49 protein-coding genes, 2 pseudogenes and 1 other annotated feature are annotated in these 49148 nt (G+C 39.3%); of the genes and pseudogenes, 10 read left to right on the forward strand and 41 right to left on the reverse strand.

All coding sequences use genetic code 11. The features are described 5' to 3' along the window. Positions 1-323, forward strand: a 323-nt coding sequence (locus H540_RS0112720) for a DUF188 domain-containing protein (RefSeq protein WP_028400995.1), incomplete at its 5' end; no start/stop codon positions are given. A 458-nt stretch (positions 324-781) separates the two neighbouring features. Here the strand turns inward: H540_RS0112720 and H540_RS29585 are convergent. From H540_RS29585 to H540_RS29590, 9 genes are all read right to left on the reverse strand, one after another. Then, complete coding sequence (locus tag H540_RS29585; protein ID WP_081415116.1) at positions 782-1435, reverse strand: DUF1801 domain-containing protein; 654 nt, start codon at positions 1433-1435, stop codon at positions 782-784. Between the two features lie 1092 nt (positions 1436-2527). Next, the gene (locus H540_RS0112730; RefSeq protein WP_028400996.1) at positions 2528-3889 is read right to left on the reverse strand and encodes a DJ-1/PfpI family protein; all 1362 of its coding nucleotides are present in this window, start codon (positions 3887-3889) and stop codon (positions 2528-2530) included. 93 nt (positions 3890-3982) lie between these two features. Further along, positions 3983-4306, reverse strand: a complete 324-nt coding sequence (locus tag H540_RS0112735) for a hypothetical protein (RefSeq protein WP_028400997.1) — start codon at positions 4304-4306, stop codon at positions 3983-3985. 286 nt (positions 4307-4592) lie between these two features. Continuing rightward, positions 4593-5240 carry a response regulator transcription factor gene (locus tag H540_RS0112740; protein WP_028400998.1) on the reverse strand — a complete coding sequence of 216 codons (648 nt, stop codon included), beginning with the start codon at positions 5238-5240 and terminating at the stop codon, positions 4593-4595. Continuing rightward, on the reverse strand, positions 5221-7425 hold the full coding sequence (locus H540_RS0112745; protein WP_034670928.1) for a sensor histidine kinase: 2205 nt from the start codon (positions 7423-7425) through the stop codon (positions 5221-5223). Before H540_RS0112745 ends, H540_RS0112740 begins: the two co-directional genes overlap by 20 nt. Before the next feature lie 375 nt (positions 7426-7800). Further along, positions 7801-8136, reverse strand: coding sequence for a biotin/lipoyl-binding protein (locus tag H540_RS0112755; protein WP_028401000.1), 336 nt, complete (start codon positions 8134-8136; stop codon positions 7801-7803). Positions 8137-8650: 514 nt separating this feature from the next. After that, entirely contained in the window at positions 8651-8830 is a 180-nt protein-coding gene (locus H540_RS0112765) for a hypothetical protein (protein ID WP_028401001.1), read from the reverse strand. A gap of 28 nt (positions 8831-8858) precedes the next feature. Beyond that, positions 8859-9599 carry a hypothetical protein gene (locus H540_RS0112770; protein WP_028401002.1) on the reverse strand — a complete coding sequence of 247 codons (741 nt, stop codon included), beginning with the start codon at positions 9597-9599 and terminating at the stop codon, positions 8859-8861. A 139-nt stretch (positions 9600-9738) separates the two neighbouring features. Next, entirely contained in the window at positions 9739-10446 is a 708-nt protein-coding gene (locus H540_RS29590) for a TVP38/TMEM64 family protein (RefSeq protein WP_081415117.1), read from the reverse strand. 463 nt (positions 10447-10909) lie between these two features. Here H540_RS29590 and H540_RS0112780 point away from each other — a divergent pair, with 463 nt between their 5' ends. Further along, positions 10910-11701, forward strand: a complete 792-nt coding sequence (locus H540_RS0112780) for a leucine-rich repeat domain-containing protein (protein WP_028401003.1) — start codon at positions 10910-10912, stop codon at positions 11699-11701. Positions 11702-11854: 153 nt separating this feature from the next. On the opposite strand, the gene H540_RS0112785 is transcribed toward H540_RS0112780, so the two are convergent. Further along, a complete protein-coding gene (locus H540_RS0112785; RefSeq protein WP_028401004.1) occupies positions 11855-12175 on the reverse strand; it encodes a hypothetical protein in 321 nt (106 codons plus the stop codon). Between the two features lie 455 nt (positions 12176-12630). Here H540_RS0112785 and H540_RS0112790 point away from each other — a divergent pair, with 455 nt between their 5' ends. Together H540_RS0112790 and H540_RS0112795 are read left to right on the forward strand one after the other, a co-directional pair. Next, positions 12631-12882 carry a hypothetical protein gene (locus H540_RS0112790; RefSeq protein WP_051317086.1) on the forward strand — a complete coding sequence of 84 codons (252 nt, stop codon included), beginning with the start codon at positions 12631-12633 and terminating at the stop codon, positions 12880-12882. 398 nt (positions 12883-13280) lie between these two features. After that, positions 13281-13679: a hypothetical protein gene (locus tag H540_RS0112795; RefSeq protein WP_028401006.1), complete on the forward strand. Its 399-nt coding sequence runs from the start codon at positions 13281-13283 to the stop codon at positions 13677-13679. A gap of 1070 nt (positions 13680-14749) precedes the next feature. Here the strand turns inward: H540_RS0112795 and H540_RS0112800 are convergent. The 12 genes from H540_RS0112800 to H540_RS0112855 all read right to left on the reverse strand — a co-directional run bounded on the left by H540_RS0112800 (position 14750) and on the right by H540_RS0112855 (position 24682). Beyond that, positions 14750-15619, reverse strand: coding sequence for a PhzF family phenazine biosynthesis protein (locus H540_RS0112800; protein WP_028401007.1), 870 nt, complete (start codon positions 15617-15619; stop codon positions 14750-14752). A gap of 164 nt (positions 15620-15783) precedes the next feature. Then, positions 15784-16038 (reverse strand): hypothetical protein, encoded by a 255-nt coding sequence (locus H540_RS0112805; protein ID WP_028401008.1) that lies wholly within the window; start codon positions 16036-16038, stop codon positions 15784-15786. 173 nt (positions 16039-16211) lie between these two features. Continuing rightward, the gene (locus H540_RS0112810) at positions 16212-16673 is read right to left on the reverse strand and encodes a GNAT family N-acetyltransferase (RefSeq protein WP_028401009.1); all 462 of its coding nucleotides are present in this window, start codon (positions 16671-16673) and stop codon (positions 16212-16214) included. Between the two features lie 14 nt (positions 16674-16687). Further along, positions 16688-17065, reverse strand: a complete 378-nt coding sequence (locus tag H540_RS29595; RefSeq protein ID WP_034670930.1) for a hypothetical protein — start codon at positions 17063-17065, stop codon at positions 16688-16690. Between the two features lie 464 nt (positions 17066-17529). Then, complete coding sequence (locus H540_RS31420) at positions 17530-18288, reverse strand: permease prefix domain 1-containing protein (RefSeq protein WP_051317087.1); 759 nt, start codon at positions 18286-18288, stop codon at positions 17530-17532. Next, positions 18285-18626 carry a PadR family transcriptional regulator gene (locus H540_RS0112825; protein ID WP_028401010.1) on the reverse strand — a complete coding sequence of 114 codons (342 nt, stop codon included), beginning with the start codon at positions 18624-18626 and terminating at the stop codon, positions 18285-18287. Before H540_RS0112825 ends, H540_RS31420 begins: the two co-directional genes overlap by 4 nt. Before the next feature lie 613 nt (positions 18627-19239). Then, a complete protein-coding gene (gene argS / locus H540_RS0112830) occupies positions 19240-20925 on the reverse strand; it encodes an arginine--tRNA ligase (protein ID WP_028401011.1) in 1686 nt (561 codons plus the stop codon). Positions 20926-20966: 41 nt separating this feature from the next. Continuing rightward, positions 20967-21177 (reverse strand) — a binding site (T-box leader). Between the two features lie 19 nt (positions 21178-21196). Continuing rightward, positions 21197-21994: a class I SAM-dependent methyltransferase gene (locus H540_RS0112835; protein ID WP_028401012.1), complete on the reverse strand. Its 798-nt coding sequence runs from the start codon at positions 21992-21994 to the stop codon at positions 21197-21199. Positions 21995-22033: 39 nt separating this feature from the next. Next, positions 22034-22471: a BrxA/BrxB family bacilliredoxin gene (locus H540_RS0112840; protein ID WP_028401013.1), complete on the reverse strand. Its 438-nt coding sequence runs from the start codon at positions 22469-22471 to the stop codon at positions 22034-22036. 257 nt (positions 22472-22728) lie between these two features. After that, positions 22729-23124 carry a thiol-disulfide oxidoreductase DCC family protein gene (locus H540_RS0112845; RefSeq protein WP_425388118.1) on the reverse strand — a complete coding sequence of 132 codons (396 nt, stop codon included), beginning with the start codon at positions 23122-23124 and terminating at the stop codon, positions 22729-22731. A 28-nt stretch (positions 23125-23152) separates the two neighbouring features. Further along, positions 23153-24283: a conserved virulence factor C family protein gene (locus tag H540_RS0112850; RefSeq protein ID WP_028401015.1), complete on the reverse strand. Its 1131-nt coding sequence runs from the start codon at positions 24281-24283 to the stop codon at positions 23153-23155. Positions 24284-24343: 60 nt separating this feature from the next. After that, positions 24344-24682: a single-stranded DNA-binding protein gene (locus tag H540_RS0112855; RefSeq protein WP_028401016.1), complete on the reverse strand. Its 339-nt coding sequence runs from the start codon at positions 24680-24682 to the stop codon at positions 24344-24346. Positions 24683-25023: 341 nt separating this feature from the next. On the opposite strand from H540_RS0112855, the gene H540_RS31425 reads away from it, so the two are divergent. Both H540_RS31425 and H540_RS0112865 read left to right on the forward strand, forming a co-directional pair. Beyond that, positions 25024-25407: a WXG100 family type VII secretion target gene (locus H540_RS31425; protein WP_051317088.1), complete on the forward strand. Its 384-nt coding sequence runs from the start codon at positions 25024-25026 to the stop codon at positions 25405-25407. Continuing rightward, positions 25394-25663 carry a hypothetical protein gene (locus H540_RS0112865; protein ID WP_028401017.1) on the forward strand — a complete coding sequence of 90 codons (270 nt, stop codon included), beginning with the start codon at positions 25394-25396 and terminating at the stop codon, positions 25661-25663. The genes H540_RS31425 and H540_RS0112865 overlap by 14 nt, the downstream gene beginning before the upstream one ends. Positions 25664-26145: 482 nt before the next feature. Here the strand turns inward: H540_RS0112865 and H540_RS0112870 are convergent, their stop codons facing one another. The 3 genes from H540_RS0112870 to H540_RS0112885 form a co-directional block, all read right to left on the reverse strand. After that, positions 26146-26979: a DUF2785 domain-containing protein gene (locus H540_RS0112870; protein WP_028401018.1), complete on the reverse strand. Its 834-nt coding sequence runs from the start codon at positions 26977-26979 to the stop codon at positions 26146-26148. A gap of 233 nt (positions 26980-27212) precedes the next feature. Then, the gene (locus H540_RS0112880) at positions 27213-28559 is read right to left on the reverse strand and encodes a DUF2252 domain-containing protein (protein ID WP_028401019.1); all 1347 of its coding nucleotides are present in this window, start codon (positions 28557-28559) and stop codon (positions 27213-27215) included. A gap of 413 nt (positions 28560-28972) precedes the next feature. Next, positions 28973-29755, reverse strand: a complete 783-nt coding sequence (locus H540_RS0112885) for a Cof-type HAD-IIB family hydrolase (protein ID WP_028401020.1) — start codon at positions 29753-29755, stop codon at positions 28973-28975. A 416-nt stretch (positions 29756-30171) separates the two neighbouring features. On the opposite strand from H540_RS0112885, the gene H540_RS0112890 reads away from it, so the two are divergent. Continuing rightward, positions 30172-30357, forward strand: a complete 186-nt coding sequence (locus H540_RS0112890; RefSeq protein WP_028401021.1) for an alpha/beta-type small acid-soluble spore protein — start codon at positions 30172-30174, stop codon at positions 30355-30357. Positions 30358-30405: 48 nt separating this feature from the next. Here H540_RS0112890 and H540_RS29610 read toward each other — a convergent pair whose 3' ends face one another. The 4 genes and pseudogenes from H540_RS29610 to thrC form a co-directional block, all read right to left on the reverse strand. Then, entirely contained in the window at positions 30406-31095 is a 690-nt protein-coding gene (locus H540_RS29610) for a M50 family metallopeptidase (RefSeq protein WP_051317089.1), read from the reverse strand. 195 nt (positions 31096-31290) lie between these two features. After that, positions 31291-31450 (reverse strand): annotated as a pseudogene (locus H540_RS34595) (DDE-type integrase/transposase/recombinase); the annotation flags it as partial. Positions 31451-31515: 65 nt separating this feature from the next. After that, positions 31516-31932 (reverse strand): annotated as a pseudogene (locus tag H540_RS29615) (type 1 glutamine amidotransferase domain-containing protein); the annotation flags it as partial. A 20-nt stretch (positions 31933-31952) separates the two neighbouring features. After that, positions 31953-33353: a threonine synthase gene (thrC, locus tag H540_RS0112905; RefSeq protein ID WP_028401022.1), complete on the reverse strand. Its 1401-nt coding sequence runs from the start codon at positions 33351-33353 to the stop codon at positions 31953-31955. Between the two features lie 274 nt (positions 33354-33627). Between thrC and H540_RS0112910 the strand changes: the two genes are divergently transcribed. After that, entirely contained in the window at positions 33628-34272 is a 645-nt protein-coding gene (locus H540_RS0112910; RefSeq protein ID WP_028401023.1) for a YczE/YyaS/YitT family protein, read from the forward strand. Positions 34273-34410: 138 nt separating this feature from the next. On the opposite strand, the gene H540_RS0112915 is transcribed toward H540_RS0112910, so the two are convergent. Beyond that, complete coding sequence (locus H540_RS0112915) at positions 34411-35283, reverse strand: LysR family transcriptional regulator (RefSeq protein WP_028401024.1); 873 nt, start codon at positions 35281-35283, stop codon at positions 34411-34413. A gap of 182 nt (positions 35284-35465) precedes the next feature. Between H540_RS0112915 and H540_RS0112920 the strand changes: the two genes are divergently transcribed. Beyond that, positions 35466-36602: an AbrB family transcriptional regulator gene (locus H540_RS0112920; protein ID WP_028401025.1), complete on the forward strand. Its 1137-nt coding sequence runs from the start codon at positions 35466-35468 to the stop codon at positions 36600-36602. Positions 36603-37414: 812 nt separating this feature from the next. On the opposite strand, the gene H540_RS0112930 is transcribed toward H540_RS0112920, so the two are convergent. The 6 genes from H540_RS0112930 to H540_RS0112955 form a co-directional block, all read right to left on the reverse strand. Next, the gene (locus H540_RS0112930; RefSeq protein WP_028401026.1) at positions 37415-38038 is read right to left on the reverse strand and encodes a flavin reductase family protein; all 624 of its coding nucleotides are present in this window, start codon (positions 38036-38038) and stop codon (positions 37415-37417) included. Positions 38039-38084: 46 nt separating this feature from the next. Beyond that, positions 38085-39242 (reverse strand): homogentisate 1,2-dioxygenase, encoded by a 1158-nt coding sequence (locus H540_RS0112935; protein ID WP_028401027.1) that lies wholly within the window; start codon positions 39240-39242, stop codon positions 38085-38087. A 16-nt stretch (positions 39243-39258) separates the two neighbouring features. Continuing rightward, positions 39259-40362, reverse strand: coding sequence for a histidinol-phosphate transaminase (hisC, locus tag H540_RS0112940; RefSeq protein WP_034670935.1), 1104 nt, complete (start codon positions 40360-40362; stop codon positions 39259-39261). Positions 40363-40383: 21 nt separating this feature from the next. After that, positions 40384-41331, reverse strand: coding sequence for a fumarylacetoacetate hydrolase family protein (locus H540_RS0112945; protein WP_028401029.1), 948 nt, complete (start codon positions 41329-41331; stop codon positions 40384-40386). Continuing rightward, on the reverse strand, positions 41331-42452 hold the full coding sequence (gene hppD, locus H540_RS0112950) for a 4-hydroxyphenylpyruvate dioxygenase (RefSeq protein WP_028401030.1): 1122 nt from the start codon (positions 42450-42452) through the stop codon (positions 41331-41333). Before hppD ends, H540_RS0112945 begins: the two co-directional genes overlap by 1 nt. Positions 42453-42603: 151 nt before the next feature. Further along, the gene (locus H540_RS0112955) at positions 42604-42834 is read right to left on the reverse strand and encodes a DUF1450 domain-containing protein (protein WP_028401031.1); all 231 of its coding nucleotides are present in this window, start codon (positions 42832-42834) and stop codon (positions 42604-42606) included. Positions 42835-43689: 855 nt separating this feature from the next. Here H540_RS0112955 and H540_RS0112960 point away from each other — a divergent pair. Beyond that, on the forward strand, positions 43690-44202 hold the full coding sequence (locus H540_RS0112960) for a GNAT family N-acetyltransferase (RefSeq protein ID WP_028401032.1): 513 nt from the start codon (positions 43690-43692) through the stop codon (positions 44200-44202). Positions 44203-44442: 240 nt separating this feature from the next. Here the strand turns inward: H540_RS0112960 and H540_RS0112965 are convergent, their stop codons facing one another. From H540_RS0112965 to H540_RS34600, 5 genes are all read right to left on the reverse strand, one after another. Continuing rightward, positions 44443-45174 (reverse strand): Bax inhibitor-1/YccA family protein, encoded by a 732-nt coding sequence (locus H540_RS0112965; protein WP_028401033.1) that lies wholly within the window; start codon positions 45172-45174, stop codon positions 44443-44445. A 72-nt stretch (positions 45175-45246) separates the two neighbouring features. Then, positions 45247-47139, reverse strand: a complete 1893-nt coding sequence (locus H540_RS0112970) for an ABC-F family ATP-binding cassette domain-containing protein (protein WP_028401034.1) — start codon at positions 47137-47139, stop codon at positions 45247-45249. Further along, positions 47136-47777, reverse strand: coding sequence for an HD domain-containing protein (locus H540_RS0112975; RefSeq protein ID WP_028401035.1), 642 nt, complete (start codon positions 47775-47777; stop codon positions 47136-47138). Before H540_RS0112975 ends, H540_RS0112970 begins: the two co-directional genes overlap by 4 nt. A gap of 514 nt (positions 47778-48291) precedes the next feature. After that, positions 48292-48639: an SPW repeat protein gene (locus H540_RS0112980; protein WP_028401036.1), complete on the reverse strand. Its 348-nt coding sequence runs from the start codon at positions 48637-48639 to the stop codon at positions 48292-48294. Positions 48640-48778: 139 nt separating this feature from the next. Continuing rightward, positions 48779-49148 (reverse strand): transposase (locus H540_RS34600; protein ID WP_028401037.1); only part of this gene is annotated, 370 nt, incomplete at its 5' end.

The following is a 49148-nucleotide window of genomic DNA, read 5'->3' on the forward strand; positions in this document are numbered from 1 at the left end:
AACAACCATCAGGAGTGGAAACCATTTATGTTGATTCTGGAGCAGATGCTGCGGATTATCGGATTATGAAGTTAGCAGAAAAAGGAGATATAATCGTTACGCAAGATTATGGTCTTGCTTCGCTAGGTTTAGCAAAAGGGTGTACGGTTCTTCACCATAATGGGTATAGCTATACAAATGAAAACATTGACCAATTATTACAAACACGTTATTTGAGTGCAATGGCTCGAAAAAGCGGAAAGCGTACAAAGGGGCCAAAACCATTTACATCAGAAGATAGGGAGAAATTTAGGGGGCTTTTTAAAAGAGCGATTTCACGTTAAAAAAGAACTGTCCATTTTTAAGGAAAACCTAGAAAAATAATATTGTGACAAGTATTTCAGTTCTTTTTTAAAGCCTTACACTACACTCACATGAATAAACAGTATAATTATTTCCTGTAAAGAAAGAGTGCAATTCTTATTCTGGAATTGCGCCCGATTGCGGAAGATCAAGAAAATGATTATGATTGCTGCTTATAGCTTGTTGTACTAACGTACCCGTTCAAGAAAAGCGTACCTTTCAGCAAAAAGCCAAAGGGTACACTTTTGTGTGCAGTATTATTCTTTTCTTAGCTGGTAATGCGTAAGCCTGTTACACGGTAGTTTGCTTATACTCTACGAATCACTTTTTTGTTTTTTTCCATTTTAAATTATTTGATTGAGTGTTACCTGCGATCTAAAAAGGAGTTCGAATAAACGCAAAGTAAGGTAATATCTTAAAGTTTGATTAATTGATTTTCTTATCGAATGTACTTGTGCGAGCCGTCACAGTAGGGCTGCTTTTGAGATAGTCCACAAGTGCAATCATTTAATCCCTTTCCATTGAGAATTTGCTGCATACATTTTTCAACCCTTAACTCTCGAGTTTTGGATTGTTTGGGTTCAGAAAAATAAAGAATATATGCTCTTTGCCGTCCCGGCGTCAATGCTTCAAAAGCAGTTTTCAAGGCAGGGATTTCATCGAATTTATTTTGAAATTCTTCAGGAATTATGAATTCTGTATTCTTTTTAAAATTCACTTCCAAACCGGCTTTTTCAACTTCAATGGCTTCATAAATATAGGCTTTCAAAATGGTTTCCATTTCAACTATTTCTTGAACATTGGTGAACCGAATCTGGCGCGCCGCCTGTACATTCTCCGTTTGTTGGATTAGAATCCCATGGGCATCCTGTAACAAGGCACCTTTGTGAAACAGAAGCGCACAATATTCTTTAAATCCATGTATTAAAACTATGTTTTTTTTCTCAAACGTGTAACAAGGATGCATCCACTTAAATTCTTCGGTCAGCTCACAGTCAAGAACGATATTTCTCAACTTCTCATATGCTTCCTTCCACTTTTTAGCTTTACTTAAAAATTCATCAACCTTAGGATTCATTCTACTATTTGTCATCAAGGAACACCCCTCTTCAATTTTTCGATCAGCTGACAGTCAAGAATGATCATTCTCAATTTCTCAAATTCTTTCTATCACTTTTTGGCTTTACTTGAATATTCATCAACCTTGAATATTTTCCATGACCCACTTGGCAAGCTTGCTCGAATCGGTTTAGGCGGATCAAACCTTCTCGATCGATGTGGTGAACTGAAAATCCAATTTGATTGAATGTTTCAATCATTTTCATCAAATCACATTTAAGAATAAAATTGCTTATTTATTACTTAATGATAATGATAACTTAGAGTTCAATTTACTTCCTAACAATTCCTTCTCTTATTCCACAAAATGGCCCGTTTGTTGAATAGCGAATAATAACCTAATCTCTCCTTAAACTACACTTTTATATATATTTCTGTATAAGGATTACTACCAACATATTTGTCCAGAAAATCACCACTTTCTGAACACTCCCTTTTTTATTTAGCTATGTTAATCTTTAATGTTGATATTTTGATGATAAAAAAGAATAGTAACTTCTATAACCTCATCATATCACTTTACAATGTTGTATATTCTATACATGTGAAGTTTACATAACATGTCATTATCGGAAGTTAGATTTTATCAAAAATCCTTTTATACTAAGGATTTCTCTTAATCTCCAATATTATGAAATATGCAGGATTTTATACATGCCTGTAATGGTGCGAGTTTGGGATCTCTGGTTATGTACTAGATATGCTAAAAATGCAATATTTTACCGATTGAAATTATCTTTTAAATTATTATGAATTTGAATCGACATTTTATACAAAATACCTTTACATGCAAAAAGAGCCACATTTAATGGCTCTTTTTGTATTTTTTTTAGCATGTGATGGTACCACATGCCCATCAAGCTAGTGAAGGACAAGATGCGGATTGAAGTATAAGTGCACTGCTATGTATCTTCAATTTGTTTGTCCTCCGTCGTTTTCTACAAAAATGCCCACGCCAAAGAAGCCCCGGATAAGCAATTTTATATTAACTGGCAGCTCCCTCCTGGATCAACAAAAAAGAAGCATCCAGACCCGGTCGTCTGCGATGCTTCTTTGGCTTCCCCTTTCATGCGGAAACAGTCTTTCTCCTTACGAAACGTCTGTCTGCCAAATAAACGACGACCAGAGACAACAAGCCGACACCGATCGGGATGCCGAACGCTTCGTACGAAAATGGTGCTCCTTCAAGCTTAAGCTGGCTTGTGGCGCGGTACTCGAGCCGCTTGGCGGCGAATTTTGCCGTCCGGATATCTTCCTGCTTCGCCAAATCTTCAAACGCAGGCTCCATTGCGAACCGCTCCGGCGCATCACTGTGCAGGTAAAGCTGCTCAGCCTTTCCGCCGTTCTCGTTCCAGTTTCGGATATCGCCCGCAGCGCGCGTCTTAACGTCCGGTCCCACAAAAATCATTTTGTCGAGTTTCGGAGCATCTGCTATTTGATATCGAGCGATCAGGTTCAGACCGTGCCGGGTAACAACCGGCTCGCGTTTGCTTGATATCGTCAACGTTGTCGTCGTGCCGGAAGCCCCGTACGTGTCAAAAACCGAGGATAACATCAGCTCGTCGGCCCCGTCATACAGTAGGACCCCGTTCTTTTTTTTGCTCCATTGAAACGCGTTGTTCAAAACATAGACGATATCGCTCAATCCGGTCGTGAAAGGCTCCATTTGCGGATGCTGAACAAAATCGTAGGAAGGGTAATTCATTTCCTTCGCCACTTTCTCCGCTGTCGGCTCTCCCATTTGCCGGGATATGACGTACAGCGTGGCATCGATCCCCGAAGTCAGGCCGGCCGAAGAGACCATGTTGCCGTCAGGTACGTAACGCTGATCCCTTTTCCAGGTAATCTCGGTATATTTCTTTTCCCATCTTCCGATATTTTTCCAATGCGCTGCCGCAGATTTTCCGTTCAGCAGGCCGGTATCCGCCAAATTTTCCGCTCCATCGCAGATGGACAACAAGGTCGTTTCCTTGCCGGAGTGTTTCCTTATCCAATCGCGGACAGGCTTGTATTTCGCCTCATCCAAAATCGGCATGTAAGGGATCACGATTATATCCGGACCTTTGCCCGTCAATTTGTCTAACTCGTCGAAAGTGTAATGTGGTACGACATCAAGGCCGCCTGTTAACGATTTGATGTTTTTGTCGGGAGCTACCGCAAACACATTGTATGAGCTCGTCATGGAGAACATTTCGTATGGTACGAGAAAATCGAACACCTCGGTCACTTCATTCGCCAAAATAACGGCCACTGTCGGCTTTTTCGAATCATAGGCAGGAGCTTGAATGCTTTGTAAAGAAACAGGAACCGGCTTATCGTAAACCGACATAGTCTCCTGCAGCGTGCTCATGAAACCGATCGCTCCGGTTCCTCCCACAAACAGAACGAAAACGCACACATACACGATGAAACGCCATACTTTTTTCAATTGTTTTCCCCCATTTATAAATTTATTGGTTTACACAAACGGATTTAGATAATTTCACCAAACTAAACTCATACAAATTTTTTTGATTATCAATTAATCAAAGATATAAATATTTAAAAATACGAAAACTTTATCATTATTTTCCTCCACCTTTTCATTGGATATCGTGGTTTTATCGACTAGGGTTCTGCTTTGTTGGATGATTTCATTGTACGTCGTTTGATTGCTTCCAAACCCGCAACCTTTTGGGGGATTACCGCAGAATTTTGGAGTACCACCGCCAAATTGAGATAGCGCCATAGAGGCAAGGCGCTTTAGAGCGTGGCATAAACGGTATTTTTTAGTTGTTATAAAGCAATGAAAAATATTTTTAGCAACCCAAATAGCACAATAAACAGCAAAAAAGCTTGGAGTCATTACATTTTACATTTCCAAGCTTTTTTATTGCCTAACCTAATTCACTTTTTTATTCCTTCTTCAACTAAAGCGCCCCGAGTTGAAGAATAACAAGGATTTTTTTTAAGTAATTCGTGATACTTTAGTCGAATTTTCATTAGTAACAACTACAAATGATTTGTTCGATGTTATTAACACTTCTTCGATAAAAGAAAGACCTGGTGCATAAATAAAGCTTCCACCAAGCTTTAATGAGTTTCTCTCCTAAAAGGGGACCCGATAAATTAATTCTGGTCCATTAAAATGGCTAATATAAATCTTCCATTGGCAAAATCCCCAGATTTTTTGCTTTTTTTATCGCTTCCACCCGTGAATTTACTTTTAGTTTTTGAAAAAGTTCTGTCAGACTATATTCCAATGATCGTTGACTAATCAACAAAGTTTTAGAGATTTCTTTATTGCTAAGTCCCTTTGCCAATTCTCTTAACAGTTTATCCTCTTTTTGAGTAATGGTCGTTTTTTCATTTGCTTTTTCACTTTCCAAAACAATTTCCTTACGTCTCAATTGTTTAAGGAGCTGCATCGGAACGATAGCTTCTTTCCTAGCTGCGCTGCGTATAGCCTGGATTACTTGCTCCCTGGTGGATGTTTTTGAAATAAAACCAGAGATACCAGATTCCATCAGCAAATTAAAATGAGGAGCAATTTCAAATCCTGAATAAATAAGAATGATCGCATCGGGAACAAGGTCAAGGACCTTTCGAGCTAGATCAGCTCCGTTCATATTGGGCATATATAAGTCAAATAGAATCACGTCAAAATTCTGAAGACGTACCAGATCTGGGACACAATACACGTCCGTCTCAATCGTGACATTCATGTCCTTTTCAGATTCAATTAACAATTTCGTTCCTTCAACGACCGACCTATGATCATCAACCAATAATATTTCCATAGTAATCACCTTTTTGTTGTATAGTTGTTGGGATATAAATATCTACCTGAAATCCTTCATTAGGAGCTGATGTAATGTCTATTTTTCCATCTAAACTAAGTACCCTATTGGTGATACCTGCAAGACCCATATGTTTAAATGCTCCTTCGAAACTCGATAAATCCACTCCGATACCATTATCTTTATACGAATAATGAATTTGTTCTTGATTTCCGCTTAAAACCATTTTTACCTTCGATGCTTTTGAGTGTTTGGTGGCGTTATTTAACAGTTCTTGAACAATTCGATACATTGCAAGGATTTGATCCTCATTAAGCGGATTTTCCAATTCTAATGCAGAAAATTCAATCTCGTAATTTGTAAACATCCGAGCGTATGAAAATAAACTTTTTAAAGAATCTACCAGTCCCAACTTTAAGAGAAATGGAGGACGAAGTTCATTACAAGTAATACGAATTTGATGAATGGCATCAAGCAATCCTTCCTCAATTTGGATAAGTTCATCTTTTGTTTCCTTATTAAATATTGTGCTGGAGCGTAATGATTCAAGCTTTCGATACCAAATAATCAAATCCTGTAAAACAGAATCATGCAAGTCACTGGAAAGTGATGCTCTTTCCTTCTCAGATAGTCGAAATAAAAGCCGTAACATCCATTTAGGTGTTTCGTTATTCTTGACCATGTCCTCAAGTCTTTTCATCAGATCTTCAATGAAATGAAGATTATCATACAGTATCGAAACATAATGAACGGCGGTGTCAAGCCATTCCTCTTCCATTTTAACCAAGGTTTGTTCGATCGCCAATTTTAAAAATACCTGCTTTTCCTTGTCGGCAATTTTAATCCATTTCTCATTTTTATTTTGGAGAGTTAATTCCTGACCTCTAGGTATTTCTTCAATGGATACACTTTTAATTGGCAATATTTCTTTTACTTCTTCAATCAGGCGTTTTTCCAGTTCTGTTACTTTCATGACATTAGCAAGGTCGTTAGAGAAACGATTGATACTTTGCTGAAGGGACTTATATCTTTCTTCACTTTTAATTAATTCAAGCTCTTCTCTTTTTCGTTTCGTAATGTCCTTTACAATACCATGTACTCCATTGAGTTCACCCAAAAGGAAGATCGGAACAAAGGTAATATTGACAATTTTCTCACCTTGTCCAGAACGTGTAATGCGACATTCGACATCTCTTGGTTCCTTCAATTGCATGACCTCAGATAGGATTTGGTAAACAGGCATGTGATCTTCATCATAAATCAAGCCAATAAAACAACGGTCAGGAAGCTGATCCATTTGGATGCCAGTAATCTTTTCAAAGGTTTGATTGGCATTGACAAAATTACCTTTTAAATCAATGGAAAATACTCCATCCAAATTATTTTCAAATAAGGACTTATATCTTTGCTCGCTCTCCTCAAGAGCAAGCTCCGACTGTTTTTTTTCTGTAATATCCAAAATAATGCCGTCAAGTCGTTCGATAGCACCCATTTTATCCTTATAAGGATGGATGATCATCCTTGCCCATTTTGTTTGATTTTCCATATGGATAAATCGTACTACTTCATTAATGGGTAATCCCCTATCCAGCTTTTCCTTTATTTCCCCCATGAGCCTTTCGTTATCATGAGGATGGATATGATCATGTATCCGAATGGGATTATACATGATTTCTTCTCTTGGAATCCCGGATATTTGCTCTATGGACTCTGAACAAAATGTATAATGGTGAAAATCGGTGTTTGTGGACATCACAGCTGCGTTTATGCTGTTTAATATACTTTCAAGCAATTGCTCTGTCTTTTTGCGTTCTGTTATGTCTCTAACTACCGCTACAACATATATAACATTCCCATTGTCATCAAAAACAGGCTTTACTTTTGTCTCAACATAAATGGTTGAACCCTTTGCATGAATGATTCGATATTCTAAAGCTACAGAAGTTTGGGTCTGAACAACTTGGATATGCGATAAGCGGACACGGTCTCTATCCTCCGGATGAATCAGGTCGAATGCATCCATCCCTTCATACTCTTCAATAGTATAACCAGATGTTGATTGAAAAGATGGCGATACATATCTCACAATAGCATCATTATCAACCAGAACGATCACATCGGATGTATTCTCAGCAATGATTTTGTACCTTTCCTCTTTACTCAACAGATTTTGATTATTTTTCAATGCTATCCCCTCCTGGGATCAATCGTATAGTATTAATTATAAAGGCCAAATAATCTATCCAACACGCAAAAAAATAGTAAGTGCCCGCAATAATTCACTTCTATCGTATATACGGTGGTGTATTATCAAGACAATTCGGACATGAAAAGATGGATAATTTAAGAAAATTAATAAAAAAGCGATGAGATTATTCTCTTCGCCATTTTTTAATATTCATACACTAGTCAACCTGCCACCTCCCATTGATCCCTTTTTGGGTCCCCATTCATCTTTTTTTGTTTCGAATAAAGGTTCTTATAATAACCGTTTTGTTTCATCAGGCTTTCATGATTTCCGCATTCGACGATTTCACCGTTTTTCATCGCAAAAATCGTATCAGCATTCAAAACAGTCGAATGAAGCCTTTATTTTGTCCCCTTGTTTTGTTTCCATCAAAACATCGCCATTTTTAACCTGGTCGCCTACTTTTACTTTAATTTCTTTAATCTGTGCTGCTCCTTCACTCATGATCGTCTTTTTGTTTTTTGCTTCTACTGCACCTGAAAAACTGTAATAGGTTGTAATGTTACCTGTTGTTGCTTTTTCTTCTTCAAAATCACCAGGTCCCTTTGGCGTAAATAACATGGCTGAAATTATAAATGCTGCTACAAGCCCAACAATGGACCAAATCACAATCTTCTTTTTACTCTTCTTTTTTTGTTTTGTATTCATTATTTTTCCTCCACCTTTTCATTGGATATCTGTGTTTATTTCGACTAGGGTTCCACTGCTATATTGGATGGTTTCATTGTATGGTGTTTGATTGCTTCTAAACCCGCAACCTTTTGGAGGATTACCGCAGAATTTTGGGGTGCCACCGCATATCCATCAAGCTAAGAGACAATCATCCCAAAAAGGAGTGTTAGTAGGCGGATAAAAAACCCTTCTTTAAGAAAAATGAAACGTTTGGCTTAAAAATAGGCTTTTCCTTTATAGTATCGTTAATAGTTGTCTACTCAATTAATGTGAACTCCAATGTCATTGTAAAAGAGCTAGGAATGGCAAAAAAATCCGTTCTTGAACACCTTCACCAACTGCAAAATGAAGGATGGATAAGGAAAGATAAAGGAGGATATTGCCTGATTGTGGATGATGAGGAACGAAAAAAATGGCAATAAAAAGGTCCCGATACAATTGGGACCTTTTTAGTATGTACTTCAGGCTTTACTAACAATATAGAAGCCTTTTAAGCGTACATGGCTCGTTGTTCTTCCATAATCGGAATGACACATTTATTGAGCTCTCCTTGGGTGAGAAGGTTATCTGTGCGAAGGATCAATTCATTCCCGCTTGTTGTGGTAATGATGAGTACAGCACTGCCGAAACGCAGATCCGCACGTAGATCTGCAATCGTTTGCCAAGGCACATTCCCTGTTTCGTGCTGGATTCCATTTTCACTTAGTGTGAATATGGTTCGGTCTTCTGATGCGAGCGCAGCGCGTGCCAGCTTTGTAAGAGGTATGAGTAAATAAGCTGCTCATGATGCCTTCAGATATGTTGGATAACGTCACGGTGTAATCTTGTTCTTTCGCGAGATTGGCGCTGAACGAATCCTTGATTTTTGGAATTTCCGAGGCTGTATTAATAACAACTGCCCCTGGCGCTCCTGCTTTTACCATTTGCTTCGGAATACTGCCTACAAATTCAAGCTGCTTGCCTAAACTCAAGACGTTTTTGGTCAGGAAGCTTTCCATTTTTCCTTTTTGAACCCAAGCTGCACTTTGCACTCGGTGCAAGCCGTTCTCTGCTTTCACGATCTCCATGCTGTTTGTTTTGAGCAAAGTCCCTGCAAGACCCGCCTTTACAAATGGAAACGCTGCACCTACTCCGACACCTACATCCTTTAGTGTTTGTGCCCAAACAAGAATGCCTGCTGCATCTGCTTTTTCAAATCGCGCCGCAGTGTCATGTAAATATTTAGCCAGGTCGCGATACCGATGTTGCAAGGCTTCGATCTGACGTACCGCTTCATGCGAAAGTCGTTCTAGTTCTAATTTTCTCCTTGCTTCTAGTTGCATGTTCATCAGGGATTGATGAAGGCGTCTATGTATATTTTCAATTGCCTCTCCGGTTTGCGTACATTGATTTGCAGCTTCCCGTAAATGAGAGGCGTGACATACGTATACTCTCTTCATGTTGATTACAAATTTTATTATAACGCAGGTTTGTCAGTCAAAATATACCTTTTACATTTTTTAATTACTTTTGGCAAGTTAATAGATGCATCTTCTATTTGCACAAAAAGGACCTTCATCTCCCGACGAGGCCCTCTTGTCACTTTTCTGTTCGGTCGTAATTTTCAAAGAATAATAATTTCTTCCTCTTGCGATCTGGAAGCATTTTAGTTTTTCGTATTATATAGTAATTATTTTTCATTTTCTTAGAAACAATGACATAATAAATGGATAGGAGAATTAACATATAGGCTCCATATACACCAAATGATAACAACTTATTTTGGGTAAAACTTGCTCCGGCAAAAGTAATAATTAAAATGTTAGGTATTTTCCCAATTGTAGAAGCAAGGAAAAATGTTGTCCAATTTACTTTACTTAGTCCGCAAACAATATTCATAACAAGTGCTGGAACAATCGGAACCAACCTAAAAAATAAGATAGCCATAAAAGAGTTTTTTTCTAAATAGGATTCATATTCCTGTAATTTTAGATACTGTTTTAATTTGTTTTGTGCCAAATCCCTAAATCCGTACCGTGATAAAAAGAACAATAGCATGGTTCCTATCATTGCGCCGGTTAACGATATTAATATCCCTTGTAATACACCGAAAATCGCACCAATGCCCCCAGCCAGCACGACAAAGGGAATAATGGGGAAAAATACAGTCATAGCGACAAGTGAGATTCCAATCAGAACAGCATATATCCCGCCCTCTTTTACAATTTCAAGCAGCATATCCTTTTGTGTAAAACCTAGTACAATAATACCTGCCACTAAAAGTAGACTAATTATTTTCTTAAACATCCATATCTCCTTATTCAAAATGGTATTATATTTATATGAAAAACATTATATCAGAGAGAGGAATGTAAATGCTTCGTTCCCTCATTTTTCCCAAAATGTTCCATATAATATTTTCATTAACCCATATCAGGAAGAACTGTGATTTAGATTCTCAATTGAGTTCGTCCATTTTACTCTTATAACCACAATATCTGCGAATTATTAATACTATAATAATAAGTAGTAACTTATCGTACTTGACGATAAGTTACTACTTATTTTTTATACGTTAAAGAAACAATATCAATGCTAATTTATCATAGTAGTTATAGTTTTTATCGTACATACGTTTGCGATAATGTATATATACATTTACTTAGTAAGACCCCTTCCAGACCACTGGAATAACAACAAAGTTGTACAGAAAGTAACTGTGTTGTTGTGAAGGATGAATTTTCTCTTTCTAAATAAGGAGATGTGACCAATGTTTCATGTAGATCAACGCCCAAAATCAACTGGCGATTTAGATAGGATAGAAATTTCTACAACAGAATTAATGATACATGGTAAGACTAAAAATATTACGAAATTAAAATCTCTATCAAATCTAGAAAAGCTATGGGTCTATACAGTAAATCAAGAAGAGTTCGATACTATTATTGGCTTAGTAAATCCTCAGTTTCTTTACGTTAAGGAAATGAGAGTGGAAGATTTATCATCGCTTGAATCGCTCTCAAACATCGAAACGCTTGAGTTAGAATGGAATCCAAAAGCAAGTAGATTATGGGATATAACCAAAAATACCTCATTAAAATCCTTAACAATTATTGATTTTAAAAGATTAAATGATATTAGAAATATACAAAGGTGTAAGAAGCTGGAATCGTTACACTTAGAAGGAGGTATTTGGAATACGCTAAAGTTAAATACACTGGAACCGCTAAAACATCTAAGTAATCTGAAATATCTCTTTTTATCAAATATCAGCGCGAAAGATGAATCATTAGAACCTGTTTCTCAATTAACAGGGCTTCAAGAATTAAAAATTTCTAATCAGTTTCCAACAGAAGAATACGCAAGGCTATCTGTCACTCTTCCGAATACACAATGTGAATATTTCCAGCCATATATTTATTTGTCAAATTCTATTGATGATAAAGATATAATGGTTATAGGCAAGCGTAAGCCACTTTTAAATTCAAAAGTTGATATGAAGAGAATGAAAAAATATGAGGAACAATTTAAATCGCTACAAGATAAATATAGAGATTTATAAGACCAATGAAACCTTATGCCCCTTTCTAATTAACAAGGGGCATATTTTTATCTACATAAGTTATATATACGCGACGTAAAGGTACGATCAATATTAGTTTTTTTGAAATTTAGTATTGATAATTCGCATAAATTGTTGCTTTTAGAGTAAGCGTCACACAAGCTTATGCAACCAATTATGTAGCCATTCTTCTGGCATTTTTACATTTGAAAAATCCATTTCTTGAAGTTCTGAAGTGGAGTATGTATTGGTAAGAAACAATTCCCACTGAGTATCAATTTCCATCGCTACATCGAGACCTTTATCATTATCGTAGTTATCTTCTTCTGAAGTTTCCATACTACACCAATAATCATCACAATATTCATAACACCAATCAGCAAGCTCTTTATGAGAAATTTGATTATTTATTGTATCAAGAATTAGGCTTTTTAAATTCTCTACTGTACGGTCTAAATTATCTAGTTTGAACAAACATACTCCTCCTTTTCTTAAGTATATCAGGAGCAACAAACATTACGAAAACAGCCTAATCATTATATACCATGCTTCTTATTCGACTAAACTGCCCCGTTAGCCAAGCATGCAGCAATGCTGCACCATAGAGGATGGAATATAAACCGTCTTTCCATGGTAGTTAAATAAGGTATAGAATGATAAAAATCTACATTCACCTTTAACAAAGCCAAGAAATAAAAAAGGCGCGAAATGGATTATCGGGTTCTCTTTTGGAGTACAAAAACTAAAATAGCAAGGTAATTCGTAACCAAATTCGCATAGGGATTGGTTGCTTATTTTTTGTTGATATATCAAGGTTTCTGGTCATTTTGGGCATAAATTCGCAGAAGTACAATGTTCGTTGTATACCAGCTAAAAGGGGTGCTAAAATAGGTACCAAAACCACTGCTAATTGAAGGGAGAACACCGACATGTCGGGGAAGCTGGAATTTATCAAACCCAAGAACAAGCAAGTTGAACCTGTGGATTGGCACATATCTGAACGAACACGGGCGATTGTGAGATATTACGCTGAGTATTGCGAATACAGCGAACAAGAAATCGTGGACGAGTTCCTGCAACGCAATCTCCTAAAAGACAAGCAGTTTCTGGAATGGGTGCAATCCCGTCGCAACAACAAACGCATTCTCAAAGCGATTGGACTGTCACAACACGAGGAGTGAAACGATTATGACGAAGTTGAACGAAGCGAACTGTTAGAATGGGGCAAATACAAGGGATACGACACATGCTCGATCTATCATCTCGGTGAACTGTTCCTGCGGGAACAGTTGGCACGCATACCTTCTCGAAGTACGCTCAGTACGCCCTAACAATTCTGCGTACGTTCTACAACTTCTGCGTTCCGTTCAAAACGGGTAACGGCAATGAATTGACTCCTGCCCAGCGGTTGGGTCTGACCGAACGAACTTTTACTCTGTATGATATCATCTACATGAGGTGAAGGTATATATATCGTTATGTCGAGTATTGAGAATATACGGATTGTGGTGTATCATTAAGACCAAATCACAGGGTCATGAGCAACGACATCACTTTAATCTAGTGAGGAGGACGCAATATGAAAAAAATGAATGCAATTGTAAGTGTTTGCGTACTTCTATGTTTAGCGGCTTGTACGAACGATACGAAGTCTTCTGCGGGTAAGCCGCAAACAAGCGCAGAGCAGACCCAAGCACAAAACAAAAAAGTTCGTACAGAGCAAGACGTGATGGAAGCAGTATTCAATCAGTTATCCCAAGAAAACAAGGAACGGATTGTAGGAACGTGGAAAGATGCGACAGTATCCAAAACGGTTCTAAAGGAAAGCATGATAGGCTCCAATGCAGATAAATCGTATGTTGGGAAAGAAGTATATCTGGTTAATTTTACGACAAATGAAAAACAAAAACCAAACAACATAGTGGTGTTTGCAGATACAAGAACCTTCCAATTGGTCGGATACGGTCTCGTTGATTAAAGAACATAGACAAAGGGATTGGCAAATATGCCAATCCCTTTACTAATTCTACTGCGAATTCTTATGCGATTTAGTCTGCGAATTGAACTACTCATTCATGTTTTGTACTTCAAAAGAGAACCCGTTAGAAATGGATTTCCGACCTTTTCTTGTTTATATATAGTCATTAAAGGTAACGGTATGTATGTGTAAGTTACCCACTAAAAACATACATATATTACCTTTTCACTATTTGTATATTAATTCATTTTTTTGTATTTAAACTGATTTGTAGTTGCAGCATTGATTGGATACAACTTATTTGTAAAAGGTCAAACTTAAGTAGGAAAGATACATCTTATTTGTCACTTTACAGCTATATATTCATCCTGTCACTTCCAAATACAAATTAATGGATTTATTTTTACACAATTCGAAATGGTGATGATATTACTAATTAAATTTAAATTCCGATAACTCCCAAACGTAATGCGTAATAATTCTAAAACATGTATATAAACACAAATAGAATTTTCATTATATACGATACAACTTTATTATGAAAGGTACTACTTAAATATAAACGGTACAACTTATTTATAAAGGGTACAACTTATTTATCACTTCACATTAATGTCATGATACAAAACGCAAGTATCCTATTCCGTTTACCAACCTTCTAGTTGGTGTTTTTGTTTTTCTTCTCTGTTACAATTCGTAGGTATCCTCATTTTTACGACCTTTCGTCTGTTGTTACAATACGTAAGTATCCTACTACAAAGGATTCTGTCATTTTTTATTTTCTTTTGCATATCTATGCAATGCGCCCCTCTTCCTTAATCGAACAATTGCTCAGACAAGATAGGGAGTAACCTTCACAATCCACACTCTTGGGTTTTCTTCATAAAAAAAAGATTCCCATTTTGGGAATCTCAGATTGTTGAAAACGCCTAATAAGGCGTTTTTGTGGTTAACATAATCAGTGCTATCAGAAGTTAATATGTCTAAAGCCTATAAAACTTCCCTCCATCTAGCAATCCAGAAGGGGGCATATTCATATAACTCAGATTATTAGTAGTAAACTATTTTACTTAAATATCAATCCACTTTTCTTTGAATGTAGAAGCAAAGCCTCCCACCTGAACATTTGCAAAATCACCTGAATGAACAGATACATTTACAGTAATTTCTGAGGAGCTATTCATTGTATATCCTTGCTCAAAAGTAAAGATTCTTTCTTTGCTTTCTTTCTTGTCATCATATTTTACTAAATAACAAGCTAAAGCCGCATTTGATGTACCAGTAGCACTTTCTTCAGGAATATCATATAAAGGTGCAAAATTCCTACAATGAGCTGTGGAATCATATAAAGTTTCTAGTGTAAATACATGATATCCAGTTACATTATATTTTCTACTTATTTCAGTGATTTTTTTCATATCAGGGTTAACTTCCAATAAGTCAGTAAGGCTTCTTACAGGTACAATGATGTCACGTAAGCCTGTTGACACGATTTGGATGGGCATGTTAGGCATCAACTGGTCTTCAATTATACGTAATGATTCTATAATTTCCTCAAAAGGTAGGACTTTTAAAAAACTCGGAGGGTTTTGCTGTAAGAAAACCATATGATTTTCGTAAATTTGTACATTTAGTACCCCTGCTTTTGTTTCTGTTGTATATATTCCTGGATTTACTATTCCCTTTTGAGTTAGTAAGGAAAAAGTCGCAACCGTCGCATGCCCACATACATCTACTTCTTCATTCGGTGTAAAATATCTAATTTGATAATCTGAATTTATAGAGGGCAATATAAAAGCAGTCTCTGAAAAACCTAATGTACTTGCAATAAATTGCATATCTTTTTCTGTGAGGTCTTTCGTATCTAGAACAACTCCTGCCGGGTTTCCGCCTTCTCCATCTTTAGTAAAGGCAGATAAAATGTATACTTTAGTTCTCAATACATTTTCCTTCTTTCGTAATTTATACACTGATTATGTCATGTTCACATAATCAGTGTTATCGATAGTCAATGTATCTAGGATCCTATAAAAAATCCCTTTAGGCTTTATCTATCCAAAAATTGGATTAACCTATTTTTTGTTAAAATGTTGGAGGTAATCCCCTAAACACCCGATTTAATCATTAAAAAGAATAATATAACGCCTGCTAATATAATTATTAAAATAAAATATATGTTTATTGTTGATGCAACTACTGCTTTTTTCTGTGTCATCATATTGTATAAACTATATGCTATGCCTAAAAATAGTAACGAAATTCCAATATGTGGGGTGTATTTTCCTACATCCATCCAAAATATCAAAACAGCTGATACAGGAAAAATAAAAGGAAGAGCACGTGAAGTAATTTTACTCATATTATTCACTCCATGTTTTTAATTCAAAATCATGTAATCGCCTCCCACTTATCTTAGGTAAGGAAAGACTTTTAGTTCACATAATGTGTGTTATCGGAAGTTTTTTTGTTTATTTAGAATAGGTTCTTATACCGTTAACAAAGTGGAATCTAGTTCTTTAATGGTTCATTGTTCTATAGAATAAACTTAAAAACATCTATTTCTTGCCCTTTATCATCTGAAATAGTTTCCACAAAACTCCATCCTCTATTTTGATAGTACGTTGAAGCATTTTCTGTTCTTAAATATAATTCTTTATAACCTAATTCCTTAACAATTTTTAATGTTTCACTTATTAAATTCTGTCCTACACCTTTACTACGATGTTCAGATTTTGTATATAAAGAAGCAAGCCAAGGCTTGTATATTTTTCGTTCTTTTAAATCATTTTCAAATATTGATACTGTGCCTATACACTCATTTTCTTCTATTGCTATTAAAGTAATTGGCAATTGTTTAGAGTGTGTATTTGAAAAGTATGTAAAAACGTCATCAAAAGTCATTTTACTACCTGTATTAACTACAAATTCTTTATATATCATATTTGAAACATCATTGATAAAGTCAGCTTGGTTTTCTAATAAATCAATAACCATAAAATATTCTCCCTTTATTCTTTTCTTTTTAGTTTCATTTGAAACGTCTCTTTTTTACCGTTCCATTCAACCGTTACCGTAAACGGTTCCTCCCGGTCATACGTCGCACATCCACTGCAGAATGAACTCAGATTGATTCTACCGTTATCTAGCGGCATATTACCGTTACTTTCCCAAATGCCATCTGTTACGCGCCATTGTACGTGCTTGATACTGCCTCTATCTTTACCTTTGTAGAGAATGTAACCTTCGCGTCTTTCGCTGTCCTCAGACTGGATAATCATCAACGTACCTTTCCAGTGCTTGCTTTCTCCAGCATAGCGCATCGTGTCATCACATCCGGCAAGTATGGTAAAACAGACGAAGGCCAACAACAATCCTATTCGTTTCATTGGCAATCCCCCTTTACATAATTTTACCAGTCACCACAACGTTTGAGTACCGCTTTTTACCATAGAATTCTTTATCTATTCATCCAAGCTTTGGAAACCCCTATTCCTTACAATTTTTCTTCACTTGTGTACTGCGGCAACTATTTATTGCCTTCTGCATACTTAGCAAGGATTTTCGCGATCGGAATACGTTAGTAATGGGAGGCAACGGCAAAAGACCCCTCCAAACCGGAGAAGTCTTTCACATAAGATTGAGATCGGAATTGTAGCGCATGTATGCACGAACTCCTTGCCCGGAAACAAAAAGATCATTCCAAGGGTATAGTCCGCCTGACAGTATAGAAGACAGGCATAACCATTGCAATTTCATAAACCTTTTCTGATGGGCCATCAGGATACTTACGTTTTGCTTGGGATACTTACGTTTTGTAATTTGTCACCTCAACCGATGCTTTTTCGTTTCTTTAATAGAGATACACTTTTTTCTTTCGTGAGGAGTATGTGAGGAAAAGATATGTCATGATTAATACTCCGAAAAGGCTGAACAGTCCATACGGGATGAAGTAAAAATCTTTAAAATGCGGATTCTCTTCATATCCGAATTCTGCATACCAATGCTTGTTTTCATAAACGAAACCGCCCCCATACTTATGAGTTTGATTGTCCCCATACGTTATCACGTTTTCTTTCTTTGCCAATGCTTGCGACAAATCCTCACTGTTTAACTTCTCTGGACTGTCTTGTGGTTTTTGATAAAGAGAGAGAGAAACTTTTTTATCGTTCGCTAATTTTTTAACAGTTGAAATGATTTCTTCCTTCTTACTTGAAGAAAGATTATCTTCGTGTAATGATTGCACCATCATTCTATGGACAGCTTGATTCGTTCTTTTGCTTTCATCCGCAATCTTATGGTCTCTCCAAGTCAATCCCATCCAAGATAACAAACAAATAACGAAACAAACAAGAGAGAAATGGAGCAACGGTTTGAACATTTGCTTTCGTGCTGTGAATAACCCGAACAGCCCTTTTGTCAATTGTTTTTCATCACCAAATCGTTCTAACGCAATGGAAATAGCTTTCTGTTTCGATTTCCCCTCTGCCTGTAATTCCTCAATCGCTTCAAGTAAATGCGAACGCATTTCCTCTTTCAATTCTTGTATTTCCTTTTTATCGCCCTCAACATGGGCATACATCTTGTTTACAAATTCATCAATTCGCTTCATACATCATGTCCCCCTTCCAAAAAAGAATCTATGATTTTTTTAACAAACTGCCATTCCGAGCGTTTTTGCTCGAAGCCTTTCTTGCCTAAGGGTGTGAGTGTGTAATATTTTCTTCTTCCCCCTGGACCTTGTTCATCTCCCCAGTAGGATTCAATCCATCTATTCTTTTCTAAACGTTTTAAAGATAGATACAGCGTACCTTCCTTCAATTCAAACTGATTCTCGCTTTTTTCTAGAACGAGCTTCGCTAATTCATATCCATACATATCTCTGTCTTGTAGTAAGGAGAGGATCAATGTATCGATATGTCCTTTTAAAACCTCCTTGTTTATTTCCAAATTTTTTCACCTCCTATATCCTTTATAAATGTAATTACCTAATAATGCAAGGTATTCCTTCAAAAAATGTAAGAAAAACCTGTATCGTAGATTACCAAGTAATCATTGATACAGGTTTTTCATCACGGGAGAATATTCCCTTTATATATATTTAACATATAGGGGCTTTTGTGTTTTCTCAGCGTATCATATCCGTGTTGAGGTGTCGGAATACCAATTAACACACTCATTAGGTTAATAAGAAAACACTATTCTTTAACAGAGCCTTTTTGTTAATTGCCCTTTCAAAAAATGGATGTTCTGCTTGTGGTTAACTTATAAGCATATGCTTTATTTTTTCCGTAAATTCATTTAAGCAATCCTCCACCTACTGGTAGCGGTGGCTGTCTCAATTATGGCTTGTCTTATCCCTAATAAATAAGCCTGTCCTCTGCAATGGACAAGCTTATTTATTTTTATGCAATATATACGTATTTATATTAAATTGATGATTTTTGAACACAGGGTACTTGCGTTTTGTTTGGGATACCTACGTTTTGTTCAGGATACTTACATTTTGTCTGGGATACTTACGTTTTGTCTTTCGTCAATTAAGTAAATAAAGTAAAAAAACTTACATCTCATCCGGGCTTTGTATCCCCAATAAACGTAAACCTTCTTTCAACACCACTGTCACTGCATACACAAGTGCCAGTCTGCTTTGTTTTCCTTCATCCTCTTCCAGTATGCGGACATTGCCGTAATACTTATTGAACGCCTGCGCCAAATCCAAAATGTATTTTGAAATGTGAGATGGCTCATAACGCTCAAACGCTGTTTCGACCACTTTTGGGAAGCTTTCTAATAGCTTCACGACAGCCCAACTTGTGTCATCTGCCAGTGCAGCGCTGACGTTATCCGGTGTAAAGTCCGACTTTCTCAAGATTGAGCAAGCACGCGCATGCGTGTACTGCACATACGGTCCTGTCTCTCCTTCAAACTTTAGCATATGCTCTAAGGAAAACTCGATGTTATGGATACGCTCATTTTTCAAGTCATGGAACAAAATGGCACCCACGCCTACTTGTTTCGCAACTTCTTCTTTGTTCGGAAGAGACGGGTTTTTGTCCTCAATATTTTGTTTCGCCAAAGCGATTGCTTCTGCGATGACTTCTTCGAGCAGAACGACTTTTCCTTTTCTTGTAGACATTTTCTTACCGTCCTTTAAGATTAAGCCGAACGGTACGTGAGACATTCCCTCTACCCAGGAATAACCCATTTTCTTCAGCACTGCGAATATTTGTTCAAAGTGGAGACTTTGCTCTCCTCCCACAACATACAAAGCGCGGTCAAATTTATACATTCCTTGACGATACATCGCTGCGGTTAAATCACGAGTTGCATATAAAGTCGCTCCGTCCGATTTTTTGATCAAACAAGGCGGCATGCCTTCTTCTAATGAAACGACTTTAGCTCCTTCAGACTCCGTAAGCAAACCTAAGTTTTCGAGATAGTCTGCCATCTTATCCATTTTATTATTGTAAAATGCTTCGCCGTTAAAGCTGTCGAACTTGACGCCAAGCAGCTCATAAATACGTGAAAACTCCTGCAGGGATTCGCTGCGGAACCATGTCCATAGCACAACAGCTTCCTGATCTCCATCTTCCAATCTTTTAAACCATGCGCGTCCTTCGTCCTCCAATTCCGGATGCTCTTTTACTTCTTCATGAAAATGCACATAGAGGCGAAACAATTCTTTAATCGGATTTTGTTTGACCTTCTCTTCATCGCCCCACTTCTTATAGGCAGCAATCAGCTTGCCGAACTGTGTGCCCCAGTCCCCGATGTAGTTGATGCCCACTACTTCATAGCCGCATTTTTCACTGATGCGCTTGAGAGAATTTCCGATTACAGTAGAACGTAAGTGTCCCATAGAAAACGGCTTTGCGATGTTGGGAGATGAATAATCGATGACAATTGTTTTACCTGTTCCAAACTCTTTGTTTCCATATAGTTCTTTCTCTTTAACAATCGTTCCAATCACATCTTTGCTTACATGATGACGGTTTAAAAAGATGTTCACGTACGGGCCGGCCGCTTCCACTTTCGCAAACAGCGGAGACTGGAGCTGTAAGGCAAGCTCAGATGCAATCTGGACAGGCGCTTTTCGGAACGCTTTCGCTAGTTCAAAGCAAGGAAAGGCAATATCGCCGTGCTGTTCATGCTTCGGTTTTTCCAGCAGTCTTTCGATTTTTTCTAATGACAGAGCATCTTTTAGCACTTGATATAGTTCTTTGGCAGCGTCAATTTTATATTTCATATTCCCATCCTCCTCATAAAAATAAAAAAGCTCGCCTCTAAACAAGAGACGAGCTTTCCCATGGTACCACCCTTTTGGTTCTTTGAACCTCTTTCCCCTTTGTAACGAGGTTGGGGACCCCCGGCTTGCCCTACTTCGTTTCAGGCAAACGTCTCCGAAGTGCGTTTCATCCGCTCCGTTGCATCAGGCTCCCACCGTCCCTGACTCGCTGTTGCTTCAGTTGCCGACTACTCTCTTCATCCTAGACTTTTCGAAATTTTCTTACTGTTTATTATATACGACTGTCGTTATTTTGCAAGCTGCTTTTCACGCCAAAATGAAATTTCGCAGATTTGCGGCGAAATACGGAAAAACCGTATAGTTCAAAGCGACTGCTGCGAAAGTGATCCTTGAGTACAACACGCTTTTTCGCCACACGCAGCGCCTCTTCCATCGTTGCATCTGTTATGTCATTATATAATGCGAAGTGCTTTAAGCCGCGAATGCCATCTGATTCGAGAATGCTTTCTTCAAACATCGGGTCGAGGTACACGACATCGAAGGAGTCAGCCTTACAATCTTGTAGATATGTAAGATGATCGGTATGAAGGACTGAAATACGGCGCATCGCTTCATTCATTTCTGATATATCAGCATGCCACGTTTTCAAGCCGTTTTTCACGATATATGCTAGATAACGGTTCCCTTCGATTCCAGTCACTGCTCCTGATGCTCCGACTGTATAGCTTGCGACAATGCTGTCGGATGCCATGCCGAGTGTACAATCAAGCATGGTCATTCCTTCTTCCAGCTGCGCTGCCTGCAAAAACGGATCATGCTCCCCGCGCATTAGGCGTTTGATTCGGAAGCTGGAGGAGTTGGGATGAAAAAAGAAAGAATCCTCGCCTCCGTATGGATATATCTCTAACCGATTTTTTCCTACTACAAGTATATCGTCATGAAGTCTCTCCTGCATATTTGGAACGGAATCATCTTTTCTTATCGCAAAAGGACTATCCAAATCTGCGGCGACCTGCTTTGCATATACGGTCATTTCCTGATTCGTTCTTCCTGCTGTTGTTACAATCATCATATCACTCCAAAACAAAAAGGGAGAAATTTCTCCCTTTTAGCAATGCTGTTCGAAAGCTTCCAGAAGGTTGTTCATGATGCCTTCTAGGCTGTTTCCTTCGATTTCATGACGATGGATGAAATGCACGACTTCTTTCCCCTTCAATAACGCCATAGACGGAGAAGAAGGCGGAATTTCGTCAAAGTACGATCTCATCATCGCAGTCGCGTCCTTATCCTGACCCGCAAACACAGTCACAAGATGATCCGGATGCTTTTCTTCCGCACGCAATAATGCTTGTGCCGCAGCCGGACGTGCAAGCCCCGCCGCACAGCCGCATACAGAGTTGATGACTACAAGCGTTGTGCCAGTCGCGTTTTCGATATAGTTTTGTACATCTTCAGCCGTCGTCAGTTCTTGAAAGCCGGCGCGAACAAGCTCTTGACGCATCGGGATAACCATTTGTCTCATGTATTCTTCATATGCATTTACCATGTTTTTCTCTCCTTCAAAAATCATATCCAGCTTCATGATACCATATATATACCGATTTTTACTATTCCTTAGTATGTCTGAACTTAGAAATATTGATTTAAAGATGATCACTCATCGGATTTCTCCGTGCATTGTTTCACGAACGGCTCGAATGAAACTTAAATCTCATAGTTCTCCGCATCGAGCAGAAGTGCTTCGGCTTCTTTATATTGCTTGTTCATTTCACTGGTTTCTAAATAAGTACAGTGTTCACAAAACTATGACTTCAGTTTGCGATTCGGTATTTCACACACACCGTCCGTACAATGCCCAGTCGGTACGATAGAACGGCGGGATGCGATGAAATCATATAATCGCTGCCCCATCCCTATCCAAATTGAAAGCTGTACAAAAGGCACAAGCAGCCAATAGTACGGAATTTGTTTCGCCAGTTTACGAACCGCATAAATGCCCTCATGCCATTTCTTCCCGTCATATACATACAATCTGTCTTCCATTTTCTTTAAAAGCTCAGGAGATAATGCGTAATCTGCTGCAACTGTTGGCTCGCGAAACGAAATAAACTTCACTTTTCGCTGTACATCCAGCTTTTTCGTTCGTTCCGAAACAGCCGTGCAAAGCGGACACCAAGCATCATAAAATACTGTAATCATATCTCTCCCGCCTTCTGTTTTCTATAGTTTATTCTGCATTCCGCGATTCGGTCATTTGTTTCCAAACGGAGCCTTTTGCTTCCTCCCCGCCTTCAATGCGCTCAATTGCCAAACGTGCCTGCATGGCCACTTCGAATTCAGGATCATCCTGTGCATCTTTTAAGGCCGGGAGAGAACTTTCATCGCCTTCTTCAAACAAGAACATCGCTGCTCTCCAGCGCACAAGCTTGCTTGTATCCTTCAGCGATTCAATCATTGCAGGCATCGCTTCTTTATCGCCGATATCGGACAAACAGTCTCCTGCCGTCCGGCGTACGCTTACCGCTCTGTCTTTTAATGCTGTATATAGAAGCGGCATGACAGCTTCGCCCTTTATCATACCTAAATAAGCCGTTGCGAGGCGGCGAATGGACACCTTCTCGTCATGCAGCGCTTTTTCTAGGACAGGAATGTCTTCTTCTGTCGGGTCCATTTGTTCGAGTGCGGCGTAACGATTCTTCCAGTCCGAATCCTCCATCATTTCCATCGTAACCTTGTACGGCTCGCGCTTCTTCACAACAAGCTCTTTTGCACCTGTTTGATTCAGCAAATCGTTCATTAACGTGTTGACTCGTTCTTCCGGGTATGCAGCAGCAATCTCATCCACTACTTCCTTTCCGATATCGGCCAGTTCTCCGTAACGAGTTCCCTGCTCTGCCCACTTGCGCTCCTGCACAACGTTCGGCGCCGTCATTTGCAGCTTCATAATGGCACCTTTAAAATACGGAGGAAGTCCAAAGCGCTCTTCTGTTTCGCCGTCTGTCAGCTTTACCTGCATCGGAATGCCGTAAAACAGTTGAATAAACACCTTCACTTCACCGTAATGTGCATTTAAACTCTGCGCTTGTGCATCCGTTGCTTCCGCTTCCCCAAAAACGGCGCGCACGTTTTGCAAAATCGGCTTCCAATCATACTTGGCGTTACGTTCTACCGCAAGAAAGTCCGCTACATGGTAAACACCCTTCACACCTTCAATCGCAAGAATGTGCTGAATTTTTTCAGGTGCTCCGGATATATTTTCTCTCGTATAATTGTTGCGTGCGCCTGACGGCAATACTTCATTTAATATAACCTTCATTGTATTCGGACTCGGTGTCGGTTCAATTGCTTTAATCTTCACGTATTCTCTCTCCTTCGTTGTTTCCTTGCATCTAGTGTAGCACGTTAGAAACAGTTGTTGCTAATGAGACGCACGTTCTTTTTTGTGCTCAAGGAATGTTACATTCTCTGCTGCAACCTCTGTCCGGTATATTCGCTTTCCTTGTTCATTCTCATAGTGATTAGTATGGATTCTGCCGGTAATTCCTATAAGCGCTCCTCTTTTGCAGTAAAGCGCTACATTTTCCGCAGGCTTTCGCCAAATCGTACAGTCGATGAAGTCTGCTTGCTTCTCGCCTTGACTGTTGCGAAATCCTCGGTTTACCGCCACGCGTATTTTGGCGTATGCGATTCCTTGTTTAGTGTATAACAGCTCTGGGTCTCGTGTTAAGCGGCCGATTAAAACAACGCGATTCATCATAGATTCTCATCCCCTCCACTTGTTTTCTCTATTATAGGGAAAGAACGAGAATGAGAAAAATCAGGAAAAAACAATTTTCCAGAAGCTGTTTTTCTTGATTCTTATACAAAACTGATGGTACATGCCCTCGGTACTTTAAAATTAGTCTATGTGTTTACAGCACCGTATACCATTTCCGTACTTTATTAGCCAAAAGGGTTGTTGTTCCCTCGAGAAAACCCAAATTCTTATTGAACTCTAAATTGAAATCCGTTTACAATAAATATAGTAATCCTTGTATTACATATAAAATATATAAACAAACTCTATGTATCTGTTTAAAGCGTCAAGGGGGAAAACATGTGAAAATTCGTATAAAGCCTGAGCAGGTTATGGATGTCGCTAAGCAATTTCAACAAGCTCAGCAACAAGCTCAAACGCTAGCAGCCAGTTTAAGAAAAAGCATTTATGGTCTAGAATCACAATGGAATGGCGTTACGAGAGAGAGGTTCTTTCAAAACTTCCAGCAGTCAAATAGAATCATTGACCAATATGCTACACAAACACTTAAAGCGGACCATGGGGTTATGATTTTGGAGTCTAACAATCACCAATGGTTATTATATCAATCAGACAATAAACCATCGTTTCTTGTCTCCTATTTGTCTGAAGAACTGTTGGAAAGCCAAATAGAGAAACTCTTACATATTCACAACTCTAAAGAGGTGCATCATGAGAAATCCTAAAAACGACAGCTTTTTCACGTCAAAAGTTCTGCCAATCCTCCAGTCTATTGTTGGCATTCTGGCATTGGCTTATCAAGTATTAGAGGTTGTTGTAAAATATTTTATGATTTTGGTAATTGCTATCTTTATAGGGCTAATTTTCTTTTTTATTTTCATGAAAGAGTTTGGATTGGCCTTAATAAGCACTGTAGCTGTGATGGGCTGGTACTTTTTTTATTGGCTATTCTACCGAAAAGATAAAAAAAAGCGAAAGTAACTGTTCTTAGTTCAAACAATACCCCCTCCTGCTTATATGATATGCACTCCTTAAGGACATATATAAAACTCCCGGGTGATTTATATATATATCTTGGAGGTGCGTATCATTTAGCTGGAAGGGGTTTCTTGTTCACATAACCCCGATTATCGGAAATTACGATTTATTAGTGTAATGTAATTTGCACACGTTTTTTAATAATTTCCTTGTTTTTATAAATCCAAAGAACATATCCTCATTTATCTTTAACAATTCTAGCTAATGCACGAAATAAGCCATAAATATGGTTTGTATACTTAACATGACGTACCATACAGCTCTTACCTCAGCTTCAATAAGAGGATTTTGATTACTGTACCTTTCTATAACTAAAGAAATAAGATTAAACCACTGTTGTCTTAGCTCCTTATCAGTGAACGTTTCACTTAATACGCTGGTAAGACAATGACCACAACAACGAATAGAAATCAAATCTATCAGGCTTAACTATACAGAAACCTCTTCAATGCTTTCAAAGTTTCAAGCACAGCAACTGTAAACGCAGAGTTTTCCTCTTTCTCTAAAGCTTGGAAATACAAGCTTCTTAAGAACATTCTAATATTTTGTACTAAGGTATCATCTTGAGGAGTTGAAGTTTTTTCAATTACCGTAAAGCTGTGAAGCCAGCTCTTCCATTCTTCATCAGAAAGGACATTCTGATTCCGCAGAGACATTACTGCTGTCGCTAACCTCTCATCCTCAAAGTTTATGTACAAGTAATCGTGCAAGCAAACCTTATGACGAACAGCAGCAAGCATTGCATGACCGAACTCGCGATCCCGCAAAGAGCGAGCCAGAGCGCTTAGTGCATCTGCCGCATGAGCTGTAGAATGCGCCCACCCTTTCCCGTCTACATATCCTCTTGCATCCTGTTCGAGATACACATACTCAAGAACCTGCTCCGCAACGCTGTACAGCTGTTCTTCAGATAAGAGCGGCTCCTTTTCATGAACGGATAAAACGAGCGGTGGGATAAGAATAGAGAAGGCACGCTTAAAAACGGAGTCCGTTCCTTTCTCGCCGATTTCGTAAAACAAATAATCAGGACTCAGCGCCTGCAGCAGCAGCCCGCGAAGCTCCTTCTGTCTAAATACCCCGCCTATAATCCATCGTGCCAGCGTACTGTAAATCAGTTTATCGCGCAGCTCGGCATCGGGCGATCCAATGTGGTCGAGCATCCATTGCGCGTACGGATATGCGTCTACGTCGTCCGGTACAGAATAATTGTTATTTCTGATGTGTTGTAGCTCTTGCTTCAATTCGTATTGGTCCATCATAATATTTTATATCCTTTCTTAAAGGTTTTCCGACAATCTAAGCTAATTCTATCACTGGGATGTATAATCTGCCAGTGGGGTTCTCTCCACAGTTCGACATACAGCATTTTTTCTCCCCTGATGCCTAGATTGAGGGATCAAAGAAATCTCTTTAGCGTTAGCCTTCTCACTCATCCGGCCAAATTTTCTTATATAAGGTTCACCGTAACAGGTGTACCAGCAACAACACTTTTTTATGTCTCTATGTTAAACTCTTTCCTGCACCAATCACAGAACAATTCATAGTCTTCATTCACTTGCTGCTTATATACCATCGAGGAAAATACTAACTGTGCACAAAACGCTTCAAAATCCCTTCCGATTGCCCGTAAGATCTCTTCTTCGCTATGGTATGTCAGCAACTCATGCTGCACATCCACATCAGCGCGCGCATGAATTTTTGCTGTGATTCGGCCCATAATCTCGACTGTCGAATCAATTTCTTTTGCACTCGTCATATGCTTTGCTTTCACTCTCTTTTTAAATGGGGAGCGTTCTCGTACGTAGAAGTGTCGGCCATTCATTGTAATAAATCCGAGATACGGGTCCTCATGATGATGCATCGCTTTCTGTGTTGTAATCACCCGTTCACCCTGATGCTGATACTTCTGCCAAAATTGTTCATTATAAGGCAAGAAATATCCCGGAATCGGCGTACGTACCTCTTTTACTTCTAATACAAGATCATCTAGCTGCAGGTGATCTCTCTCTCCTTCAACAAGGACATAATACCGCTCCAGTCCAATAGAAGCTGTTCCTGAACCATGCTTACGCGCTATATCTTTAATACGATAAAACATATGACCGCGCCTATCTTCCGTATCCAAAGTTTCTATATACTCTTCCCAAGCTTGTTCAAGCACAGCCCGCTCTTCGCTGCTCACAGGCTGAATTTCATCTGACCATATAAAACAACGACGATTGTCCTCATTTACAAATGTAATATCTGCAAGCAATTTATTAGATTGGCGCTTCATGAGCTTCTTCAATACTTTACGTATCGGACCTTCTGTATTGTCCTTCGTAAAAAATAATGTAACCGGATCTTCCTTCCTTCTTTCAAATCGGAGCAGCTGTTTGTAATAAGCACTTAGATAGGTTTTGATTCTTTCTTCCTGCTCACCTTCACTAAGGCCCTGCGCTTCACAAAATAATGCAATACTAATCGTCATACGCAAAATATCATACAAATACGATCCCATATATCCTTCATCAAAATCGTTCACATCATATACAATTTCCCCTTGCTCATTCTGGAACGTGCCGAAGTTTTCAAAATGCAAATCTCCTTGAATCCAAGTCGGTTTATCTTCCGGCGTGTGGAAAGAGAATGGAATCTTCGTTATATCATAATAGAATAAATAAGCACTTCCTCGATAGAAGCGAAAGGGATTTTCCATCATTGTTCGGTATTTCTCTCGTCTCATCTCTCGATCTAACGCCATGCTATGCTCATCAAATTGATTTAAGACAGTCTCAATTATTTGCTGGCGTAACATCCGCCTTGTTTCTTTTACCCGTTCAAGCAAATTGGTGACCATTCTATGTCCTTCCTTTCAGCTAACATACCAGTAATTCCCTAATCCAATTCTATCATCCTTTTTCTATAATTGCTCAGAGGATGTTCAAAATATTCTTAATTATAACTCCGGACGTATTGTTAAGTCACATATATAATATATAAATGATTTATAATTTCGACATAGGAACTGCTATACAGAACCAAAGCCTGCACCCGCTTCCTCTCTCTTACCCTTGTATGGGGTAGGAAAAGAGTTTGACCGCTTCTATGTTCTGCCGGATGCTCTTTCCCCACTATAAAAAGATGTTTTTTTATTCAGTTGTATATAGGTGAAATTCTAAATAGAAAAGGACCAATTCCTCTATACAATCGGCCCTTTTCAAAATATCTAATATAATACTTAAAACAGATTCTGCGTTCTTACTCTATTTATTAGATTAATCCTAACTTTTCAAGACCGTGTTTAACTCCATCTTCCTCTGCAGACATCGTGACCAGATTGGCATAGGCTTTTACTTCCGGTCTTGCGTTCCCCATAGCTACTCCCATACCAACTAAAGACAGCATCTCAATATCATTTAATCCATCGCCAAAGGCAACAGTCTCTTCCGCCGAAACTCCTAATTTATCCAGCATCTTCAGAATTCCGGTAGCCTTGGTTCCATTTGAAGCATTCACATCACATGTCCGCATCCCCGGAGAGCTCCATCTTCTAAAATGCAGCTCAGGGATACTTTGTTGGTAAATGTGTTCCTCTTCCATTTCACAATGGAGGAACATCTGGTAAATATCTTGATCTAACCAGAACGTCGGAGAAGCTTGTTGCGGTTTCCACATGTCGTTCTGAAAAGCTTCTGCTACATATGGATGTCCAATTTCTGTTGCCCTAAATTCAGATCCCCCAAGGTATGTAATGGGATGTTGATATTCTTTTGTCCATCCATGCAGTTTTTCGAGCACCGTCTTTTCGATGGGAGCTTGGTGAATCACTTCCCCTTGATGAAGCACGTATGAACCATTGAAAAAGATCATGGAATCGATTCCTATTTCTTTAATGACTGAACTTGCAAAATAAGGAGCTCTTCCTGTTGCAATGACTACATGAATCTGCTTTTCTTTTAAACGTTGAATTGCCTGCTTTGTTGCATTTGTTATGCTTTTTCCATGAGGTAAAATCGTACCGTCAATATCTAAAAAAACAGTTTTATAACTCATATCGAAATTCCTCCTTCTGTCATATCCACATTTCTAATGTAAAAGTTCATAATTTAAAAAACTATTTATAACCATAAACTTAATTTAATTACATGTTAGTTAAAGTTTCTTCTACACATGCAGAACGAATAAATTGATTTTTTCCTCTTTGTTATAGCTCATGAAATTAAGGTCTTATATATTCAGTAACACTTTCCATTCAAATCATAAACAGGCGTTTTTCCAACTGACTGTTTCACGTATGCATATATGGCACATTGCTTTTTCAGTATAACTTACCGGTTTTCGAACTGTCTATATTAATGGCCTGAGAAGCTACAGAGTGGTTAGGTTCCACAAGGGAATAACATCCCGTTTTTAAGGGGTATACTAGGAGCACAGCCACTCGGCTGAATCTAACAACGAGGTGAAAAATCATGGCAAACCGTAACAAATTGGTGGTTCCTGGTGCTGCATCTGCGTTAGATCAAATGAAGGCTGAAATCGCGCAAGAGTTTGGTGTCCAGTTGGGAGCTGATGCGACAGCTCGCGCCAACGGTTCAGTCGGAGGCGAAATGACTAAACGTTTAGTCGCAATGGCGCAACAACAATTGCGCGGTTAACGAAAACAGGCTCTTCCAAAAGGAAGAGCCTGTTTTTTGTTTTTTAAATCAAAATATAAACATTAAGAAAACCTTATATGCAATGAATAAACTTTGCGCTAAGAACAAAGTTCCCCAAATAGGTGCCGCTATAATCGTGCTTTTAGCCAAACTGGTCGCATCCCCTGCATCTCGTGGTTGTATCCAACTTAAACGAAATATAGTTAGAGAATCAGTGACGGAACAAATTAGAACCACTGAAGAAAAGAATAGTGTTGCAAAAATATTTAATGTTGGATTCCCATAGTATAAAAGTATTCCACATAATCCAATGAACGAAATTAGCCAAAAAACTCCTTTCGTATTCCGAACCCAAAATACTAAATTAAAGGCTGCCGAAAGAATAAAAAAGTACAATAGCCAATGCATTTTATGTGTATGAATGAAATAAAAGCAAAGGAAAGCGACTAAAGAACTTGTTGTATAACCGGCATAAGCAGTAAAAATACGACTTAACCATCCTTTAAAGATTCTGCCTGTTTGCCATGTCTCTGCTAATCCTTTTGCCTCATCACTAGCAAATAAGCTAATTTTCTTCACTCTGCCTCCGAACAACATAGCCATAATTGCATGGCCGTCTTCGTGATACATTGTGCTTAGGCAAGAAAAGTACTCTCCTATATCAAGTTTCCCTATTCTCAAAAATGGACTGACTACAGCTAGTATAATTGCACTATATAGTAACCAATCTTGATTCATACAAAACACCTCCTCTTTATTCATTTCTATTTCATAACCAAATTATAATCAAACAGAATTATTTTGGTATGAAATGTTATGCTCTTGTTTGTTTCTCAAAATTAAAGGCTGTTTTCACAAAATTGTTGTTTTGCGGAACATACAAAAGGTCGGTTTTAGTGCAAAAATAATTCACTCGAAACATAGAACAGCATCTTGAATCGCTGTCGGATAAGCTGGATGCTTAGCGATTGTAATAACACGAGGTTTGGGAACATGACAAGAAGCCAAGGCTTTCTTAAAAAGCGCTTGGCTGATGCTGCGTTTCTCTATTTACTCAAATAAAATCAATGCTGTTTCCTTTGGAATCTACTGCACATTCCTTAAGGGGATCCTCAGACTATCAAATAATACTCTTTTTAAAAAGAAGGTTTCTTTCCCCTATTCATTATTACCAGCCAATACATCGGCAAAAGCTTTTACATACTCGGGCAAATCTGGGGGACGGCGGCTTGAAACAAGATGTCCGTCTACTACCACCGGCTCGTCCAACCATTTTGCCCCTGCATTCTCCATATCATCGCGGATACCTGGGGTGCTTGTTACCTTTTTTCCTTGCAAGATTTTTGCAGAAATTAGTACCCAACCAGCATGGCAGATTTGGCCAATCGTTTTTTTACTTTCCTCCATATGCTGCACTAACGCAAGAACTTCCGGAAAACGGCGAAGCTTATTCGGCGCCCAGCCGCCTGGCACAAGAAGCGCATCGTATTCTTCAGGATTAATATCACCAAATGCAAAATCAGATTCTGCTGGAACCCCATATTTGCCTATATACGTTTCTCTTGCCTTCTCCCCTGCAAATTTCCCAGCTGTTATTAATGGGAAGAACTAAAGAGTCTCTCCAGCTCGCGAACGATTTCGTTATTATCTGCATCTACAATCTCTTGATATTGAGGTTTATTGAACAGTTGATTAATTTTTTCAGGAAATACCTGTTCGATATGGCAGCGTTCAATGGACTCATTGAACTTTGCCGGATGAGCTGTTGCAAGCGTTACATAAACCTCACTCGATTCATTGTATTTTTCGTATGCGGCAACTCCACAGGCAGTATGCGGGTCAAGTAAATAGTTAGATTCGTCATAATATTTACTGATTGTTTGTAAGCATTCCTCTCCCATTACCCCATGAGCAGCAAAATCATCTTTGACCTTCTGAAGCAGTTCTTCGCTAACGACTATTTTTCCTTCCGACTTGAATTGGTCCATTAAAGAAGATACTAAACTCGGATTTTCATCGAGCAAATAGTAAAGATAACGCTCGAAATTACTCGCCACTTGGATATCCATAGAAGGGCTATATGTGCTGTGGAATTGACCCGGCATGTAAACTCCGTCATGGATAAAACGTTCTAAAATATTGTTCTCGTTCGTAGCTAATATGAGCTTATTAATAGGAAGACCCATTCTCTTCGCAAGATAACCGGCAAAAATATCCCCGAAATTTCCAGTCGGAACACTGAAGTTAAGACTCTTTATACCAGTCTGTTTAGCGACTTGGAAATAGGCATAGAAATAATAGACGGTTTGAGCCAGAATACGAACGAAATTGATTGAGTTGATGGCACGAAGGTGGTATTTGTTTTTAAAATCAACATCGGCGAACAATTCTTTAATGATTCTCTGACAATCGTCAAAGGTTCCTTTCACCGATAGGTTCAAGACATTTTTGTCATGAACGGTAGTCATTTGCAATTCCTGTACTTTGCTTACTTTTTGATGAGGATGTAAAATGCAGATTCGAATGCCTTCCTTTCCTCTTACCCCTTCAATCGCTGATGCTCCTGTATCCCCTGAGGTAGCTCCAAGAATATGAATGATTTTATTTTGTCTCTTAGATACATAAGAATACAAATTCCCCAAGAATTGCAAGGCAATGTCTTTAAACGCGAAGGTCGGACCATGGAAAAGCTCAAGTACATACATATTATCCTTGACTTTTCGAACAGGCGTTACTTCTGGATCACGAAAAGTAGAGTAGCTCTGATGAATTAACTCCTTTAGTTCATTCTCTGGAATTTCGCCTTCTATATAGTATGAAAAAATTTCGTATGCCAATTCCTGATACGTAAGCTTTGCCATTTCCTCTAGCCTTGTTTGGGGAATCTGTGGTATTTTGCTTGGGATTAAGAGGCCTCCATCATCTGCCAGTCCCATCAAGACCGTATCAATAAATCCAATCTCGCTTACATTTCCTCGTGTGCTAACAAAGTTCATAATTATCCTCCATATGTGAAAATTAAATTTATTACTATAGTTACCCGAATTTGGACCTATGTCAATATAATAAACAAATTAAATAGAGAAAATATCAACATTTTCAATATAAATAGCTCGTATCCCCAAATTCACATGGACTTTTATTAGCTCTATACGTCCTATTAAAAACCTTTCCTAATCAAAACTTTACATATACAAATAAAATTTCTTGTTCTCTCAAGCTTCTTCATCTAAAGTATATAATTATATACATCAACAAAGAGGTGAGACGATGGGACTGAGACTCTTTCGGTATTTTCTTTTTTTCTTAGGATTAACTTTCTTCGGACTCGGTAACGCCATTGCGGTAAAGGTTAAATTTCTGGGCCTGCATCCGTGGGAGGTTCTGAATGTAGCGCTCTATCAACGATTCGGATGGACAATCGGCACATGGAGTGTTGTATGCGGCTTACTTCTCGTCCTAGTTTCCTTAGCGGTGGACCGAAGATACATTAACATAGGGACATTCTTAAATGCTCTGCTGATTGGTCCTATTATGGACTTTTTCTTGCGGCTGAACATTCTTCCTCACGCTACTCATTATTTGTGGATAAATCTTCTTATTTTACTTGCTGGAATTACGATTACAGGTATCGGAGGCGGCATGTATGTGGCTGCTGGGATTGGTGCAGGACCGCGGGACGGATTCATGCTTTCCATTTCGGATAAGACAAGATTATCTGTAAGTCGCGCTAGAATTATTGTGGAAAGTGTCGTGTTAGTGATTGGATATTTTCTAGGTGGTCCTGTGTTTATCGTGACATTCCTCTATACGTTTATTCAAAGTCCTATATTTCAGCAGTCATTGAAGATGGTTCGAGCGTTTCTAGATGCCCAGGAGAGAAAACAGAAGGGACAAATAAGCACAAGTTTGTAGCTATACAAAAACTCCTTCAGCAAGGGATCTGAAGGAGTTGCGTGGTCACATAACACAGATTATCGCAAGTTAGTACATATCCATACTTTTTATAAAATGGTTTAAACATCAAAAAGAGAAAGTTATTAGAGAATCGACTTACATGATATCCTGCAAGTCTATACTTTCTATAAAATGAACAAATGCTTTGACTATATTTATTTCTAGAGATTCTTCAGAATACAACATCCATGTTTTTCGTAATATAGGTTTCCCTTCTGAATTCTTTATCGCGATTTTATGTACAGTTTCTATCTCATCGAGTATCATACTTGGCACAATAGCATACCCTAAGCCATTCATAACCATTTCTTTGCAAGTTTCCACCCTATCTACTTCTATACTAGTGCAGGGTGGCTGCGGATAATTTTCTCTCCACCAATTGTCAAGTAACATCTTTAAAGAATAATCGGTGTAATAATCAATTCTAGGTAAACTAGGGAGCTCTTTTATATTGATTTCTTCTTTCGAAGCGATACATATGTTTTCTTCCATTAACAAACGCTTTGGTCCTTGCCAAGAGTAATCCCCGCGGATAAAAGCAATATGAATATCTCCATTATAGATGACATTCATGATGTCTTTACTGAACCCTGTCGTTATTTTAAATTCAACATTCGGATATTGATCTTTAAATAGTTTTAATAAAGCAGGGAGTTTATGCTGAGCAAAAAAGTTAGAAACGGCTAATCGTAATGTCCCTGTAACTTTATGATTCATATTGAGTACAGTTTCTTTCATTTGCTGCATTTTTAGCAGCATTTCATCCGCGCATTTTGCTAAGTATTCCCCCTGAGGAGTAAATTGAACTCCTCTTCTCCCTCTATTTATAATTTTCACCCCAAATTCCTTTTCTATTTGTTGTATACGATTCGTCAATGTAGGTTGAGATATATATAAACTATCTGCAGCTTTCGTAATATTTTTCTTACTGTAAAGAACTTGTAGCATAATCCAGTCTTTATCTTGCATAGAATCTCTCTCTTTCAGCCATAGGTTTTTTTGATGGCAAAAATAAAAAAATAAATATTTTACCTATATCTAAAAATATACTACATTAGCTATAAGGATTGAACTTTATTTTGCACTGTTGATCCTATACCTGAGGCACAGCCCCCTAGAAGTGAAGAACAAAGAGAAAGAAGGCTTTAGAGATGAAAAAAGAGAAAGTATTTTTTCAAAATATAGGATTTATTGTACTAAGCGGAATTGGCGGATATATTCTCTCCCTAACAGGTATATCTATTGGATGGATGATCGGATCATTAATAATGAGCGGTTTCCTTTCTTTTTGGCAGCCTGCTTGGCTAAGAATGAATAAAAATCAAAACGGAATTCAAAAATACTGGCTGTTTATTGGACAATGGACCTTAGGTATTGAATTAGGGCAAAGAATTAATACCGCTGTTCTGCATACATTTAGAGAACATTGGATGACAATTATTATCATGCTTTTCGTATCTATCCTGCTTTCTTTACTTTCAGGATTTGCTTTATGGCGCTTTAGTCAAACAGACATGTTAACGAGTTTTATTGGAACAGCCCCTGGCGGACTCTCAGCCATGCCCGGGATTGCACAAGAGGCAGGAGCTAATACAGCTGTAGTAAGTCTCACTCAAACAATCCGTGTTCTTCTAGTTACAGGGACTATTCCTATTTTTGTCTCTTATTGGAACACGAACAATATGGGGCATGAGCATGGTACTTCTACTATTCATCCTTCATTTGAAATACATTCTCTTTTATGGACGGGTGTTTTAGTGATAGTGGCATCGGTTGGTTATTTCATAGGGAAACATTTAAAATTCCCCTCTCCATGGCTGTTAGGAAGCATGCTAGGTGTTGCCCTTATACAAACAATTGTCGGCTCCTATAAAGAACACGATATGATTGCATGGTGGCCACATTGGCTTATCATTTTATCCCAAATTTTGATGGGATCAAGTATTGGATCTCGTTTAAATAAAAAAATGTTTATTGGAGTAAAGCGAATGTTGGTGGTCAGCTTACTGGGTTCGTTAGCTTTGACTATTTCCATGTTCTTATGTGCATTCTTTGTATCGAAATTAACAGGTATTGCATGGAATACCTCCGTCCTAGCATTTGCGCCGGGTGGTATTGCAGAGATGGCGACGACCGCAGCGGTACTTCATGCAGATTCTACATTTGTAGTAGCTGTGCAAGTCCTTCGAGTCCTCCTAGTCATTATGATGTTACCTCCATTCTTTCGATTGTTAGATCGCCGTATCTCAGAAAATGTTATAAGTATTAATAAAGAAAAATCGATGTAAGTCTGCTATGAACGTTACGGTTCTTGCCTAGCGACACAAATATATGAACTTCACCGAAGGGCATGCAAAAGTTATGAGGGGATTGTTCCCCTCACTTTATGAAATCAATTTCTAATAAATAGTACAGAAGAAATCCACCTAGTAAACATACAATGTAGAACCAAGCTTCTGATTTTGGATTCATTAGGTTAGACCTGCTTTCTCTAAGATTGCTTCCACTTTACTTTGAACAACTCCAGCAACACGTTCGATTTCTACTCCATTATGATCTAAAAGAATCAACTGAGGTGTTCCCATAACATTGTATTGAGCATTCCGCCTTTTCCAAGTGTGAAAGCAACATTGATTACTGGAATGTTTAGGGCATAAGCAAGACCAGCTTCTCAAATGGTACCCATATCTTTGCCATTAGTAATTGCTACGACGAACTCTGCTTGTCTAATTCCATTTCCTTCAAAAGTTTGTCGTCTTACTATATACAAGTGAATAAAAAAAGACGTTTTTTATTCACTTGTATATAGCAAGACTGCTTATGTTACGTATTGTTTATATAATATAATTTATCGGCATTAAATCTATCTATACACTAAAAGCTCCCCCATATTATTCACTGGAGGAGTTGTCGTGTTCACATAACCCAGATTAACGGTAGTTCATCACAACAAAAGAGTCAGTTTCGAAACCGACTCTTTAATACTATCTATACGATATTCTTCGCTACAATTGGTCCGTTCTCTGTAAATGCGTAAGCATATGAGAAATTGGTTTTTTACGAAATAAATCTATGTACGTCTCTCCTCAAAACGAAATTATTATTTCATCGATGGCTTTTTTCGTTCTAAAATAAACGTATCAGCGACTGCACGGGTATACAATGGACCCGCTAATCGTCCAATCGGCTGCAGTTTTTCCGTGTCGATTTTCCCGTCATAGTACAATTCATCTTTGACATGGATGTTCACAACCTGCCCAATCACAAGACTGCCCGCACCCGGTTGATCGCCAAAGTGCAGAACTTCATGCAGAACGCATTCAAGCTGTACATCGCTTTCCTGTACACGCGGCGGCTTTACAATCCCACTCTCTGCTTTCGTCAAGCCAACCTCTTCAAACTCATCCACTTCCGAGCTAAACTCAACCGCGCAGTCATTCATTTGGTCCACAATTTTTTCACCGACAATGTTCACGACAAATTCACGAGTAGCTTCAATATTGTTTAGTGTATCTTTGCGTGCACCATCCGTCCCTCTTCTCATCGGGGAAAAGCAAATCATCATTGGGTCTGCGCAAATTGCGGTAAAAAAGCTAAATGGAGCAAGGTTTGCTTGGCCTTCTTTATTGATTGTTGAAACAAAAGCGATCGGACGGGGTTGAATGGCGCCTGTCATCAATTTATAAGCTTCACTCCAAGGCAATGCATCCGGTTTAATTTTCATGGCAGTTCGCTCTCCTTTATCATTTTTAGCCAAGAAGACTCCTTCCTCAAATTGTGGACCAACTGTACATGTAAGCAGGATCCTCATAGTGATGCGCCTGCTTAACCACACGAAGCGGACGGAACGTATCAATCATAACAGCCAGCTCTTTTGTCTCTTTTTTGCCGATACTGTTTTCCATTTTACCTGGATGCGGACCGTGCGGCAGACCGCTCGGATGAAGGGTAATCGAGCCTTCTTCAATCCCGCGTCGGCTCATGAAATCACCATCAACATAATATAGGACTTCATCACTCTCAACATTGCTGTGCACATAAGGAGCCGGAATCGCTTCTGGATGATAATCGTACAAGCGCGGCACAAAGGAGCAAATCACATAATTATGCGCTTCAAATGTTTGATGAACTGGTGGTGGCTGATGGATACGCCCGGTAATCGGTTCAAAATCATGAATGCTAAACGCATACGGGAACAAATAGCCATCCCAGCCTACAGCATCCAGAGGATGAAAATCAAACAGATAGGAAGTCAACATGCCCTGTGCTCGCACACGAACTTCAAATTCCCCTTTTTCATCTTTCGGCTCTAACTTTTCCGGTGTTCGAAGGTCGCGTTCACAGTATGGCGAATGCTCAAGGAGCTGGCCGTACTCATTGCGGTAGCGCTTCGGCGGCATGATTGCGGAGTTCGATTCAACAACAAGAAAGCGTGCTTCGTTCGTCTCCAGGACAACACGGTATGTCGTGCCAATCGGGATGACTACATAGTCGCCTGGGTAGAAAGAGAGCTCACCAAAGATGCTTTCGATTTTCCCTTTTCCTTCATGCACGTACAGCATTTCATCGCCTTCTCCGTTACGGTAAAAATACGACATCTGCTGATTAGGACGAGCAACTCCCATCGCCAAGTCATCATTAGCCATTAAAATGGTTCTCGCTTCGAGAAAATCTCCTCTTGCTTCCGTATTCCGTGTGCGAAAATGGCGGTGCTTAAGGGCATCCTTCTCCTCGAACTCATAGCGAATATCTTTTATTTTTCTCGCTTCTCTTACTTGCGTTGGCGGATTGATATGATAAATGAGTGATTGAATGCCGGAAAACCCTTTCGTTCCCATTAATTGTTCGTAATACAACCCGCCGTCTTCTTTGCGAAATTGTGTATGGCGTTTAGACGGGATCTTCCCCATCTTTACATAATGCGGCATGAATGCTCCCCCTTTCTTATTGCATCACTTCACGAAGTGCTTGAATGAATTCTTCGTTTTCTTCCTTTGTTCCGACCGACACACGAATGGTTTCTGGAAGTCCCAGCACGCCCCCTGAGCGGACAATGATTCCTTTATGAAGAAGCGAATGGAACACATCGTCCCCTGATCGATTGAGCTTTACCATCACAAAATTCCCCTGCGACGGGAAGCAGCTAAGCCCCATTTTTTCGACTTCTGTCGAAATATACTGACGTCCTTCATCATTTTCTCGTTTGCACTTCTCAATAAAACCTGAATCCTCTAAAGAAGCCAGCGCAGCAGCTTGTGCCATTCGGTTCGTGTTGAAAGGTTCTTTCACTTTGATGAGTTCCTGTACAAAGGTCGGATGCATAATGCCGTATCCGATGCGCAAAGCGGCCAAGCCGTATATTTTCGAGAAAGTTCGCAGCACAATCAGATTCGGATAAGAATGGACAAGCGGTACTGTGTTCAAGTAATCTTCTGTTGTCACATATTCAAAGTACGCTTCGTCAATCACAAGCAGAATATGATCTGGGACTCGGTCAATAAACGACTTGAGCCCCATCTTGCTGACAATCGTTCCGGTCGGGTTGTTCGGATTGCACACAAAGATCATGCGTGTTTGATCCGTAATGGCAGCGAGCATGCCCTCAAGATCATGTACTCCCTCGATAAGCGGCAGAATGACCGGTTCTCCCCCCTCGATTCTCACATTCGTCTCATATCGTGGAAATGTAACATCAGCCATGATCGCTTCATCGCCGGGACGAATGTAGCTGCGTGTCAACAAATGAAGAATCTCGTCTGAACCGTTGCCAACGAGGATTTGCTCGGAGGCGACCTCCAGCTTTTCGGCCAGCTTTTCCGCCAATACGGGGGCCGTTCCCTCCGGGTAAAACGTGATTTTTTCCATTTCCCTCATCAGTGCGTCTTTTGCTAGCGGAGAATAGCCTAATGGATTTTCATTAGAAGCAAGTTTAATAATCCGGTGAAGGCCAAGCTCCCGCTTTACTTCTTCAATCGGTTTACCTGGTTTGTAAACACCCAGGTTTTGGAGTTCTTTTCTTGATGTGATCTTATGCCCGAGTACTGCCATGATTTTTCCCCCATCCTGTTTTTATGTAATTTTATTGCGGAGTGTACCCAATCGTTCGACAGAAAGCTCAACGATGTCCCCCTTTTGCAGCCAGCGATGAATATGTGTGCCTAGTTCAAGGATACATCCTGTTCCTACAGTACCTGAACCAATGACGTCGCCGGGATATAGTGTACAATCTTGTGATGCGCGTTCAATCATTTGGGAAAAAGAAAAATATAACGTGTTCATATTTCCTTGTGACAGCAGGCGGCCGTTCACCGATGCCTTCATTTCAAGGTTGAAATGCTCGCCATTACGGCAATCCTCCAGCTCGTCTTTCGTCACAAGATACGGTCCCATGGATGTCGCAAAGTCTTTTCCTTTGGCCGGCCCTAAACCCACTTTCACTTCTTCACGCTGAACGTCACGGGCACTCCAATCGTTGAGAACTATAAATCCTTCTATATGCTCCAATGCATGTTCGCGAGAGATGTTCTTTCCCTCTTTGCCAATGATACAGGCCACTTCCAACTCATAATCAAGCCATTCGGTGAAGCTCGGCTTTTCCACCGCTTCATCATGCCCTTTGATCGCACCTGTGTTGGAAAAATAAAAGACCGGGAAGTGATACCACTCTAGCACCAGATCAAGCCCTCTATTTTTACGTGCGGTTTTCACGTGCTCTTCAAAAGCATAAAAATCGCGGAAACTGGGAGGCCTTGGAATCGGTGCGGCCAACTTGGTGTCAGTAAACAGTCCCAACGGGCTTACAGCAAAATTGGCTTCTTCTTGAACAGATCGAAGCCAATTCTTCTGCTCCTGGGGAAGCTGCAAATAATCAAGAAGAGAAACGGGAAGGGACATCATTTCCCCTCTCGTTTCTGCAAGATAACTATACGTCTCTTCCAAGTCATAGATACTATCATTTTGAAGCCAACCAGCCCTTACTGTTTGTTTATCTGCAACATGGTAACTTACAAGTTTCATTAAATATTTCCTCGACGCTCTTGTTCACGTTCAATGGATTCAAATAGTGCTTTGAAGTTTCCATCGCCAAAGCCGAGTGCGCCTTTGCGTTGAATGATTTCAATGAACAGGGTCGGACGGTCCACGATTGGCTTGGTGAAAATTTGTAATAAATAGCCTTCATCATCACGATCAACCAGAATATTAAGCTCTTGAAGCTTTTTCAGATCTTCATCGATTTCTCCTACTCGATCGGTCAGCTCTTCATAATAAGCAGCAGGTGTATGAAGGAATTCTACGTCATTTGCTTTCAGTGCACTAACAGTTGCCACAATGTCATTCGTCAGGAGAGCTAAATGTTGGACACCGGCCCCCTTGTAGAAATCCAGATATTCTTGAATTTGCGATTTCCGTTTTCCATCCGCAGGTTCATTAATCGGGAACTTGATGCGTCCTGTTCCATTCATCATAACTTTAGACATGAGGGCTGAATATTCCGTTGAAATATTCTCATCGTCAAAGTGTTTCAGCACATTAAAGCCAAATACTTTTTCATAATATGTGGTCCATTCATCCATACTTTCTACATTTCCTACAATATGGTCGATTCCGACAAGACCTGTAGATGAATGAACGCCCTCAAACGCATATGGCTCATATCCCGGGAGAAAGGCTCCCTTATAGTCTACTGTTTCAATCAGCGTATGGATGGTATCTCCATAAGTGCCGATGACCGCTTTCTTAACAAGGCCGTTTTCATCGCTTTCAGTCCATGGCTTGCGAATCGCGATGCCGCCTCTCTCTACCGCTCCTTTATACGCTTCTTCCACATTGGACACTTTCAGCGCAATGTCTTTCGCTCCTTCGCCATGCAGTTTCACAAATGAAGCAACATCCGTACTATCTTCAAGGGCGCCAGTAACAACGAGACGAATCGCCCCCTGCTCAAGAACATAAGAAATACGATCACGGCAGCCTGTTTCCAGTCCTCGATAGGCTTTAACTTTAAAACCGAACGCCTTGGAATAATAATAAGCAGCCTGTTTTGCATTCCCTACATACAGCTCCACATGGTGAATATTCTGTACAGGGAAAATTTCTTCTTTCTGTTGTTTTTTTGATTCTACTAGGTTTTTAGACATTGAGATAACCTCCAGTTTTTTTGATTAACGAATAAAGTCATTCATACAAAAAAGAATTATAATTCGCAGAATCCTAATATTTTATTAAAATGTTATTTTTTTCTCGAAACGTCCTGTGCGTTGGAAAACTTCAACTGACGGAAGTTCTACTTTATTTTTCTACCTCTATATGCTCTACAATGTTTGCAAGAAGTTCATCAACAGTATTACCGACAATATTTTTCCCATTAATTAAGGTAAATGGCTGTACTAAACATTGACCGCAATAATTTAGACATCGATCCTCTACTACATCGACATTTGAAAGTTGTTTCAAGTGATCTTTTAACTCGTATAAATCTTCTTCAGAATTACCAGGACAAAACTTAGCAATAAACTCCATTTTGACACCTCCTTTACACTAATATTTTAGAAATACTATTTGGGGTGATTTTACATTCGATTTTGAATATTACGCAAGAACATGCATAAACACAAACACGCTTTAACGCAGTGAACGTTACCTCTTTTACAGGATAAAGACGTCTATGTAAGCGTTATTAAAAAATACATTCGTTTCATAGCGTGGAAATGTAACATCAGCAAACTTAAGGAAAGTAACCACATTTTTACGGCACAGGAGTTAAGTGAATAATCCGATAATTAAATGATAGAATATTAACGATTAAATTTACATAAAAAAACGAACGTATTTTTGTTTTTCATTATTCATTTTGAATAAAAATAGGATTATACTCCTTCATTTTGAAAGTAGGGATTTTATGAATCAATTGGACATTAGCTTGCTGGAGCCTACAAATAGACGAATGTATGACTGTGAGCAAATTATCAAAGAAATTATGTCATGTTCACATAATGTAACTCGGAAGTTCTGCCGTTCAAAAAAGTAAACATTTTTGAACGGCTCAATATACTGGTTTTACTATATAAATACAATTTATAAGTTCGACATTTCCATGTGCTATGTGCAACCAAAAGGGAGTATGGTATGCTTCTTCTCTCCGGTTTCCCCTTGCATGAACCAAAGGCTTGAGCGCTTCTGCACTTAGTCGGATGCTCTCTCCCCCTAAAAGAAAAGTTTTTATGTCGATTTTTTTAGTTGCATTTATAGAATCCATAAAGTCACTGTAAGATTATCTAACAATAAGCCTGTTAAAAAATTAAAATAAGCTTATACTGATATAGATATTTTTATTTTGACTTGAATAAAAATTAAACTTAAAGAGGGATAGTAAAAATGATTAGACGTATTCAAGAAAAGGATTTAAACGATATTTTAGAAATTTATAATGATGCAATAGTAAATACTACGGCTGTTTATGACTATACACCACACACAATTGAAGATAGAAGATTATGGTATAAACAGAAAATAGAAGGTGGATATCCTGTTCTAGTGTTTGAGGAAAATCATAAGATAATTGGCTTTGCCACTTTTGGACCGTTTAGAGCGTGGCCGGCATATAAATATACAATTGAACACTCAGTTTATGTGCATAAAGATTATAGAAAAAACGGTATTGGGACCACATTGTTAAAAGAAATAATAAGAATTGCCAATGAACAAAAATATGCTACGCTTGTTGCTGGAATTGATGCTGCTAATGAAAAAAGTATAAAAGTACATGAGCGATTAGGTTTTACTTATTCAGGAACAATAAAAAAAGCAGGATTTAAATTCGGTAAGTGGCTTGACCTTGCTTTTTATCAACTGGATCTTAATGGTCCTGAAAGACCAACAGAAGGGTAAAGATCATAACTTAAGGATATTAAAAACAAATGTGGTGAATTAAATAATGCAGTTCTTTTGGTTTTGTCTGGTTATTTCCCTGATTCCCCTTTTCAGCAGAGAAATGTGGAGAACAACTACTACATATACACAATCCCATTCAGGAAAAAGGCTTTTTTGAAGTAAAGGTCCATCGTTTTTATATAACAGCTGCACGCTAGATAAAACAAACCCTCCTGCTTCTGCAGGAGGGTTTGTTGTTTAATCATTTCTCGCAAAATACGAAACAAATCGAAGAATCTCAAGATACAGCCACACCAGTGTAAGCATTAAGCCGAGCGCACCGTACCATTCCATATACTTCGGCGCACCGGAACGCGCACCGTTTTCGATAAAATCAAAATCGAGCACGAGATTCAGGGATGCGATCACGATAACTACAGCACTTACAATGATTGCAATCGTTCCGCCGTCATGCAGAAACGGAACCGCTACGCCGAACAATTGAAGTACCGCAACCACCAGATACATTAGGACTACGCCTAAAGTAGCAGATAATACGCCCATGCGGAATTTATCAGTCACTTTAATAATGCGCGTTGCATACAACAACAGCATTGCAAACAAGATGGACACGGTAAGCAGAACAGCTTGCAGTACGACTTGATCACCGAAGCGCTGCATATACATCGCAGAAATCGTGCCTAGCACAATTCCTTCCACCGCTGCATAAACCGGTGCTGTGACTGGAGAAATCTTCGGCACGAACGTTGTGATGAAAGCGGTGAGCGCTGCGATAATGAGAGCGCCAATCATCACAGCTATGTTCATTTTATTTTGCATGACCTGCATGTACGCATAGACTGACGTGCCAAGCAATAAAATCAGCATGATAAACGTTTTACCGACCGTACCGCCGACAGTCATCGCAGAAGCGCTTGCCGGCGCTTTGCGGAATGCATCTTCTTTTAACATTGGATTGTTTGTTCTCATCCAATCCACCTCCTGAAAGGTTATTATTACCATTTTAACGGGTTTTTGTCCCTAATTCAATTATATGCGCATTTACGCTTTCAATCCTTCCACAATTTCAGAAAGTTCGCCCCAGCGCTCAATGGCCTGTTCGAGCGCTTCTTCCGTTTGCTGCTGCTCATCTGTAAGCTTCTGGGCGCGTTCAAAATCAGAACCAACGTTCTCGAGCTCTCCCGCAATTGTCTCCAGTTTTTCTTCAAGCTCAGCTATTTTTTCTTCAATTGTATCCCACTCGCGCTGTTCATGATAAGAAAGCTTGCGTTTTTTCTGCTTTGGCTGCTCTTCCGCTTTCTTTTCTTTTACCGTTTCAGCTTTTTGCAGCGCTTCCGTTTGTTTCTTTTCGTCCAAATAGTCCGTGTAGCTGCCGAAGAACACGCGTACATGTCCGTTTCCGTCAAATATGAACAGCTCTTCCGCTGTTTTATCGAGGAAGTAGCGATCATGCGACACCGTAATGACCACGCCAGGGAAGTCTTCCAAATAATCTTCAAGCACAGTCAATGTTTGTGTATCTAAATCATTCGTCGGCTCGTCCAACAGCAGTACATTCGGCTCGTCCATTAAAATGCGAAGCAAGTATAACCTTCTTCTTTCTCCGCCGGACAGCTTGCCGATCGGCGTGCCGTGCGTGCTCGGAGGAAATAGGAATCTCTCCAGCATTTGCGAAGCGCTGATTACTTTCCCATCCAGCGTATGAATGACCTCTGCGCCCTCTTTGATATATTCAATCATGCGCTGATTCAAGTTCATATCTTCATTTTCTTGCGTGTAGTACGCAACCTTCACTGTTTGTCCAACCTCAATCTCACCGCTGTCCGGCATGAGTTTGCCAGTCAGCATATTTAACAGTGTGGACTTTCCGCTTCCGTTTGCGCCGATAATACCGATTCGGTCGCCAGGCTTCACGATATAGCTGAAATGATCCAGCACGACTTTATCGCCGAATACTTTTGTTACGTCTTTCAGCTCCAGCACCTTTTTGCCGAGACGACTGCCGCCAATGGAAATGTCAACCTGCTGTTTCGCTGCCGGTCCTTCTTTTTTATCCAATTCTTCAAAGCGCTGAATACGCGCCTTTTGCTTCGTCGTACGCGCTTTCGCTCCGCGGCGGATCCATGCAAGCTCGCGGCGGTATAAATTTTGACGTTTCTCTTCCTGTGCAATCTCCATTTCTTCCCGCATCGCTTTCGCCTCTAGAAAAGCACCGTAGTTTCCTTCATAGCTGTAGAGTTTGCCGTTATCAAGCTCTAAAATGCGGTTTGTCACTCTGTCCAAGAAATAACGATCATGCGTTACCAATAGCAAGGAGCCTGTATAGCGCGATAAATATTCCTCCAGCCACTCGACGGTTTCGTGGTCCAAATGGTTCGTCGGCTCATCTAAAATGAGAAGATCCGGCGTTTGAATAAAGCACTGCGCCATTGCGACGCGCTTTTTTTGCCCGCCCGAGAGCGCTCCTACCTTCGCTGTGAAATCCGTAATCCCCAATTTTGTCAACAGCGCTTTTGCGTTTGCGTTCGCTTCCCATGCATTCATCGCATCCATGCGCTGCTGTAATGCGAATAAGGTTTTTTGGATGGATTCATTTGCCGAATCTTTCTCCAGCTGCAATAAAACCGTTTCATATTCGCGTAGCAAGCGAATGAGCGGTGTGTCGCCGAAGAATACTTGCTCCAACACTGTCAAGCCTTCATCAAACTGCGGCTGCTGTGACAAATAGCTAATCGTATAACCGCGCGTATGGCTTATTTCGCCAGCATCAGCCTGCTCTAAGCCAGCAATAATTTTTAACATCGTTGATTTTCCTGTTCCATTGACGCCGATTACACCTACATGCTGTCCTTCTGTAATACTGAAAGTCAAATCTGTAAATAACGGTTTTTCTCCGTATGATTTTGTTAAGTTTTCTACTTGTAACATTTTCATGCTTTGGCATTCCACTCTTTCATAAATTGTTGAATGAATTCTTCCATATAAGCATGGCGTTCTCCTGCCATGTGCTTTGCCGTTTCTGTGTTCATTAAATCTTTCAGCTTTAACAGCTTTTCATAAAAATGATTTAAGGAAGGGTCATTCGCGCGGCGGTATTGCTCCTTCGTCATAGATTCGCGCGGCGGAATATTTGGATCGTACATCAAACGTCCCTTGGCGCCTCCGTATGCAAAAGTACGCGCTATACCAATTGCTCCGATAGCATCCAAACGGTCTGCATCCTGTACAATCTTTCCCTCTAGCGTCTCCACATTGCCGCCGTGCCCGCCTTTAAAGGACATGTTCATAATGATATGGAGGATATGACGAACGTCGTCTTCTTTTACCGCAAGCTTTATAAGCCAGTCCTGTACGCGTTTCAGTCCCGCCTCTTCGCTTTCGTTGAGCTTTTCATCCGCTACATCATGCAAAAGCGCTGCCATCTCAATGATAAAACGGTCGCCGCCTTCTTTTTCACTGATTGCGATTGCTAATTTATGTACGCGTTCAATATGATACCAGTCGTGTCCGCTGGCATCGTTTCCTAAAAAATCTTTTACAAAAATAATGGTTTTTTCAATATTTGTTTTCATATTCTTCACCCAGTTTCTTATTGTACCATGAACCGTATCGCCATCACATCTTTTCTGGTCTGCCTGTATATATTGAAGAGTAGCAAGTGCCGCTCCTTATCATACTTTTGTGTGAGAAAAGCTGCTACCGGCGGCGGATGCCGGCACTCTACAAATCCTATACACTAACAGTAAGAGAAAATCACGAACGATAAAGGAGAATCCATATGCCACATTATATTTGCACCGCATGCGGTGTTCAATATTCAAAAAGCGCACATACACCTGCTCATTGTACAATTTGCAGCGAAGAACGACAGTATGTTAATCCTAATGGTCAAGCATGAACGACGTTAGAAGAAATGAGACAAAGTCAAGTGTTCAAAAACGACATAAGTGTTCAAAATTATAGTTTTTGCTAAGACAAACAAAAAAAGCCTGTTCAATTTAACAGGCTTCTTAACATAATCCAGATTATCAGTAATTAGCATGTACAGTAATCTAAATCTCAAAGATATACTTGAACATGCATTTCTTAATCTACGGCTGTTGGTTTAGATTTGGAGTTGGAATTGGACCCTAGATTCAATAAGCTAAATATGACAGTAATCAAACCAAGGATTACACTTGACCAAACCTCTCCTTTTGTTAATGAAAAGATAAATGGGAAAATAACAAACCAGACACCAGTAATGACTGAGACCCAGTTTTGCCACGAACCCCAACCAGGTTTGTTATAACCTCCAAATGATACGATAAGCTGAATGGCTCCGAAAACTACACTTGACCAAACGGCTCCTGATTGGTCTGAAAAGCCAACAACCCAAGGTGCGATAATAAACCAGATACCGATTAATGCATTTAACGTACTTCTTGTTTTCATGAGTGCACCTCCTTAAAGTTTACGAAATCTTTAACAATTTCGTTATTGAATTATATGATTATAAATCATGAATATTAACCAAATTAACTAAAAAGATAAGACAAGTGGCTATTACTACCGGCCTTAATTTTATGGCCTTTCAGAACTTCAAAAGAAAGTCTTTATTTATTTTATAAATAAAGACTTTCTCAGAGTGACGAGAAACCCAAAGGGTTTCTCGTTTCTTAAAAGAACGATTTGTTTCAAAATAATAAAATAGAATAACATACAGAAGAAATTGTGAGGAATAGTCCTTCACCTTACCTATTTTGGTAAGGTGAAGGGCTATTTTTTTCATGTTTTGGCAGGCAGCTGTGAGGTATGCCTGCATTTGGACAGACTTCAGCCCGCGAAATCGAGCATAACGATAGCCATGGAGCTCTTTGGCATCAGCGAAGCTCCGCTCAATCGTGGAACAGCGAACCTTGTACAGTCGCTTTCCTGTTTTGGTTCGTTTATTGGCTCGGACT

Origin of the sequence: Ectobacillus panaciterrae DSM 19096 (assembly GCF_000430785.1) — a bacterium.
Classification (GTDB): Bacteria; Bacillota; Bacilli; order Bacillales; family Bacillaceae_G; genus Ectobacillus; species Ectobacillus panaciterrae.

Bases quoted from the DNA above. Each gene is read 5' to 3' on its own strand.
- H540_RS29585 (WP_081415116.1), bottom strand. From the start codon at position 1,435: ATGACAAATAGTAGAATGAATCCTAAGGTTGATGAATTTTTAAGTAAA.
- H540_RS0112735 (WP_028400997.1), bottom strand. From the start codon at position 4,306: ATGACTCCAAGCTTTTTTGCTGTTTATTGTGCTATTTGGGTTGCTAAA.
- H540_RS0112740 (WP_028400998.1), bottom strand. From the start codon at position 5,240: ATGGAAATATTATTGGTTGATGATCATAGGTCGGTCGTTGAAGGAACG.
- H540_RS0112755 (WP_028401000.1), bottom strand. From the start codon at position 8,136: ATGAATACAAAACAAAAAAAGAAGAGTAAAAAGAAGATTGTGATTTGG.
- H540_RS0112770 (WP_028401002.1), bottom strand. From the start codon at position 9,599: ATGAAGAGAGTATACGTATGTCACGCCTCTCATTTACGGGAAGCTGCA.
- H540_RS29590 (WP_081415117.1), bottom strand. From the start codon at position 10,446: ATGTTTAAGAAAATAATTAGTCTACTTTTAGTGGCAGGTATTATTGTA.
- H540_RS0112780 (WP_028401003.1), top strand. From the start codon at position 10,910: ATGTTTCATGTAGATCAACGCCCAAAATCAACTGGCGATTTAGATAGG.
- H540_RS0112790 (WP_051317086.1), top strand. From the start codon at position 12,631: ATGTCGGGGAAGCTGGAATTTATCAAACCCAAGAACAAGCAAGTTGAA.
- H540_RS0112795 (WP_028401006.1), top strand. From the start codon at position 13,281: ATGAAAAAAATGAATGCAATTGTAAGTGTTTGCGTACTTCTATGTTTA.
- H540_RS0112805 (WP_028401008.1), bottom strand. From the start codon at position 16,038: ATGAGTAAAATTACTTCACGTGCTCTTCCTTTTATTTTTCCTGTATCA.
- H540_RS0112810 (WP_028401009.1), bottom strand. From the start codon at position 16,673: ATGGTTATTGATTTATTAGAAAACCAAGCTGACTTTATCAATGATGTT.
- H540_RS29595 (WP_034670930.1), bottom strand. From the start codon at position 17,065: ATGAAACGAATAGGATTGTTGTTGGCCTTCGTCTGTTTTACCATACTT.
- H540_RS31420 (WP_051317087.1), bottom strand. From the start codon at position 18,288: ATGAAGCGAATTGATGAATTTGTAAACAAGATGTATGCCCATGTTGAG.
- argS (WP_028401011.1), bottom strand. From the start codon at position 20,925: ATGAAATATAAAATTGACGCTGCCAAAGAACTATATCAAGTGCTAAAA.
- H540_RS0112835 (WP_028401012.1), bottom strand. From the start codon at position 21,994: ATGATTGTAACAACAGCAGGAAGAACGAATCAGGAAATGACCGTATAT.
- H540_RS0112840 (WP_028401013.1), bottom strand. From the start codon at position 22,471: ATGGTAAATGCATATGAAGAATACATGAGACAAATGGTTATCCCGATG.
- H540_RS0112845 (WP_425388118.1), bottom strand. From the start codon at position 23,124: ATGATTACAGTATTTTATGATGCTTGGTGTCCGCTTTGCACGGCTGTT.
- H540_RS0112855 (WP_028401016.1), bottom strand. From the start codon at position 24,682: ATGATGAATCGCGTTGTTTTAATCGGCCGCTTAACACGAGACCCAGAG.
- H540_RS0112865 (WP_028401017.1), top strand. From the start codon at position 25,394: ATGAGAAATCCTAAAAACGACAGCTTTTTCACGTCAAAAGTTCTGCCA.
- H540_RS0112870 (WP_028401018.1), bottom strand. From the start codon at position 26,979: ATGATGGACCAATACGAATTGAAGCAAGAGCTACAACACATCAGAAAT.
- H540_RS0112880 (WP_028401019.1), bottom strand. From the start codon at position 28,559: ATGGTCACCAATTTGCTTGAACGGGTAAAAGAAACAAGGCGGATGTTA.
- H540_RS0112885 (WP_028401020.1), bottom strand. From the start codon at position 29,755: ATGAGTTATAAAACTGTTTTTTTAGATATTGACGGTACGATTTTACCT.
- H540_RS0112890 (WP_028401021.1), top strand. From the start codon at position 30,172: ATGGCAAACCGTAACAAATTGGTGGTTCCTGGTGCTGCATCTGCGTTA.
- H540_RS29610 (WP_051317089.1), bottom strand. From the start codon at position 31,095: ATGAATCAAGATTGGTTACTATATAGTGCAATTATACTAGCTGTAGTC.
- thrC (WP_028401022.1), bottom strand. From the start codon at position 33,353: ATGAACTTTGTTAGCACACGAGGAAATGTAAGCGAGATTGGATTTATT.
- H540_RS0112910 (WP_028401023.1), top strand. From the start codon at position 33,628: ATGGGACTGAGACTCTTTCGGTATTTTCTTTTTTTCTTAGGATTAACT.
- H540_RS0112915 (WP_028401024.1), bottom strand. From the start codon at position 35,283: ATGCAAGATAAAGACTGGATTATGCTACAAGTTCTTTACAGTAAGAAA.
- H540_RS0112920 (WP_028401025.1), top strand. From the start codon at position 35,466: ATGAAAAAAGAGAAAGTATTTTTTCAAAATATAGGATTTATTGTACTA.
- H540_RS0112930 (WP_028401026.1), bottom strand. From the start codon at position 38,038: ATGAAAATTAAACCGGATGCATTGCCTTGGAGTGAAGCTTATAAATTG.
- H540_RS0112935 (WP_028401027.1), bottom strand. From the start codon at position 39,242: ATGCCGCATTATGTAAAGATGGGGAAGATCCCGTCTAAACGCCATACA.
- hisC (WP_034670935.1), bottom strand. From the start codon at position 40,362: ATGGCAGTACTCGGGCATAAGATCACATCAAGAAAAGAACTCCAAAAC.
- H540_RS0112945 (WP_028401029.1), bottom strand. From the start codon at position 41,331: ATGAAACTTGTAAGTTACCATGTTGCAGATAAACAAACAGTAAGGGCT.
- hppD (WP_028401030.1), bottom strand. From the start codon at position 42,452: ATGTCTAAAAACCTAGTAGAATCAAAAAAACAACAGAAAGAAGAAATT.
- H540_RS0112955 (WP_028401031.1), bottom strand. From the start codon at position 42,834: ATGGAGTTTATTGCTAAGTTTTGTCCTGGTAATTCTGAAGAAGATTTA.
- H540_RS0112960 (WP_028401032.1), top strand. From the start codon at position 43,690: ATGATTAGACGTATTCAAGAAAAGGATTTAAACGATATTTTAGAAATT.
- H540_RS0112965 (WP_028401033.1), bottom strand. From the start codon at position 45,174: ATGAGAACAAACAATCCAATGTTAAAAGAAGATGCATTCCGCAAAGCG.
- H540_RS0112970 (WP_028401034.1), bottom strand. From the start codon at position 47,139: ATGAAAATGTTACAAGTAGAAAACTTAACAAAATCATACGGAGAAAAA.
- H540_RS0112975 (WP_028401035.1), bottom strand. From the start codon at position 47,777: ATGAAAACAAATATTGAAAAAACCATTATTTTTGTAAAAGATTTTTTA.
- H540_RS0112980 (WP_028401036.1), bottom strand. From the start codon at position 48,639: ATGAAAACAAGAAGTACGTTAAATGCATTAATCGGTATCTGGTTTATT.